Source organism: Vibrio sp. YT-16 (genome assembly GCF_033337405.1).
GTDB classification, from domain to species: Bacteria; Pseudomonadota; Gammaproteobacteria; order Enterobacterales; family Vibrionaceae; genus Vibrio; species Vibrio alginolyticus.
In genome coordinates this window covers 454,002-511,672 of the sequence record NZ_JAWOQQ010000001.1, presented here as the reverse complement: position 1 = coordinate 511,672, position 57,671 = coordinate 454,002, and the positions used below count along the sequence as shown (strand labels likewise).

56 protein-coding genes and 1 pseudogene (2 of these 57 cut by a window edge) are annotated in these 57,671 nt (G+C 44.7%); 36 read left to right on the top strand and 21 right to left on the bottom strand.

The features are described 5' to 3' along the window. Positions 1 to 6, bottom strand: the 5' portion of a protein-coding gene (locus tag R7F07_RS02305) for a hypothetical protein (RefSeq protein ID WP_151515056.1). It extends 288 nt beyond the left edge of the window; 6 of the gene's 294 nt are visible here — the first part of the coding sequence; it begins with the start codon at positions 4 to 6; its stop codon lies beyond the left edge, outside the window. Positions 7 to 938: 932 nt separating this feature from the next. On the opposite strand from R7F07_RS02305, the gene R7F07_RS02300 reads away from it, so the two are divergent. Next, positions 939 to 1,424 (top strand): GNAT family N-acetyltransferase, encoded by a 486-nt coding sequence (locus R7F07_RS02300; protein WP_025768243.1) that lies wholly within the window; start codon positions 939 to 941, stop codon positions 1,422 to 1,424. Here the strand turns inward: R7F07_RS02300 and R7F07_RS02295 are convergent. Next, positions 1,384 to 1,683 (bottom strand): DUF3301 domain-containing protein, encoded by a 300-nt coding sequence (locus tag R7F07_RS02295; protein ID WP_005380315.1) that lies wholly within the window; start codon positions 1,681 to 1,683, stop codon positions 1,384 to 1,386. The genes R7F07_RS02300 and R7F07_RS02295 overlap by 41 nt on opposite strands. Before the next feature lie 13 nt (positions 1,684 to 1,696). Beyond that, entirely contained in the window at positions 1,697 to 2,734 is a 1,038-nt protein-coding gene (locus tag R7F07_RS02290) for a DUF3549 family protein (protein ID WP_017636035.1), read from the bottom strand. Between the two features lie 76 nt (positions 2,735 to 2,810). Here R7F07_RS02290 and R7F07_RS02285 point away from each other — a divergent pair, with 76 nt between their 5' ends. Both R7F07_RS02285 and truC read left to right on the top strand, forming a co-directional pair. After that, entirely contained in the window at positions 2,811 to 3,125 is a 315-nt protein-coding gene (locus R7F07_RS02285) for a YqcC family protein (protein ID WP_005391784.1), read from the top strand. Between the two features lie 4 nt (positions 3,126 to 3,129). After that, positions 3,130 to 3,900, top strand: a complete 771-nt coding sequence (truC, locus tag R7F07_RS02280) for a tRNA pseudouridine(65) synthase TruC (protein ID WP_171343217.1) — start codon at positions 3,130 to 3,132, stop codon at positions 3,898 to 3,900. 90 nt (positions 3,901 to 3,990) lie between these two features. Here truC and R7F07_RS02275 read toward each other — a convergent pair whose 3' ends face one another. The 3 genes from R7F07_RS02275 to map form a co-directional block, all read right to left on the bottom strand. Next, positions 3,991 to 4,374 carry a DUF3461 family protein gene (locus tag R7F07_RS02275; protein WP_005380322.1) on the bottom strand — a complete coding sequence of 128 codons (384 nt, stop codon included), beginning with the start codon at positions 4,372 to 4,374 and terminating at the stop codon, positions 3,991 to 3,993. A gap of 142 nt (positions 4,375 to 4,516) precedes the next feature. Then, the gene (gene glnD / locus R7F07_RS02270; RefSeq protein ID WP_017636037.1) at positions 4,517 to 7,141 is read right to left on the bottom strand and encodes a bifunctional uridylyltransferase/uridylyl-removing protein GlnD; all 2,625 of its coding nucleotides are present in this window, start codon (positions 7,139 to 7,141) and stop codon (positions 4,517 to 4,519) included. A gap of 108 nt (positions 7,142 to 7,249) precedes the next feature. Beyond that, the gene (gene map / locus R7F07_RS02265) at positions 7,250 to 8,128 is read right to left on the bottom strand and encodes a type I methionyl aminopeptidase (protein WP_005380326.1); all 879 of its coding nucleotides are present in this window, start codon (positions 8,126 to 8,128) and stop codon (positions 7,250 to 7,252) included. Positions 8,129 to 8,512: 384 nt separating this feature from the next. On the opposite strand from map, the gene rpsB reads away from it, so the two are divergent. The 21 genes from rpsB (at position 8,513) to R7F07_RS02160 (ending at position 31,350) form a co-directional block, all read left to right on the top strand. Continuing rightward, a complete protein-coding gene (gene rpsB, locus R7F07_RS02260; protein ID WP_005380327.1) occupies positions 8,513 to 9,241 on the top strand; it encodes a 30S ribosomal protein S2 in 729 nt (242 codons plus the stop codon). Positions 9,242 to 9,373: 132 nt separating this feature from the next. Next, positions 9,374 to 10,219 carry a translation elongation factor Ts gene (gene tsf / locus R7F07_RS02255; RefSeq protein WP_005380328.1) on the top strand — a complete coding sequence of 282 codons (846 nt, stop codon included), beginning with the start codon at positions 9,374 to 9,376 and terminating at the stop codon, positions 10,217 to 10,219. A gap of 147 nt (positions 10,220 to 10,366) precedes the next feature. After that, positions 10,367 to 11,092: a UMP kinase gene (gene pyrH / locus R7F07_RS02250; RefSeq protein ID WP_005380329.1), complete on the top strand. Its 726-nt coding sequence runs from the start codon at positions 10,367 to 10,369 to the stop codon at positions 11,090 to 11,092. Positions 11,093 to 11,192: 100 nt separating this feature from the next. Then, complete coding sequence (gene frr / locus R7F07_RS02245; RefSeq protein ID WP_005380330.1) at positions 11,193 to 11,750, top strand: ribosome recycling factor; 558 nt, start codon at positions 11,193 to 11,195, stop codon at positions 11,748 to 11,750. Positions 11,751 to 11,846: 96 nt separating this feature from the next. Then, positions 11,847 to 12,602, top strand: a complete 756-nt coding sequence (locus R7F07_RS02240) for an isoprenyl transferase (RefSeq protein WP_005380331.1) — start codon at positions 11,847 to 11,849, stop codon at positions 12,600 to 12,602. A gap of 12 nt (positions 12,603 to 12,614) precedes the next feature. Beyond that, complete coding sequence (locus tag R7F07_RS02235; protein ID WP_005385351.1) at positions 12,615 to 13,457, top strand: phosphatidate cytidylyltransferase; 843 nt, start codon at positions 12,615 to 12,617, stop codon at positions 13,455 to 13,457. A 50-nt stretch (positions 13,458 to 13,507) separates the two neighbouring features. Then, a complete protein-coding gene (ispC, locus tag R7F07_RS02230; RefSeq protein ID WP_005385353.1) occupies positions 13,508 to 14,713 on the top strand; it encodes a 1-deoxy-D-xylulose-5-phosphate reductoisomerase in 1,206 nt (401 codons plus the stop codon). After that, on the top strand, positions 14,713 to 16,071 hold the full coding sequence (gene rseP / locus R7F07_RS02225; RefSeq protein WP_149191555.1) for a sigma E protease regulator RseP: 1,359 nt from the start codon (positions 14,713 to 14,715) through the stop codon (positions 16,069 to 16,071). The genes ispC and rseP overlap by 1 nt, the downstream gene beginning before the upstream one ends. 44 nt (positions 16,072 to 16,115) lie before the next feature. Then, a complete protein-coding gene (gene bamA / locus R7F07_RS02220; RefSeq protein ID WP_005391802.1) occupies positions 16,116 to 18,530 on the top strand; it encodes an outer membrane protein assembly factor BamA in 2,415 nt (804 codons plus the stop codon). A gap of 13 nt (positions 18,531 to 18,543) precedes the next feature. Next, a complete protein-coding gene (locus R7F07_RS02215; protein ID WP_005391804.1) occupies positions 18,544 to 19,053 on the top strand; it encodes an OmpH family outer membrane protein in 510 nt (169 codons plus the stop codon). Between the two features lie 6 nt (positions 19,054 to 19,059). Then, a complete protein-coding gene (gene lpxD, locus R7F07_RS02210) occupies positions 19,060 to 20,091 on the top strand; it encodes a UDP-3-O-(3-hydroxymyristoyl)glucosamine N-acyltransferase (protein WP_171343218.1) in 1,032 nt (343 codons plus the stop codon). Positions 20,092 to 20,323: 232 nt separating this feature from the next. Continuing rightward, on the top strand, positions 20,324 to 20,776 hold the full coding sequence (gene fabZ / locus R7F07_RS02205) for a 3-hydroxyacyl-ACP dehydratase FabZ (RefSeq protein WP_005380349.1): 453 nt from the start codon (positions 20,324 to 20,326) through the stop codon (positions 20,774 to 20,776). A 1-nt stretch (position 20,777) separates the two neighbouring features. Further along, entirely contained in the window at positions 20,778 to 21,566 is a 789-nt protein-coding gene (lpxA, locus tag R7F07_RS02200) for an acyl-ACP--UDP-N-acetylglucosamine O-acyltransferase (RefSeq protein WP_005380357.1), read from the top strand. A 119-nt stretch (positions 21,567 to 21,685) separates the two neighbouring features. Then, positions 21,686 to 22,825: a lipid-A-disaccharide synthase gene (lpxB, locus tag R7F07_RS02195; RefSeq protein ID WP_047102603.1), complete on the top strand. Its 1,140-nt coding sequence runs from the start codon at positions 21,686 to 21,688 to the stop codon at positions 22,823 to 22,825. Between the two features lie 9 nt (positions 22,826 to 22,834). Further along, the gene (rnhB, locus tag R7F07_RS02190) at positions 22,835 to 23,470 is read left to right on the top strand and encodes a ribonuclease HII (protein ID WP_005380361.1); all 636 of its coding nucleotides are present in this window, start codon (positions 22,835 to 22,837) and stop codon (positions 23,468 to 23,470) included. An 81-nt stretch (positions 23,471 to 23,551) separates the two neighbouring features. Continuing rightward, a complete protein-coding gene (gene dnaE, locus R7F07_RS02185; RefSeq protein ID WP_005385364.1) occupies positions 23,552 to 27,031 on the top strand; it encodes a DNA polymerase III subunit alpha in 3,480 nt (1,159 codons plus the stop codon). 46 nt (positions 27,032 to 27,077) lie between these two features. Beyond that, complete coding sequence (accA, locus tag R7F07_RS02180; RefSeq protein WP_005380365.1) at positions 27,078 to 28,037, top strand: acetyl-CoA carboxylase carboxyl transferase subunit alpha; 960 nt, start codon at positions 27,078 to 27,080, stop codon at positions 28,035 to 28,037. A 106-nt stretch (positions 28,038 to 28,143) separates the two neighbouring features. Next, a complete protein-coding gene (gene tilS, locus R7F07_RS02175; RefSeq protein WP_171343219.1) occupies positions 28,144 to 29,454 on the top strand; it encodes a tRNA lysidine(34) synthetase TilS in 1,311 nt (436 codons plus the stop codon). A 70-nt stretch (positions 29,455 to 29,524) separates the two neighbouring features. After that, positions 29,525 to 29,839, top strand: a complete 315-nt coding sequence (locus R7F07_RS02170; RefSeq protein ID WP_017636043.1) for a c-type cytochrome — start codon at positions 29,525 to 29,527, stop codon at positions 29,837 to 29,839. A gap of 185 nt (positions 29,840 to 30,024) precedes the next feature. After that, positions 30,025 to 30,363, top strand: a complete 339-nt coding sequence (glnB, locus tag R7F07_RS02165) for a nitrogen regulatory protein P-II (RefSeq protein ID WP_005380372.1) — start codon at positions 30,025 to 30,027, stop codon at positions 30,361 to 30,363. 180 nt (positions 30,364 to 30,543) lie between these two features. Beyond that, the gene (locus tag R7F07_RS02160; protein ID WP_182038611.1) at positions 30,544 to 31,350 is read left to right on the top strand and encodes an endonuclease/exonuclease/phosphatase family protein; all 807 of its coding nucleotides are present in this window, start codon (positions 30,544 to 30,546) and stop codon (positions 31,348 to 31,350) included. Position 31,351: 1 nt separating this feature from the next. Here the strand turns inward: R7F07_RS02160 and R7F07_RS02155 are convergent, their stop codons facing one another. The 3 genes from R7F07_RS02155 to gloB form a co-directional block, all read right to left on the bottom strand. Next, entirely contained in the window at positions 31,352 to 32,038 is a 687-nt protein-coding gene (locus tag R7F07_RS02155; protein ID WP_005380375.1) for a YIP1 family protein, read from the bottom strand. Further along, the gene (locus tag R7F07_RS02150) at positions 32,035 to 33,618 is read right to left on the bottom strand and encodes a LysM peptidoglycan-binding domain-containing protein (RefSeq protein ID WP_017820746.1); all 1,584 of its coding nucleotides are present in this window, start codon (positions 33,616 to 33,618) and stop codon (positions 32,035 to 32,037) included. Before R7F07_RS02150 ends, R7F07_RS02155 begins: the two co-directional genes overlap by 4 nt. Before the next feature lie 254 nt (positions 33,619 to 33,872). Continuing rightward, a complete protein-coding gene (gloB, locus tag R7F07_RS02145) occupies positions 33,873 to 34,631 on the bottom strand; it encodes a hydroxyacylglutathione hydrolase (protein WP_017636045.1) in 759 nt (252 codons plus the stop codon). A 37-nt stretch (positions 34,632 to 34,668) separates the two neighbouring features. Here gloB and R7F07_RS02140 point away from each other — a divergent pair, with 37 nt between their 5' ends. Continuing rightward, entirely contained in the window at positions 34,669 to 35,415 is a 747-nt protein-coding gene (locus R7F07_RS02140; RefSeq protein WP_017636046.1) for a class I SAM-dependent methyltransferase, read from the top strand. Here the strand turns inward: R7F07_RS02140 and rnhA are convergent. Beyond that, positions 35,412 to 35,876 carry a ribonuclease HI gene (gene rnhA, locus R7F07_RS02135; RefSeq protein WP_005380384.1) on the bottom strand — a complete coding sequence of 155 codons (465 nt, stop codon included), beginning with the start codon at positions 35,874 to 35,876 and terminating at the stop codon, positions 35,412 to 35,414. The two genes, R7F07_RS02140 and rnhA, sit on opposite strands and share 4 nt — an antisense overlap. A 59-nt stretch (positions 35,877 to 35,935) precedes the next feature. Between rnhA and dnaQ the strand changes: the two genes are divergently transcribed. The 5 genes from dnaQ to R7F07_RS02110 all read left to right on the top strand — a co-directional run bounded on the left by dnaQ (position 35,936) and on the right by R7F07_RS02110 (position 39,748). Beyond that, the gene (gene dnaQ / locus R7F07_RS02130) at positions 35,936 to 36,658 is read left to right on the top strand and encodes a DNA polymerase III subunit epsilon (protein ID WP_017636047.1); all 723 of its coding nucleotides are present in this window, start codon (positions 35,936 to 35,938) and stop codon (positions 36,656 to 36,658) included. Between the two features lie 8 nt (positions 36,659 to 36,666). After that, positions 36,667 to 37,917, top strand: coding sequence for a TIGR03503 family protein (locus tag R7F07_RS02125; protein WP_025768253.1), 1,251 nt, complete (start codon positions 36,667 to 36,669; stop codon positions 37,915 to 37,917). A gap of 221 nt (positions 37,918 to 38,138) precedes the next feature. Then, complete coding sequence (locus R7F07_RS02120) at positions 38,139 to 38,669, top strand: hypothetical protein (RefSeq protein WP_005380387.1); 531 nt, start codon at positions 38,139 to 38,141, stop codon at positions 38,667 to 38,669. A 191-nt stretch (positions 38,670 to 38,860) separates the two neighbouring features. After that, complete coding sequence (locus tag R7F07_RS02115) at positions 38,861 to 39,253, top strand: DUF1353 domain-containing protein (protein WP_017633769.1); 393 nt, start codon at positions 38,861 to 38,863, stop codon at positions 39,251 to 39,253. An 84-nt stretch (positions 39,254 to 39,337) separates the two neighbouring features. After that, positions 39,338 to 39,748 carry a GNAT family N-acetyltransferase gene (locus R7F07_RS02110; protein WP_005391824.1) on the top strand — a complete coding sequence of 137 codons (411 nt, stop codon included), beginning with the start codon at positions 39,338 to 39,340 and terminating at the stop codon, positions 39,746 to 39,748. Positions 39,749 to 39,821: 73 nt separating this feature from the next. Here the strand turns inward: R7F07_RS02110 and R7F07_RS02105 are convergent, their stop codons facing one another. Continuing rightward, positions 39,822 to 41,597 carry a SulP family inorganic anion transporter gene (locus tag R7F07_RS02105; protein ID WP_005380390.1) on the bottom strand — a complete coding sequence of 592 codons (1,776 nt, stop codon included), beginning with the start codon at positions 41,595 to 41,597 and terminating at the stop codon, positions 39,822 to 39,824. 204 nt (positions 41,598 to 41,801) lie between these two features. Continuing rightward, the gene (gene fadE, locus R7F07_RS02100; protein ID WP_064368712.1) at positions 41,802 to 44,246 is read right to left on the bottom strand and encodes an acyl-CoA dehydrogenase FadE; all 2,445 of its coding nucleotides are present in this window, start codon (positions 44,244 to 44,246) and stop codon (positions 41,802 to 41,804) included. Positions 44,247 to 44,622: 376 nt separating this feature from the next. Between fadE and lpcA the strand changes: the two genes are divergently transcribed. Beyond that, positions 44,623 to 45,198: a D-sedoheptulose 7-phosphate isomerase gene (gene lpcA, locus R7F07_RS02095; RefSeq protein WP_005380392.1), complete on the top strand. Its 576-nt coding sequence runs from the start codon at positions 44,623 to 44,625 to the stop codon at positions 45,196 to 45,198. A 50-nt stretch (positions 45,199 to 45,248) separates the two neighbouring features. After that, the gene (locus R7F07_RS02090) at positions 45,249 to 46,094 is read left to right on the top strand and encodes a class II glutamine amidotransferase (RefSeq protein ID WP_053304068.1); all 846 of its coding nucleotides are present in this window, start codon (positions 45,249 to 45,251) and stop codon (positions 46,092 to 46,094) included. A gap of 389 nt (positions 46,095 to 46,483) precedes the next feature. On the opposite strand, the gene purN is transcribed toward R7F07_RS02090, so the two are convergent. Both purN and purM read right to left on the bottom strand, forming a co-directional pair. Next, a complete protein-coding gene (gene purN, locus R7F07_RS02085) occupies positions 46,484 to 47,140 on the bottom strand; it encodes a phosphoribosylglycinamide formyltransferase (RefSeq protein WP_025768256.1) in 657 nt (218 codons plus the stop codon). Positions 47,141 to 47,291: 151 nt separating this feature from the next. Continuing rightward, positions 47,292 to 48,332 (bottom strand): phosphoribosylformylglycinamidine cyclo-ligase, encoded by a 1,041-nt coding sequence (gene purM, locus R7F07_RS02080; RefSeq protein ID WP_005389861.1) that lies wholly within the window; start codon positions 48,330 to 48,332, stop codon positions 47,292 to 47,294. A 179-nt stretch (positions 48,333 to 48,511) separates the two neighbouring features. Between purM and upp the strand changes: the two genes are divergently transcribed. After that, a complete protein-coding gene (gene upp, locus R7F07_RS02075; protein ID WP_005380401.1) occupies positions 48,512 to 49,138 on the top strand; it encodes a uracil phosphoribosyltransferase in 627 nt (208 codons plus the stop codon). 116 nt (positions 49,139 to 49,254) lie between these two features. On the opposite strand, the gene R7F07_RS02070 is transcribed toward upp, so the two are convergent. After that, positions 49,255 to 50,508: a uracil-xanthine permease family protein gene (locus R7F07_RS02070; protein ID WP_005389855.1), complete on the bottom strand. Its 1,254-nt coding sequence runs from the start codon at positions 50,506 to 50,508 to the stop codon at positions 49,255 to 49,257. 365 nt (positions 50,509 to 50,873) lie between these two features. Between R7F07_RS02070 and R7F07_RS02065 the strand changes: the two genes are divergently transcribed. Beyond that, the gene (locus R7F07_RS02065; RefSeq protein ID WP_158156766.1) at positions 50,874 to 52,082 is read left to right on the top strand and encodes a DUF2066 domain-containing protein; all 1,209 of its coding nucleotides are present in this window, start codon (positions 50,874 to 50,876) and stop codon (positions 52,080 to 52,082) included. Positions 52,083 to 52,222: 140 nt separating this feature from the next. Here R7F07_RS02065 and R7F07_RS02060 read toward each other — a convergent pair whose 3' ends face one another. The 4 genes from R7F07_RS02060 to R7F07_RS02045 are packed head-to-tail and all read right to left on the bottom strand — an operon-like array spanning position 52,223 to position 55,074. Further along, on the bottom strand, positions 52,223 to 52,663 hold the full coding sequence (locus tag R7F07_RS02060; RefSeq protein WP_005380407.1) for a DUF2069 domain-containing protein: 441 nt from the start codon (positions 52,661 to 52,663) through the stop codon (positions 52,223 to 52,225). 22 nt (positions 52,664 to 52,685) lie between these two features. Then, complete coding sequence (wrbA, locus tag R7F07_RS02055) at positions 52,686 to 53,255, bottom strand: NAD(P)H:quinone oxidoreductase (protein ID WP_005380409.1); 570 nt, start codon at positions 53,253 to 53,255, stop codon at positions 52,686 to 52,688. After that, positions 53,256 to 53,606 (bottom strand): arsenate reductase (glutaredoxin), encoded by a 351-nt coding sequence (gene arsC, locus R7F07_RS02050; RefSeq protein WP_064368710.1) that lies wholly within the window; start codon positions 53,604 to 53,606, stop codon positions 53,256 to 53,258. Between the two features lie 16 nt (positions 53,607 to 53,622). Further along, positions 53,623 to 55,074: a tetratricopeptide repeat protein gene (locus tag R7F07_RS02045; RefSeq protein WP_005394337.1), complete on the bottom strand. Its 1,452-nt coding sequence runs from the start codon at positions 55,072 to 55,074 to the stop codon at positions 53,623 to 53,625. 257 nt (positions 55,075 to 55,331) lie between these two features. On the opposite strand from R7F07_RS02045, the gene R7F07_RS02040 reads away from it, so the two are divergent. Then, a complete protein-coding gene (locus R7F07_RS02040) occupies positions 55,332 to 55,568 on the top strand; it encodes a sulfurtransferase TusA family protein (protein WP_005380414.1) in 237 nt (78 codons plus the stop codon). Between the two features lies 1 nt (position 55,569). After that, positions 55,570 to 56,643: an AI-2E family transporter gene (locus R7F07_RS02035; RefSeq protein ID WP_005389843.1), complete on the top strand. Its 1,074-nt coding sequence runs from the start codon at positions 55,570 to 55,572 to the stop codon at positions 56,641 to 56,643. A gap of 77 nt (positions 56,644 to 56,720) precedes the next feature. On the opposite strand, the pseudogene R7F07_RS02030 reads toward R7F07_RS02035, so the two are convergent. Further along, a pseudogene (locus R7F07_RS02030) lies at positions 56,721 to 56,858 on the bottom strand (thioredoxin-dependent thiol peroxidase); the annotation flags it as partial. Positions 56,859 to 57,466: 608 nt separating this feature from the next. Beyond that, positions 57,467 to 57,671 carry the end of an AAA-like domain-containing protein gene (locus R7F07_RS02025; RefSeq protein ID WP_318110431.1) on the bottom strand. It continues 2,357 nt past the right edge of the window, so 205 of the gene's 2,562 nt are visible here — the last part of the coding sequence; the start codon falls outside the window, past its right edge — the gene reads right to left on this strand; it ends in the stop codon at positions 57,467 to 57,469.

The window sequence follows — 57,671 nt, the reverse complement described above, 5'->3', positions numbered from 1 at the left end:
TAACATTTTTAATCCTTAACAACGATATATCTATCATCATACGTTGAGTGCGCTAATTTGGCGAATGGCATTTTGGAGAGTGTAGTGTGAGAGATCTCTTACATAGGTTGTGAGAGAAAACGATTTCGTAAGCGGAAAAAGAGAAGCTGAAGAGCTTAAGTTTCTGATAAATAATGATTTAACAACTTGTTAACCAATGTGAGAGCCAAATATTTATCTTGGATAGATTGTCTATTTTTGGAAAAGGCGTAAATTGAGAGTTGTCAGCAGGAAGCAGACATGGAACAGGAAAGCACCAAGGATTTGGTTATCGTCAGGAAGACGATTTGGTTGGTCAGGATGATTAATCAAGCATGGAGCGTAGGACATTGTAAGGATACGATCATCAATAGGATGTTTATGACTAAGGATAGACAATGGACCCCTCTAGGATTGAGGTTATGGACAGCATCAGGAAGATGCAAGGGACACCGCTCAAGGAACAAGTGACGTGTGCTAACGAGGAATGTTAGCAGTCAGGATGATAAGGACACCGCTAGGACGGCGACGTAAGGAATAAGCTGACGGAATCAGCCACTATTATGGATGATACATGGAGCACTTTTAGTAGCCGGACTGCTGCGAGTAAGACCATGACCCCGATACTTATGTGTCGGGGTCTTTCTTATATAAAAACGATATCCAGTGTTCTCATTGAATTAAGCATCTCGATGTTATTTGGGGATATCAATATCACAAAATATATAAATTCCTAATAACACTTAATAAAAAACAACTCAGATCAATATCCTTTCCAACCTGTTGGTTTAACTTTCGGCTTCTCTACAAGGTGTTATGCCCGCAATCATTGAGCATGTTCAGCTCATCGAGTTTGTGATCTGCGGATAGATTAAGTTTGTTGTAATCAAGGAACAGATGTGGCCATAGTAACCAGAAGAATGCTTCTTCTACCCTACAATGAGTCGTTGCAACTAGAATTCGTCATGCTGAATTGCTGTGCGAAAAACCGTGCTGAATTGAATGGTCCGTATACAGTTGCGTCTGCCAAACAGATGTTTGAGAAAATACTGGATGATGAGAACATTTATAGTATGGCAGTGCTAGAGAGCACCAGTCGTGACTATATGGGGCACGTGTTTATTGCTAATCTCGATTCCGAACCTGAATTAGGGTTTATTTTTGATAAATCATATTGGGGTAAAGGGTTAGCAACAGAAGCACTAAAAGCATTTTTCCCCAAAGCGTGCCGTGAGTTGGGCTTGAATAAGGTGAAAGCTAACGTGAATAGCAATCATCAGGCTTCTATGGCGGTACTGAAAAAGCTGGGATTTGTTAAAACAAAAGAAAGTAAGGATGTATATGGTCCTTACTTTGAAATGGAATTTACAAGCGATGCGGTGGTAGGTGAAAGTTCTGCGGCCTGAAACCGACCATGGTTAACTCTCCTTGGTAGCAATCGTCACCAAGAGATGAAAACTCAAATTGATACACCGTATGCCAACGCCAGACTCCGTCTGGCGTTTTTAGTTTATGGGCACCAAAGGCGATGCTGATTAATTGGAGATCCAATTGCTCACATTTACGCGTGATGGCCGCTTTTGCGAGTTCGGCTTGGCGACGCTGTTGCCAAAACAGGTAACAGAAAAAGCAGAGCCCTAAAATTGCTAAAAGATCACCAATCATTCCTGAACCTTTCTTAGCTTTTTGTTGCTTGTTGTAAGCTTACTAGCGCATTTGCTAGTTCCTCTGATGGGTTTGAATGCAGCAAAGGCAATAACACCATTCTTAACTCTGGCAGCATCACTAAATCGGCAAATAACTGATTAAATAGGGCTTGATTACCGGTTTGAGCTAAACGCAGCAAAAACTGTTCTGCTACCTTTTCATTGGCGAGTAAGTGCCAAGCGCGACCCGCCACACCAATCAATACCTCCTGATGGCTTAAACGAGGGCTATGCAATATCGCATCTAATACTGGAGAGGCGACTTCTGTTGGCGCACCAGCAAGGGCTCGGATAAGTGCTGAAAGTAGGAAGAGATCAGGTTCGCTACTTGCGATTTCTTGCTGTGCCTTTTCCGCGATACGTTCTGCTAAACGCTCTTGAAGCTCTACATGCTCAAGCGCACCTAATAGGGCATAAAGTGGCTCATTTGGTAGGTGGTTCAACGCTTTGCGTATCATTACCCCGTTTTGCTCTTTGTCCAAACGAGCGGCCATGTCGGTGATCCCTTGCAGACCTACGGTTTGCCAATTATCCCAGCCTAAACCACCTGAAAAGTAATGCTGAGTGTGCTCATAATATTGGCTGGTAGGAAGATCGAGGTTCGCGCGGACCTGGCTATGAAACACGGCCATTTTGTCTTCGGAAGGTTTGAACGTATATGGGTTATTAGACAGCTTTTGCTGTTGCTCTTCAGAGATATCACCATTGAGGCGTGTTCCCATGGCTTCCACTACGTATTTAATGAAATTGCCGATATCTGATTGCTTTAACAAACCGCGCTCGTCCAATTCAAACTTTAGAAACCAAATCCAAGGTTGCTTTTGTTCATTCCAGTACGCGATGGCAAGGTGTGCTTTACGCTGCATTGGGAATGGGTACGGTGCTTGACCTTTTTCTACATCGGCAAACTCTTTCTTAGCGATGGTTTTGATACGACGACCAAGATCGAAGATTTGATAATCACAGCGGCTGTTGTTCAACAGTTGAGTGAGGGTTTGAATGTTTTCCATTAAATACGACGTCCTAACGTTCTTTTCACAAGAAATGGTATCATTCTCGGCTAATTCAAGGTTCGAGATAGAATTAATGGTAACAAATACTCAATTGGTCGACTTACTTCACCAACTTGAAACGCAGCTTAAAGAACATAAGTTGTGGCAACACACTAGGCCTTCAGAGCAAGCCTTACAAAGCGTGGAGCCATTTGCGATTGATACATTGCATCCTCATGAGTGGTTGCAGTGGATCTTTATAGACAGAATGCACGTGCTAGTGGAAAACAACCAACCATTGCCAAGAGGGTTTTCTCTCGAGCCCTATTTTTCAGAAGCGTGGAAGCAGGAACCGCAGTTCGCAGAGCTGCTTGTTACAATCCGAACCATTGACGAACTGTGTAAGTAAACGAATGCTAGAACAAGAAATAGCGCGATCTTCAGAACCAGTTGAGCTGGAGATCGTTTATCAGGATGAATATTTTGTAGCGGTCAACAAGCCTGCCGGCATGTTAGTGCATCGCAGTTGGTTAGATAAACACGAAACTCAATTTGTCATGCAAACTTTGCGCGACCAAATTGGTCAGCATGTGTTCCCATTGCATCGTCTGGATCGTCCAACATCTGGTGTGCTCGTGTTTGCTTTGTCGAGTGAAGTCGCATCACAAGTCATGCCGATGTTTGCTGAACATAAAATGGAAAAGACATACCACGCGATAGTACGCGGTTGGATTGAGGAAGAGGGCGTCTTGGATTACGCACTCAAAGTGGAGTTAGACAAGATTGCTGATAAGTTCGCTTCACAAGAAAAAGAAGCGCAAGAAGCGGTGACGGAATATAAGCCGTTGGCTAAAGTGGAGGTTCCCTATTCGACGGGTAAATTTCCTACAACGCGTTATTGCTTAGTTGAGATGAAACCTAAAACGGGGCGTAAGCACCAACTTCGTCGTCATATGGCACATCTACGCCATCCGATCGTGGGTGATACAACGCACGGGGATGGAAAGCACAACAAGCTGTATCGCACAGAGTTTGATTCTCATCGTTTGCTACTGCATGCTTCAGAGTTACGGTTTGTCCATCCATTTACCGATCAAGAGATTGTCATGACGGCCAATCTTGATGAAACTTGGCAGCAATTGTTTACTCGATTTGAGTGGGATGAATCGATGATTAACCGATAATCGGTGCAGTTAGATCTAGATAATGATTGGGTACAAATAAAAAGGGTTAGCATCAATGCTAACCCTTTTTAATATTTAAGACTTAACGTTTTACTTTAGTTTTTCAAGATCCGCTTCGATCTCTGCGATCTTGCTCGAAACGACTTTTTCTAAATGACGAAGGTCTGAAAGAATTTTCTCTTTTACATCAACCTCAGGTTGTTTCGTTGGCTTAGTGATTTTATTCAGTTCATCAATGACTAATGTGAGGTTACGGTTGATTTCCGTTACTTCTTTATATTTGTGACTGCCACTGTCCACAAGAACATTTTTGATTTGGCGCGGGTATTTGAATTTAACGCTTTTAGCGAACAGTTCGCCTTTTTGCTTGTGGAAATAGATCTTGAGTACGTCTTTGTGTGCTTCTTGGCGTAGGGAATAACGTTCAATCTGCTTAGGGTCGTGAATACCCAAACCAGTGAGGTGGGGATACATAGGCTACCTCTATTACATCGAATTGATATTGATATAACTGTAGCAGCCTATGTATGAGCTAGATAGCTGATATTTAGCCAAAATGCTTAACTTGTGGGCAAGATCGCTCTCGCCCTGAACCGAAAAGATTGGCAGGTTTGATCTAAGCTGCGACCTCATCAGATAACTTTTCGATCAATCTCTCTCTTAGCTCATCCTGTTGTTCTTCACTTAATCTTCCCCCTGCATCACTGGTTAAAATAAACAAGTCTTCTGCTCGCTCACCAATGGTGGTGATTTTTGCACCATGAAGGTTGATATTTAAATCAGCAAACGTACGGCCTACTTTGGCCAACAGCCCTGGTGTGTCTAGCGCGACAAACTCCATTAAAGTGTGTTTTTTACCTTTGGTTGGTAAGAAGTCGACTTTGGTTTTCACGTTAAAGTGCTGAAGTTTGTTCGGAGTACGGCGCGTTTTAATCTTGGTTGGTCGGCCTGCCTCCAGTACATGAGTGAGGTGTTTAATCACCGCGGCGTGACGAGACTCATCGATCGCTTCGCCATGTTGATCGAGTACCATAAAGGTATCAATCACGTGCCCATCTTTGCTGGTCATGATTTGCGCGTCGTGTACATTAAAATTACGCCTATCTAACTCCGCCACGACTGTCGCAAATAAAGCAGGCTGGTCTTTCGTATATACAAACACCTCAGTGCCGCCACGAGTGGCTTTTTTACTGATCAACACCAAAGGCTTAGTCGGATCTTCCATGCGAAGTAAGTGTTCGCAGTGCCACGCGATTTGCGTATGGGTATGACGAAGGAAGTAGTCAGCTTTGAAGCGTTGCCACAATACTTCAATTTCGCGCGCGGCAAACCCCTCTTTGCGCAGCATTGCGGAGGCCATTTGTTGATTGTGGCGAATTCGCTCACGCACATCGACAGGGTTCTCTAGGCCTCTACGTAAAGCACGTTGTGTGGAGTAATACAGCTCCGCAAGTAAAGTTCGTTTCCAAGCATTCCAAAGTTCTGGGTTGGTTGCACAAATATCTGCAACTGTCAGGCATACAAGATAATCGAGAGATTCTTCGTCTCTGACTTTTTTGGCAAACTCGGTAATGACATCAGGATCATAAATATCTCGGCGCTGTGCGGTGACAGACATTAATAGGTGATGTCTTACCAACCAAGCGACAAGTTTCGCTTCGGGCTTCGATAAACCATGCTCAATGCAGAAGTCGTACGCTTCTCCTTCACCGATAATCGAGTGATCGCCGCCACGACCTTTCCCGATATCGTGGAAAATAGCGGCAATAATCAGCAGCTCTTTCTTTTGCATCCGAGGGTAGACGTCACAGCAAATAGGGTGCTTCGCATGATTTTCTGGGTCACTAAAAGTGTTGATGTGTTTAAGTAAGCGAATACTGTGTTCATCAACGGTGTAGGCATGGAATAAGTCAAACTGCATTTGACCAACAATCTGACTCCATTGCGGTAAATAGGCCGCCATAACCCCTAATCGGTGCATGAGGCTGAATGCTTTGTGAAGAGCATTAGGGTGACGACATAACGCCATGAACTTTTCACGCGCAGCAGGAATGGTGTGCAAAAACTTGTTGAGCCGACGCCGAGCGGTGCGCAGTTGACGCAGCGTTGGTGGGCTCACCCCTTCAATAGTTGAGTCGTTAGCAATATGTAAGAACATATCCAGAATAGTTTCTGGGCGAGCTTGGAACAATGCGGGTTTCCGCGCTTCAATTAAAGAACCGCGACGTTGAAAGTCCGTATCGAGAATCTCGGCACTTTCTGTCGCCCCACCATTAATGATCGCTTGGTCAAAGAGTTTGAGTAGCATTTTATTGAGCTCTGCCACACGACGAAGCGTGCGGTAGAACTCTTTCATCATCATTTCTACGCCTCGGTTGCCTTCTCCGACGTAGCCTAGATTTTCCGCAACTTGTGCTTGATGAGCAAAGGTCAAGCGGTTGTCATAGCGGCGAAGCTCCATGTGCAGAGCGAAACGTACTCGCCAAAGGAAGTCCTGACATTCAACCAATTCTCGGTATTCTGCGTCAGTTAAAAATCCGTATCGGCTCATTTCCAACAATGAAGTAGCACCAAAGTGACGTCGAGCGACCCAGCTTAATGTATGAATATCGCGCAGCCCGCCAGGGGTTGATTTAATGTCCGGTTCTAAGTTGTAGGTCGTGTCGTGGTAACGTGCATGGCGTTCGCGCTGCTCTTGAATTTTAGCGCGGTAAAACGTCTCACTTGGCCAGAAGGAGTCTGATAACACGACTTTCTTCAGTGCCTGAAAGGTGTCCTCGCTTCCACACAGCAGTCGCGCTTCTTGCAGGTTTGTCGCGACCGTTAGATCGGCTTTACCAATTTCAGCACATTCAGTAACGGTGCGAACAGCGTGTCCGACCTCGAGTTTTAAATCCCACAACAGCGTAATGAATTCGCTGATTTTTGCTTCTAACGCGGTTGGCAGTTTATTGTTCGACAGAATCAAAATATCGATATCGGAGAGCGGATGCAGCTCGCCTCGTCCGTAGCCACCAACGGCAACTAGGGAAATGTTGTAAATATCCTTGAAACCAAAATGTTGCCACAAACGATTGAGAAGCAGATCCATATATTCAGCTCTGGCTAAAACCAAGCTTGTTACCGGATGATGATTGAGAAACTCTTGGTTTTGATTAGAGCTAAACTTCTCTAATTCTTGTTTGAGTTCACCGATATTGATTTGTTCATCGGAAAAGGTAAGAGGGGACTGAAGTGTCATATTTGCCATCCGTGCAAGCTAATCTAATAACAATCTAACAAATTTGCGGCAGATAAAAAATATCCCCGCCGAAGCAGGGATATAGTAAACAACGAGTGGTTGTCAGCTTTACGCGTTTTTCATTAGGCGAGGAATCGTATCGTCGCTACGAAGCGTCAGTACTTCACAACCTTCTTTTGTTACTACAATGGTATGTTCCCATTGCGCAGAGTTCTTGCCGTCGCCCGTGTAAACAGTCCAGTCATCTTGTGCATCAACAGAGCAACCAAATTTACCTGCGTTAATCATCGGCTCAATAGTAAAGCACATGCCTTCTTTTAATACGCGGCGGTCTTTGTTCTTGTAATGAACCACTTGTGGTTCTTCATGGAACTCATCGCCGATACCGTGACCACAGAAGTCTTTCACAATAGAAAACTTGTTGCGAGGATTGTTCTTGTTGTTCTCTTTGATGTACTTCTCGATAGCTGTACCGATGTCGCCAACTGTTGAACCTGGCTTAACGGTACGCATACCAACGTACAGTGCTTCTTGAGCTACCATGCACAGACGTTTGTTTGCAGGCGAAACATCACCGACTAGGAACATCTTAGAAGTGTCACCATGGTAACCCTGAGGACGCACGCTCAGATCGGCATTCTCATCATTTGGAACGATTACGGTAATATCAACGTTTAAGATGTCACCATCTTTTAGTACCGCCGGCTTCATTTGGCCGTTGCTACCGATTTCGTCTTTTTCCGCTGGAATACCGTGGCATACGATATGGTTGATTGAAGTACAGATCGACTTAGGGAAACCATGGTAATCAAGCGGAGCAGAGTATGCGCCTTTTTCTAGAGCGTACTCATGACAGATTTTGTTTAACTCTTCTGTCGTCACACCAACTTTGATGTGTGGTTCGATCATTTCTAGAATCTCTGCGGCTAGCTTGCCCGCAATGCGCATGCGTTCTATTTCTTCAGCAGTTTTAATCTTGATTGACATTGGCTTTCTCTACTTATTCCTAAGCACGTAAACGTGCGAATGGCCGCATTCTATCAGACATCGGGGCGTTAACCCAAGTTAGATAGGAATATGCATCATTCTTAATTCGATCATATGTTTAAAGTTTTGCTTATAAATAGGAGAAAGTGGCTCGGTGAAGAAATAATTTTTACTAGCCACAGTGAGCTAAAATATGGTATAAAGCGCGCCGGAATAGAGGACTGTTCTCTTCGTTTAGCAAAGTTAAGCGGCGAAGCAAGCTTCATCCGAATAACCTTTTATCTTTAAATCACACACATTCCGTCACATATTCCGGGGTGCTGAGCAGAAGCTTGGTCGGAGTTATGGGGAATGTGGAGGCCTAACCCCATAGAGGATTTTAAAATGGCAACTGTATCAATGCGCGATATGCTAAAAGCTGGTGTTCACTTCGGTCACCAGACTCGTTACTGGAACCCAAAAATGAAGCCATTCATCTTTGGCGCTCGTAACAAAGTTCATATCATCAACCTAGAAAAAACTGTACCAATGTTCAACGACGCTCTAGCTGAACTAGCTAAAGTTGGCGAGAAGAAAGGTAAGGTTCTATTCGTAGGTACTAAGCGCGCTGCATCTGAAGCTGTTAAAGAAGCTGCAATCGCAAGCAACCAGTTTTACGTAAACAACCGCTGGTTAGGCGGTATGCTTACAAACTACAAAACAGTTCGTCAGTCTATCAAGCGTCTAAAAGAACTAGAGACTCAATCTCAAGACGGTACTTTTGACAAACTAACTAAGAAAGAAGCTCTAATGCGTACTCGCGAAATGGAGAAGCTAGAGAAATCTCTTGGTGGTATCAAAGACATGGGCGGCCTACCAGACGCTCTATTCGTAATCGACGCTGATCACGAACACATTGCAATTAAAGAAGCTAACAACCTAGGCATTCCAGTATACGCTGTGGTAGATACTAACTCTAACCCAGACGGCGTTGACTACGTAATCCCAGGTAACGACGACGCGATCCGCGCTGTACAGCTATACCTGAACGCTGCTGCTTCAGCAGTATCTGAAGGTCGTAACAAAGACGTAGCTGCAGTTGCTGAAAAAGACGGTTTCGTAGAAGCTGAATAATAGCGGCTCTGTGTCACACTTGGTCTATGTGAAACCTTTGTGTAGCATAAACTAAGTTATAGTTAGCAATGGGGGCCGACAATGTTAGGCCCCTGTTTTTTACCTTATTTCGAATCAAACGAGGAAGACAGAATGGCAACTGTAACTGCTGCTCTAGTTAAAGAACTTCGCGAGCGTACTGGCGCTGGCATGATGGAATGTAAGAAAGCGCTTGTAGAAGCAAACGCTGACATCGAACTAGCAATTGAAAACATGCGTAAATCTGGCGCAGCGAAAGCAGCTAAGAAAGCTGGTAACGTTGCAGCTGAAGGCGCAATCATCATCAAAGAAGAAAACGGCGTTGCTGTTCTTCTTGAAGTTAACTGCCAAACTGACTTCGTTGCTAAAGACGGTAACTTCACTGCATTCGCAGAAGAAGTTGCAGCTGCAGCTCTAGCTTCAAAAGCTTCTGTTGAAGAACTACAAGCACAATTCGAAGACGCACGTGTAGCTCTAGTAGCTAAAATCGGTGAAAACATCACTATCCGTCGCGTAGAATACGTTCAAGGCACTGCAATCGCTTCTTACCGTCACGGTGAGAAAATCGGTGTTGTTGTTGCTGGTGAAGGCGACGCAGAAACTCTTAAGCACGTTGCAATGCACGTTGCTGCTTCTAAGCCAGAGTTCGTTAACCCAGAAGACGTACCAGCTGACGTAGTAGAAAAAGAGAAAGCGGTTCAAGTTGAAATCGCAATGAACGAAGGCAAGCCTGCTGAAATCGCTGAGAAGATGGTTGTTGGCCGCATGAAGAAATTCACTGGCGAGATCTCTCTAACAGGTCAAGCTTTCATCATGGAGCCTAAGAAAACTGTAGGCGAAATGCTGAAAGAAAAAGGCGCTTCAGTTTCTACGTTCGTTCGCCTAGAAGTAGGTGAAGGTATCGAGAAGAAAGAAGAAATGAGCTTCGCTGAAGAAGTTGCAGCAGCTCAAAAAGGTTAATCCTTAGAGACTGTATAAAGATTAGACCGTAGCCAAGGCTGCGGTCTTTTTATGAGCAGTGAACGATTAGCCGTGATGAATAGCCATAACTGAAGTTGTGTCTATTCATGACTGTTAATCAACAACTCTCTTTGGAAGGTAAACTCCATGACTACGAACCCTAAACCAGCGTATCAACGTATTCTATTAAAACTGAGTGGTGAAGCTCTTCAAGGTGAAGACGGTTTTGGTATTGATCCTGCGGTCCTTGATCGTATGGCACAAGAAGTTAAAGAACTGGTTGAACTGGGTGTTCAGGTTGGTGTAGTTATCGGTGGCGGTAACTTGTTCCGTGGTGCAGGCCTAGCTGAAGCTGGTATGAACCGCGTAGTTGGTGACCACATGGGTATGCTTGCTACAGTAATGAATGGCCTAGCGATGCGTGATGCTCTTCACCGTGCATACGTAAATGCGCGCGTTATGTCTGCAATCCCTCTAAAAGGCGTATGTGACGACTATAATTGGGCTGATGCGATCCGTGAGCTTCGCCAAGGCCGAGTTGTCATCTTCTCTGCTGGTACTGGTAACCCGTTCTTTACAACGGATTCTGCTGCTTGTTTACGTGGTATCGAAATTGAAGCGGATGTTGTACTAAAAGCGACGAAAGTTGATGGTGTATTTACTGCTGACCCTGTAGCAAACCCAGACGCAGAGCTGTATGATAAGCTATCTTATGCAGAAGTTCTGGATAAAGAGCTGAAAGTTATGGACTTGGCGGCGTTTACGCTAGCTCGTGACCACAAAATGCCAATCCGCGTATTTAATATGAACAAGCCAGGCGCACTACGTCGCGTGGTTATGGGCGAAGCAGAAGGCACGCTCATCAACGAATAAGCTTGGCTTAAGGTGCCACTCCAAAGCGTTAGGGTGGTGCTTGCTTTGCTCAACCGTTTTAGGCTTTCTTCAGGAAAGATGACATTTTTAAGGTGAAACTGTGATTAACGAAATCAAAAAAGACGCGCAAGAGCGCATGGATAAAAGCGTTGAAGCGCTTAAGAACAACCTTTCTAAAATTCGTACAGGTCGTGCACACCCAAGCCTACTATCTGGTATTTCTGTAGAATACTACGGTGCAGCAACACCTCTAAACCAAGTAGCAAACGTTATTGCTGAAGATGCGCGTACACTTGCAATCACGGTTTTTGATAAAGAGCTGACGCCGAAAGTAGAAAAAGCGATCATGACGTCTGACCTTGGTCTAAACCCTATGTCAGCTGGCACTATCATCCGCGTTCCACTTCCACCGCTAACGGAAGAGCGTCGTAAAGACCTAGTTAAGATCGTTCGTGGTGAAGCTGAAGGTGGTCGTGTTGCTGTTCGTAACATCCGTCGTGACGCAAACAACGATCTTAAAGCGCTTCTAAAAGATAAAGAAATCTCTGAAGATGAAGACCGTAAAGCACAAGACGAAATTCAAAAGCTAACTGACGTTGCAGTTAAGAAGATCGATGAAGTTCTTGCTGCAAAAGAAAAAGAGTTGATGGAAGTTTAATACTCCCACACACATCACTGTTGGAAAACGCTGTGCTCACAGCTCAGCGTTTTTTTATGTTAGTCTATCCAACTGATGGAACTCAATTAACTCCCTATGCAAAATTCTCAAGCCTTCTCTGATTCCCTTCCTAAGCATATTGCCATCATTATGGACGGTAATGGCCGTTGGGCTAAGTCCAAAGGAAAACCTCGCGTATTTGGTCATAAAAAAGGCGTTAGTGCCGTTCGTAAGACCGTGGCTGCTGCTTCAAAACTAGGCATTAGAGCCATGACGCTGTTTGCTTTTAGTAGTGAAAACTGGCGTCGTCCGGAGGAAGAAGTGGGTCTTTTGATGGAACTGTTTATCACGGTCCTGTCTAGTGAAGTAAAAAAACTACACAAAAATAACTTACGGTTGCGCGTGATCGGTGATACCAGTCGATTTAGTGAGCGTCTACAAAAGAAAATTGTAGAAGCAGAAAACCTAACGGCAGATAACACGGGTATGGTGATCAACATTGCAGCCAACTATGGCGGTAAATGGGACATCACAGAAGCTGCTAAAACGTTAGCGCTAAAAGCACGTAACGGTGAAATTCGTGTAGAGGATATCAATGAGCAGCTAATCACTGAGCATTTGACCATGGCAGACCTACCGGAAGTGGATCTTTTAATTCGCACCAGTGGAGAGTGCCGCATCAGCAACTTTATGTTGTGGCAAATGGCTTATGCAGAAATGTACTTTACACCAGAGTACTGGCCAGAATTCGATGAAGACAGTTTGGTAGAAGCTGTGACTTGGTTTATCAACCGAGAACGTCGTTTTGGCTGTACAGGTGAACAAATAAAGGCATTGATGGCAGCTCAATAAGGACTAGTTAGTTTGAAACAGAGAATAATAACAGCACTAATTTTAGCTCCCCTGGTTATTTTAGGCATTTTTAAATTACCGCTAATGGGCTTTATTGCCGCTTTAACTGCAATAACGCTATTAGGTTTTTGGGAGTGGACTCAGTTTACAGGAAGCAACTCTCGCATTGCTGCCCTTGTGCCGGCAATCATTATTACCGGACTTAGTTTTCTATACATCTCGCCTGATGCATATAGCCTCAATCACTTAACGACACCTCATTATGTCGTCTTGGGTATTGGTTTTGTTTGGTGGATTATTGCTAGCTTAATGGCGATTACTTACCCCAAAACGACGAAATCTTGGCAAAGTAATTTTGTTTTACGTCATGTATTTGGTTTTCTGACATTAATCCCATTCCTTTGGAGTGTGATTATTCTCAGAGCGTATGACATCACTGTAGATCCATACCACGGCGCAAAGCTTGTGTTGTACGTTTGTTTCTTGGTATGGGCTGCAGATAGCGGCGCCTACTTTGCAGGCAAAAGCTTAGGCAAACGTAAGATGGCTCCTCATGTAAGCCCCAATAAAACTATTGAAGGGCTAATTGGTGGCATTATCACGGCATTAATCGTAGCGTGGGCATTTGCTGATTGGTTCGACATCCAGTTCACTAGCCCTGTCCATATGGTGCTGATTACGCTAGTGACTGTCGTTATTTCAGTGCTTGGTGATCTGGTTGAAAGTATGTTCAAACGTGTCTCAGGCATTAAAGACAGCAGTAACATTATCCCAGGGCACGGTGGTGTGCTAGATCGTATCGACAGCCTAACCGCAGCATTCCCAGTTTTTGCTCTTCTTTACTACGTATTCTAATTTATCAGGAGCGGCGTCGTCGCTCCTGAGCTTTCTAACGGTCTTACAACATGCAAAAGTTAACGATTCTTGGTGCTACTGGATCAATTGGTGCAAGCACGCTTAAAGTGGTCGAACAAAACCCAGATCTGTTTTCTGTCGTTGCCTTAGCGGCAAGCACTAACGTTGAAAAGATGATCGGTCTATGTCGTCAGTGGCAACCTAAGTATGCGGTCATGGCAGATAAAGCTGCGGCGTCTCAACTTCAAGCTGAGCTACACTCGGTTTCGCCAGGTACCGAAGTGCTAGGTGGTGTTGATGCGCTATGCCATATTGCTTCGCTGGACGAGGTCGACAGTGTAATGGCTGCTATTGTAGGAGCAGCTGGCTTATTGCCTACCATGGCTGCCGTGAAAGCAGGTAAGCGAGTCTTGCTGGCAAATAAAGAAGCACTTGTAATGTCAGGCCAGCTATTTATTGATGCTGTAGAAGAATTTGGCGCAGAGCTACTTCCCGTCGACAGTGAACACAACGCCATTTTCCAATGTTTACCACAGCAAGTACAAACCAATCTAGGTCGTTGCAATTTACAAGAACATGGCATTTCTCATATTTTGTTGACTGGATCTGGTGGTCCTTTCCGTTACACTGACATCGCAGAACTGGAACAGGTGACACCCGCTCAGGCGATTGCTCATCCAAACTGGTCGATGGGGCCAAAAATTTCTGTTGACTCTGCCACGATGATGAATAAAGGCCTTGAGTATATCGAAGCTAAGTGGCTATTTAATGCTGCTCGCGAACAACTGAAGGTGGTTATTCATCCTCAATCGGTAATTCATTCTATGGTTCAGTATCGTGATGGTTCGGTCTTGGCACAAATGGGAGAAGCGGATATGGCGACGCCAATTGCGCTCACCATGTCATACCCGTCAAGAGTGGAAGCTGGGGTTAAGCCGCTAGACTTCACGAAAGTTGGTGAGCTGACGTTTTTGCAGCCTGATTTTGCTCGTTACCCATGTTTAAAACTCGCAATTGATGCCTGTTATGAAGGTCAACACGCAACAACAGCATTGAACGCAGCTAATGAAGTCGCTGTTGATGCATTTTTAAATAACAGACTAGGTTTTACCGATATTGCTCGCATCAATGAGTCTGTGTTGAATAAAATCAACGCAAGCTGCAAAGCTGAGAATGCGAATAGCTTGGAAAGCTTGCTCGAGCTAGATAGAATGGCACGAACTATTGCCCTAGAAACCATACGCGAGCGTAGCTGATGACTGGTATATTGTGGAATCTCATTTCTTTTATCGTCGCACTGGGCATTCTTGTTGCCGTGCACGAATTTGGGCATTTTTGGGTTGCTCGCCGTTGCGGCGTTAAAGTTGAAAAGTTTTCAATCGGTTTCGGCAAGTCTATTTGGAGTAAAGTAGGCAAAGACGGAACGGAGTACAGCATCTCAATGATCCCTCTCGGCGGCTATGTGAAAATGGTTGATAGCCGTGTCGATGAGGTGCCAGAACATGAGAAGCACCTAGCGTTTGATAAGAAGCCGTTATGGAAGCGAACCTCTATTGTTGCGGCTGGCCCCATCTTTAATTTTCTTTTCGCAATTTTTGCCTATTGGCTGGTATTTCTAATTGGTATCCCGGCTGTTAAGCCTGTAATTGGTGAAGTTACGCCCAATTCGATTGTTGCGGAAGCTGGAATTGAATCTGGAATGGAACTTAAATCGATATCTGGTATCAAAACTCCGGATTGGGAATCAGTAAATATGGGATTGATTTCTCATATTGGCAATGATTTGATGACGGTAACACTAACGTCAGCGAATGAAGTTGGTTCAGAAGTAACGAAAACGCTCGATTTACGTGAGTGGAAGTTCGACCCAGAAACTCAGTCAGCGATGCTGTCGTTAGGTTTTGCTCCGTATACACCGGAGGTGTATCGAGTTATCGAGCAGGTCTCGCAAGGTGGAGCGGCGGAAAAAGCCGGTGTGCTTCCAGGTGATGAGGTTGTCGCAATTGGTCAACAACGCGTAACCGAATGGAAGCAAGTGGTTGAAGCGGTTCGTTCTAATCCTGATACACCGCTTGAATTGACGGTGTTACGTCAGGGTTATGAGCAAACATTGACGCTGACGCCCGGTAGCCGTGAGCTCGCTAACAAAGAAGTCGTTGGTTTTGCAGGTATTGCACCTAAAGTCGCAGAATGGCCAGAAAGTTATCGCTTCGATCTTCAGTTTGGTGTATTCGAGTCAATAGGTAAAGCAGTAGACAAAACTGGCCAAGTCATTGGTTTGACAATCAGCATGCTTAAGAAGCTGATTGTTGGAGACGTTGGTCTGAATAATCTGAGTGGACCAATATCAATAGCCAAAGGCGCAGGCGCGACAGCAGATTATGGTTTGGTCTACTTTTTAGGTTTTCTCGCTCTAATTAGTGTTAACCTAGGTATTATTAACCTCGTTCCTTTACCAATGTTGGATGGCGGTCATTTGTTGTTTTTTGCAATTGAAGCAGTCATTCGACGTCCTGTTCCTGAGAAAGTGCAGGAAATGGGCTTTAGAATTGGTGGTGCGATCATCTTCTCGCTCATGGCGTTAGCGCTATTTAATGATTTTACTCGTCTGTGATAGTTCAGAGACAAAAGCAGTAGCAAGGAATAATTAGAACAAGTATGGCGATTAAGCGAATTCTATTTGCAAGTTTACTGGCGACCAGTGTATCTGCAAATGGAGCAGAGAACTTCGTAGTTCAAGATATTGAAATCGATGGATTGCAGCGTGTAGCACTGGGTGCTGCATTGTTGAAAATGCCTGTACGTGTCGGTGATACCATTGGCCAAGGCGATGTTGCAGAAATTATCCGCGCCCTGTATGCATCTGGTAACTTTGAAGATGTGAAAGTGTTGCGTGACGGTGGTGTTCTGATGGTTCAAGTCAAAGAACGTCCTACCATTGCAAGCATCTCTTTTTCAGGTAACAAAGCAATCAAGGACGAGCAGCTACAAGAAAACCTGAACGCGTCTGGCGTTCGTGAAGGTGAAGCGCTTGACCGCACCACGCTAAGCAACATTGAAAAAGGCTTAGAAGACTTTTACTACAGCGTAGGTAAATACAACGCAACAGTAAAAGCGGTGGTTACTCCACTACCACGTAATCGTTCTGACCTTAAGTTTGTCTTTACTGAAGGTGTGTCGGCAAAAATTCAGCAAATCAACTTTATCGGTAATGAAGTGTTCAGTGATGAAGAACTGCTTTCGCGCTTTAACTTAAATGTTGATGTGCCGTGGTGGAATTTCCTTTCTGATGAAAAGTATCAAAAGCAAGTCCTTGCAGGTGATATTGAAGCACTCAAATCATTCTACCTGGATCGTGGTTACTTAAAATTTAACGTTGATTCGACACAAGTTGCAATCTCTCCTGACAAGAAAGGGGTATACATTACTCTTGGTCTAGAAGAGGGCGAGGTTTACACCGTTAAGGACGTGAAGTTCCGTGGTGATTTGATTGGTGAGGAAGCGACGTTCGAAAGACTTGTGCCATTTGAAGACAATGAGACATACAACGGCTCGTTGGTTACTTCAATGGAAGAAGGAATTAAGCGTGTGCTTGGTGAGTCCGGTTATGCTTATCCTCAAGTGAACACCATTCCTGAGTTTGACGACGAGAATCAAGAAGTTTCTTTGGTCGTTAACGTAGATCCGGGTAACCGAATTTATGTTCGTGATATTCGCTTCACGGGTAATAACTCAACCAAAGATGAAGTCCTTCGTCGTGAAATGCGTCAGATGGAAGGCAGTTGGTTGAACTCGAAATCGATTGAAACGGGTAAAACTCGTCTAAATCGTTTGGGCTACTTTGAAAATGTTGAAGTACAGACGGTTCGAGTTCCTGGTAGTGATGATCAAGTTGACCTAGTTTACTCTGTCAAAGAAGCGAACTCTGGTAGCGTTAACTTCGGTGTTGGCTACGGTACAGAATCGGGTGTGAGCTTCCAGGTTGGCCTGCAACAAGATAACTTTATTGGTAGCGGTAACCGTGTTGGTATCAATGCGATGATGAATGACTACCAGAAAAACATCAGTCTAGATTACCGTGATCCGTACTGGAACTTAGACGGTGTAAGCTTAGGTGGTAAGGTTTTCTATAACGAATTTGAAGCGAAAGAAGCCAACATCGTTGACTATACCAACGAAAGCTATGGCGCGAGCTTAACGTGGGGCTTCCCATTCGATGAGTTGAACCGTTTTGAATTCGGTGTCGGTTATACGCACAACAAGATCGGTAACTTATCGCCTTACTTGCAGGTAGAGCAGTTCTTACGAGCACAAGCAGACAACATTGATTCTAGTGGGGCGTTGAACACAAACGACTTCGACTTCAATATCTCTTGGACACGTAATAACTTAAACCGTGGTTACTTCCCAACGGCAGGTAACCATCAGCGTGCATTCTATAAAATGACCGTACCTGGCTCTGACGTTCAATACTTCAAAATGCAGTACGATGTTCGCCAGTATGTGCCATTGACTAAAAAGCACGAGTTTACCCTCTTGTTCCGTGGCCGCTTAGGTTACGGTAATGGTTACGGTCAAACGGATGGTAACGATAACTTGTTCCCATTCTACGAAAACTACTACGCAGGTGGCTTTACATCGCTTCGTGGCTTTGGCTCAAACTCTGTTGGTCCTAAAGCGGTTTACCGTGATACATCTGGTTCAAACAATGGCGCAGATACAGCAACAGATGACTCTGTTGGTGGTAACGCCGTAGCGCTAGCAAGTGTTGAGTTGATTGTCCCAACACCATTTGCATCAGAAGAAGTGCAAAACCAAATTCGTACCAGTATCTTCTTTGATATGGCAAGTGTTTGGGATACGGAGTTTGACTACCGCGATTCAGGTGCGGAATATGGTGACCGTTACTACTACGATTACTCAGATCCAACCAACTACCGCTCTTCTTACGGTGCGGCGTTGCAGTGGATGTCTCCAATGGGGCCACTAGTCTTCTCACTAGCGAAACCAATTAAGAAATTTGATGGCGATGATGAAGAGTTCTTCACATTCACTATCGGTAGAACTTTCTAAAGAGGAAAATATTTTGAATAAAATGATCAAAGCGGCTGGGATTGGCCTTCTTGTACTGAGCTCTTCAATGTTTGCAAATGCGGCAGAAGCTGCACAGAAAATTGCTTACGTAAATACAGCTCAAGTTTTTCAAGCTCTTCCTCAACGTGAAGTTGTACTACAAAAAATGCAGAAAGACTTCAAAAGCAAAGCTGATGAACTGAAGTCAATCCAAGCACAAGCTAAAACAAAGATTGAGAAGCTACAACGTGACGGCGAGCTTTTGGGTCAAGACGAAGTTGAAAAGCTACGTATCGATATCGCGAAGCTAGACAGCGAGTACAAAGTGAAAGCACAAGCACTTGAAAAAGCAAGTGCGCGTCGTGAAGCTGAAGAAAAAGCGAAGCTTTTCAAAACGATTCAAGATGCAGTTAAGAAAGTCGCAGACAAAAATGGTTACGATCTTGTGATTGATATCTCTGCTTTGCAGTACGGCAAGCCAGAATACAATATTTCTGAAGACGTAATTAAAGCTCTAAAATAAGAAGTTATGAAGACATTAACATTAGCCGAATTGGCGACAATTACCGGGGGTGAGCTGTTTGGTGACGAGTCTCTCGTTGTAAGCCGTGTTGCTCCAATGGATAAAGCACAAGAAGGTGACGTAACCTTCTTGTCTAACCCAAAATACGCAAAACACCTTTCTGAGTGCCAAGCTACCGTTGTTATGGTAAAGGCTGAGCATAAAGATCAATGCGTTGGAAGTGCGCTAGTGGTTTCAGACCCTTATGTCGCATTTGCTCGTGTGGTCCAAGCGATGGATACCACACCAACACCGGCAGACGATATTGCACCAAGTGCTGTGATTGCCGCTGACGTTAAGATGGGTGAGAACGTTACAATCGGCGCTAATGCTGTGATTGAAACGGGCGTAGAACTCGGCGATAACGTAAGCGTTGGCGCTGGTTGTTTTATCGGTAAGAACGCCAAGCTAGGGAATAACACCAAGCTTTGGGCTAATGTCACTATCTACCATGAAGTGTCATTGGGTGATGACTGTCTCGTTCAATCGGGTACCGTCATTGGCTCTGATGGCTTTGGTTACGCTAATGACAAAGGTGAGTGGATTAAAATTCCTCAGCTTGGTTCAGTGCGTATCGGTAACCGCGTTGAGATTGGTGCTTGTACTACGATTGACCGCGGTGCACTCGAAGATACTATCATTGAAGACAATGTCATTCTGGATAACCAACTTCAAATCGCGCACAACGTGCAGATCGGATATGGTACCGTGATGCCTGGTGGTACTATTGTCGCAGGCAGTACAAAAATTGGTAAGTACTGCCAGATTGGCGGCGCGTCTGTTCTGAATGGCCATATCACTATCGCAGATGGTGTGGCGATTACAGGTATGGGCATGGTAATGCGCAGTATCGAAGAAAAAGGCCTTTACTCATCAGGTATTCCACTACAAACGAACAGAGAGTGGCGTAAGACCGCAACTCGAGTTCACCGTATTGATGAGATGAATAAGCGCCTAAAAGCGGTTGAAAAACAGCTGGAACAGAAAGAAGAAATTTAGAACAAGTTATCTTTCGCTCTGTATTTAACACGAAGGCTAACAAGCTCTAGTTCCATATTCTGTACGAAGACTCGCGAAATGCGGGTCTTTTTCTTCTATAATGACGCGCTCTAAGTAGATTTAACTCCAAGATGGTGCGTATTTTGCTAGTATATTGCAAAGCGATTCGGCTTTACGACCTGTTGCCACGTTTGCCATCTTGGCGGCAAAAAATTGATATAGGAAGACGACTTTGACTACTGAAAAGAAAACGATGAACATCTCTGAAATTCAAGAGCTACTACCTCATCGCTACCCATTCTTATTGATCGACCGAGTGATAGACTTCCAAGAAGAGAAGTACCTTCACGCGATTAAAAACGTGTCGGTTAACGAACCTCAGTTCACAGGTCACTTTCCTCAACTACCAGTATTCCCAGGTGTTTTGATTTTAGAAGCAATGGCTCAGGCAACAGGCTTACTTGCATTTAAATCATTTGGTGCACCAACAGAAAATGAACTGTACTACTTTGCAAGCGTAGACGGCGCGAAATTCCGTAAACCAGTGGTTCCGGGCGACCAATTGGTTATTGAGGTAGAATTTCTGAAAGAACGTCGTGGCATTGCTGCATTTAGCGGTGTAGCAAAAGTTGACGGCGAAGTAGTATGTTCTGCAGAACTGAAGTGTGCTCGTCGAGAGTTTTAATATGATTCATGAAACCGCTAAAATCCACCCGGCAGCGGTGGTAGAAGAGGGCGCCAAAATTGGTGCTAACGTAACAGTAGGTCCTTTTACGTACATCACCTCTACGGTTGAAATTGGTGAAGGCACAGAAGTGATGTCTCACGTTGTGATCAAAGGTCACACAACTATTGGCAAAGATAACCGTATTTTCCCACATGCTGTCATTGGTGAAGAAAACCAAGACAAAAAATACGGTGGTGAAGACACAACTGTGGTTATCGGTGATCGTAACGTCATTCGTGAAGCGGTCCAAGTTCATCGCGGCACAGTGCAAGACAAAGCAACCACGATCATTGGTGATGACAACTTATTATGTGTGAATGCACACGTTGCGCACGATGTTGTTATTGGTAACCATACTCATATCGGTAATAACTCGATTCTTGGTGGTCACGTTACAGTTGATGATTATGCCGGTGTGATGGCACTGTCTGCGATTCATCCGTTTTGTACAGTGGGCGCTTACGCTTACATTGGCGGCTGTTCAGCTGTGGTGCAAGATGTCCCAGCTTATGTACTCGCGCAAGGTAACCACGCTACTCCATTCGGCTTGAACCTTGTTGGCTTGAAGCGTAATGGCTTTGAGAAACCAGAGATTCGTGCGCTACAAAAAGCGTATAAAGAAATCTACCGTTCAGGTAAGACGCTAGAAGAAGTGAAGCCTATTCTAGCTGAAATGGCTCAAGAGTGGCCAGCAGTGAAGCGTTTCTCAGATATTCTGGAAACGACGGAACGTGGCATTATTCGTTAATTGGCGAATGAACCAATAAATAAAAAGATCGTGACCGAATTTGAGGTTACGATCTTTTTGTGTTTTATGGATAAGGCAAACCGTTATCCATAGCGCACAGGAAAAATAGCGAAGTAGATATGGAAAGACCATTACGTATTGGCATCATTGCCGGAGAATTGTCTGGCGATACGCTAGGTGAAGGCTTTATCAAAGCAGTAAAGCAACAATATCCAGACGCAGAGTTCGTAGGCATTGGCGGTCCGAAAATGATAGCCCAAGGTTGCGAGTCTCTGTTTGATATGGAAGAGCTTGCGGTGATGGGATTAGTCGAGGTTTTAGGCCGCTTACCGAGACTTCTTAAAGTGAAAGCTGAGCTCGTTCAGTATTTTACTCAGAATCCGCCTGATGTTTTCATCGGGATCGATGCTCCTGACTTCAACTTACGCCTGGAGCTTGACCTCAAGCAAGCGGGCATTAAAACCGTTCATTACGTGAGTCCGTCTGTTTGGGCTTGGCGTCAGAAGCGCATCTTTAAAATAGAAGCGGCAACGAACTTGGTACTAGCATTTCTTCCGTTTGAGAAAGCGTTCTACGACAAATTTAATGTACCTTGCGAGTTCATTGGTCATACCTTGGCTGATGCCATCCCACTAGAATCAGAACAAGCGCCTGCACGTGAGTTGCTTGGTTTAGAACAAGATAAAAAGTGGCTTGCTGTCCTGCCAGGCAGTCGTGGTAGCGAGTTAAAAATGCTCTCAGAGCCATTTATTGAAACCTGCAAGTTACTCCATAAAAAATTTCCAGAACTGGGGTTTGTTGTCGCGCTTGTTAATCAAAAACGCCGTGAGCAGTTTGAACAAGCATGGAAAGTGCTCGCACCAGAATTAGACTTCAAGTTAGTTGATGACACCGCACGCAACGTCATCACCGCATCCGATGCCGTGATGCTGGCCTCCGGTACCGTAGCGTTGGAGTGTATGCTTCTCAAGCGTCCAATGGTGGTGGGTTATCGTGTGAATGCATTTACTGCTTTTTTAGCTAAACGTCTATTGAAAACGAAGTATGTGTCATTGCCGAATATCTTGGCGGATGATGAGCTCGTCAAAGAATATCTACAAGATGAGTGCACACCAGACAATTTGTTTACTGAGGTTTCTCGCTTATTGGAAAGCGACAATAAACCGATGTTAGATAAGTTTACGGAAATGCATCATTGGATTCGTAAAGATGCGGACCAACAAGCCGCAAACGCGGTTCTAAAACTGATTGAGAAATAGAGATTTATCATGGCTGTTAAACCAAAAGCGACCAAAACCAAAGTTGAACTCCCTCCGTTTGAATATCCGCAAGGTTATCAGCTTGTGGCCGGAGTCGACGAGGTAGGACGCGGCCCTTTGGTAGGAGACGTCGTCACCGCTGCGGTTATCCTTGATCCTAACAATCCTATTGAAGGGTTGAACGATTCGAAAAAATTGACCGAAAAGAAACGCATGGCGCTGCTTCCTGAAATCAAAGAAAAAGCATTGGCGTGGGCGGTCGGGCGTTGTTCTCCTGAAGAAATCGATCAACTGAATATTTTGCAGGCGACTATGGTTGCGATGCAGCGTGCAGTGGCGGGGTTACAGGTTCAACCTGATTTGGTGTTGATTGATGGTAACCGTTGTCCGGAGCTGCCTATGGATGCTCAAGCTGTAGTAAAAGGCGATCTACGTGTTGCCGAAATCAGTGCGGCTTCAATTATTGCCAAAGTCGTGCGTGACCAAGAGATGGAAGAGTTGGATAAACTTCATCCACAATTTGGCTTCGCGAAGCACAAAGGTTACCCAACTAAAGCGCACTTTGAAGCGATTGAGCAACACGGAGTGATCAGTGAACACCGCAAGAGTTTCAAGCCAGTAAAAAAAGCGTTAGGCATAGAATAATCAAACGATCTAATTGGTGTTATAAACCCAACCTCTTTAGGTTAGAATCCCCAACAAAATAGAGTTACACGGTACCTGTTAATGTCAGATCCCAAATTCATCCACCTGCGTGTTCATAGTGACTTCTCGATGGTGGATGGCCTCAACAAAGTTCCGCCAATCGTAAAGAAAGTTGCTGAGCTCGGTATGCCCGCAATGGCGTTGACCGACTTTACCAACCTATGTGGTTTGGTGAAGTTTTACGGTACGGCGCATGGCAGTGGTGTTAAACCGATCATTGGTGCTGACTTTAAAATGCAGTCGGACGAGTTTGGTGAAGAGCTGACACAAGTGACTTTGCTTGCGGCGGATAATGTAGGTTATAAGAACCTGACGTTATTGATATCAAAAGCGTACTTACGTGGACATGTTCAACACCACCCAGTGATTGACAAAGCCTGGTTGGCTGAAATGTCTGAAGGCCTGATTGTATTATCCGGCGGTAAAAGCGGGGAAATTGGTCGCGGCCTTTTGAAAGGCAACCGTCAAATAGTGCAAGGGTGTGTTGATTTCTATAAACAGCATTTTCCAGATCGCTTTTATCTTGAGCTACTTCGTACCGGTCGTCCAGATGAAGAAACTTATCTTCACTTTGCGGTTGAATTGGCAGAGCAGCAGGACTTGCCAGTAGTGGCGACCAATGAAGTTGTATTCCTGAGTCCAGACCTATTTGATGCTCATGAAATACGCGTAGCGATTCACGATGGTTACACATTAGAAGATCCGCGTAGGCCAAAAAACTACAGTCCGCAGCAATATCTTCGTACAGAAGAAGAAATGTGTGAGCTGTTTGCTGATATTCCTGAAGCGTTAGAAAACAGTGTCGAGATAGCGAAGCGTTGTAACGTGACTGTGCGCTTAGGTGAGTACTTCCTACCAGCTTTCCCAACCGAAGGGATGAAAGAGACTGAGTTCCTAGTCATGAAATCCCGAGAGGGGTTGGAAGAGCGTTTAGAGTTCCTATTTCCAGATGAGGAAGAGAGAAAACGTCGCCGCCCTGAATATGATGAACGTCTTCAGATAGAGCTAGATGTTATCAACCAAATGGGATTTCCTGGTTACTTCTTGATCGTAATGGAGTTCATCCAGTGGTCAAAAGATAATGGAATTCCTGTAGGTCCTGGACGTGGTTCCGGTGCTGGTTCTTTGGTGGCTTACGCACTAAAAATCACCGATCTGGATCCACTAGAATATGACTTGCTGTTCGAACGTTTCTTGAACCCAGAACGTGTTTCGATGCCCGATTTCGACGTCGATTTCTGTATGGATAAACGTGACCAGGTTATTGACCACGTTGCGGAAATGTACGGTCGCGACGCGGTATCTCAGATCATCACGTTTGGTACCATGGCGGCAAAAGCGGTAATCCGTGACGTTGGCCGCGTATTGGGCCACCCATTTGGTTTTGTTGATCGTATTTCAAAGCTGATCCCGCCCGATCCAGGCATGACGCTAGATAAAGCGTTTAAAGCTGAACCTGCACTACCTGAATTGTATGAGGCCGATGAGGAAGTTAAAGAACTCATCGACATGTGTCATATTTTGGAAGGCTGTACGCGAAACGCCGGTAAACACGCTGGTGGTGTTGTAATTTCACCTACAACAATTACCGATTTTGCGCCAATTTATGCAGACGCTGAAGGTCACTTTCCGGTTACTCAATTTGATAAAAACGATGTTGAGACCGCTGGCCTAGTTAAGTTTGACTTCTTGGGTTTACGTACCTTAACCATTATTGACTGGGCGTTAGGACTGATTAACCCACGCCTAGAGCGAGAAGGGAAAGAACCGGTTCAAATTGAATCCATACCGTTAGAAGACCCTGCCTCTTTCCGTTTGTTGCAAAACTCTGAAACGACAGCAGTATTCCAGCTTGAATCTCGAGGCATGAAAGAGCTGATCAAACGACTTCAGCCAGACTGTTTCGAAGACATTATCGCATTGGTAGCACTCTTCCGTCCGGGTCCTTTGCAATCGGGCATGGTAGATAACTTTATCGACCGTAAACATGGTCGAGAAGCGATCTCTTATCCAGATGAAAAGTGGCAACACGAGTCGCTAAAAGAGACGCTTGATCCAACCTACGGCATCATCCTGTACCAAGAGCAGGTAATGCAGATTGCGCAGATCTTAGCGGGTTATACGCTAGGTGGTGCGGACATGCTTCGTCGTGCAATGGGTAAGAAAAAGCCAGAAGAGATGGCAAAACAACGTGCTATCTTTGAAGAAGGTGCGATAAAGAACGGTATCGATGGCGAGTTGGCGATGAAAATCTTCGACTTGGTAGAAAAGTTCGCCGGTTATGGTTTTAACAAATCGCACTCTGCTGCTTATGCATTGGTTTCTTATCAAACTCTTTGGCTGAAAACACATTATCCTGCCGAATTTATGGCTGCGGTAATGACAGCCGATATGGATAACACGGAAAAAGTCGTTGGCTTGGTCGATGAGTGTTTCCGTATGAAGCTTACCGTGCTGCCACCAGACATCAACTCTGGCCTATATCGCTTTAATGTTGATGAAAATGGCGCAATTGTTTACGGTATTGGTGCGATAAAAGGGGTTGGTGAGGGCCCTATCGATGCGATTCTTGAGGCGAGAAATAAAGGTGGTCACTTTAAAGACCTATTTGATTTCTGTGCTCGAGTTGATCTAAAACGCGTCAATAAACGAGTGATAGAGAAGCTGATTTACGCGGGCGCGTTGGATCGACTAGGCCCACACCGCGCGGCGATGATGGCGTCACTCAATGATGCGGTAAAAGCAGCAAGTCAACATCACCAAGCTGAGGCGTTTGGTCAAACGGATATGTTTGGTGTGCTGACGGATGCACCTGAAGAAGTAGAGCATAAGTATACGCAGGTTCCGCCTTGGCCAGAAAAAGTGTGGTTAGAGGGCGAGCGTGATACCCTAGGCCTATATTTGACAGGGCACCCAATTAACGCCTACGTAAAGGAACTAAACAAATACACCAGTTGTCGACTAAAAGACGCAACGCCCACTCGCCGCGATCAATCTGTCACGGTAGCCGGCCTGGTTATTGCCGCTCGTGTAATGACGACCAAGCGTGGTACACGAATTGGTATTATGACACTGGATGACCGAAGTGGTCGTATGGAAGTGATGTTGTTCTCAGATGCGCTGGATCGATACGCTGAACTTCTCGAAAAAGACAGAATTTTGGTCGTTTCTGGACAGGTCAGCTTTGATGACTTCAACGGTGGCCTTAAAATGTCGGCGCGTGAAGTTATGGATCTTGGCAGTGCGCGCGAGAAATACGCTCGTGGTTTGTCGGTATCGATAGATGCAAATCAGATCAATGATCAGTTTTTTGAGCAGTTCAGCCGTATTTTAGAACCGCACAAAGCCGGAACCGTACCCGTCAATGTATACTACCAGCGTGCCGACGCCAGAGCGCGGTTAACATTGGGCACCGAGTGGCGAGTAACGCCAAGTGATACATTACTCGACGATTTAAAACAGTTACTTGGCAAAAGCCAGGTAGAACTCGAATTTAACTAAAAATTCAGCGCAATATGTTAGACGCTGAGTAAACAAGGATTCATAGATGAGCCTAAACTTTCTTGAATTTGAAAAGCCAATTGCAGAACTAGAAGCGAAAATTGAAGCATTACGTGATGTCTCTCGTCACGGTGGTGATTCTGCGATTGACCTGGATAAAGAAATCGAACAGCTTGAGAAGAAAAGCTTAGAGCTGAAGAAAAAAACCTTCAGCGACCTAGGTGCATGGGAAACAGCTCAACTGGCTCGTCACCCACTACGTCCTTACACGCTGGATTACATCCAACACGCTTTTGAGGAGTTTGATGAATTAGCGGGTGACCGCGCGTTTGCAGACGACAAAGCGATTGTGGGTGGCATGGCTCGCCTTGAAGGCCGCCCTGTGATGATCATTGGTCACCAAAAAGGTCGTGAGACCAAAGAAAAGGTGAAACGTAACTTTGGTATGCCGAAACCAGAAGGTTACCGTAAAGCGCTACGTTTGATGGAAATGGCAGAGCGTTTCAACATGCCGATTATCACATTTATCGACACGGCTGGCGCGTATCCAGGTGTGGGCGCAGAAGAGCGTGGTCAATCTGAAGCTATCGCGAAAAACCTAAAAGTGATGTCTGGTCTTAAAGTGCCAGTAATCTGTAACGTTGTTGGTGAAGGCGGTTCTGGTGGTGCACTAGCAATCGGTGTAGGCGACTACGTGAACATGCTTCAGTACTCTACGTACTCAGTAATTTCTCCTGAAGGTTGTGCTTCAATCTTATGGCGTGATTCAGACAAAGCGCCACAAGCGGCAGAGGCAATGGGTCTAACTGCTCCGCGTCTTAAAGAGCTTGAACTGATCGACGAAATCATTGAAGAGCCACTAGGCGGCGCTCATCGCGATCATGTTCAAATGGCAGCGAATATGAAAGCGACACTACTTCGTCAGCTAGAAGATCTAGAACAACTGGATGAAGAGACGCTACGTGAGCGTCGTTACCAGCGTCTAATGAGCTACGGTTACTGTTAATTTCGGTGATTGCTGTTAAGCGTTAGCTGATATCTCAATTGATAACAGTTAAAATAGAAAGGGTTGGATGAGAGTCCAGCCCTTTTTTGCATCTATCGGATCGTTTATGGAATCGCTTTACCTGCATTTTGCTCAAGTTCTCGGCCGCTACTATCAATTAGGCACTAAGGTTGTCTTGGCGTTTAGCGGAGGAGTGGATTCACGTCTTTTACTCGAATTACTCAGTCGCTACCAACAAGCGCATTCGATAGAGTGTCACGCTGTGTATGTGCACCATGGTTTAAGCTCGAATGCCGATAATTGGGCCGATAAATGCTTACTTTGGGCACAACAAGTGGGGATATCTTGCTCGATTGAGCGAGTGAGCTTAGACATCAGCAATGGTGAAAGTATTGAACTTCTTGCTCGTGAAGCTCGCTACCAAGCCTTAACTAAGTACATTCAAGAAGGCGATATACTGTTGACTGGTCAACATGCCGACGATCAAATAGAGACTTTTCTCCTTGCTCTTAAGCGCGGTAGCGGGCCAAAAGGGTTATCTTCGATGGCGGAGAGTATGCCGTTTTCTTGCGGATCTCTAGTTCGACCATTGCTTACTATCAAGCGGAAGACCATCGAAGACGCCGCTACTAAATTAGGCTTGGAGTGGGTGGAAGACGAAAGCAATCAAGATACCCGTTATGATCGTAACTTTCTTCGTCATTGTGTTATTCCTGAATTGTCTGGTCGTTGGCCGAGTATCCATCAAGCGGTTCAGCGCAGTGCAAACTTATGTGCTCAACAAGAAGCGCTATTGGATGAACTATTGAGCGCGGTGTTTGAACGCGCTTTACAAACGGATCTAAGTTTGAGTATTGAAGAACTGGCTAAGCACAGTGGATTAGCGCGTGCGCGCTTGATTCGTATGTGGCTGTCTAAGCTTAATACTAGTATGCCGACTCAGGTACAACTCAATCTTATCTGGAATGAAGTGGCATTAGCTCAGCAAGATGCCAACCCCAAACTACAACTTAAACAAGGTGAAGTGCGCCGTTTTCGAAATCGTCTCTATTGGGTAACGGAAACGGCTGATGTCACTAAGTGGCAAAGTACGATTCAAGTTGATACCGTTTTATCGCTTCCAGAGCGGCTAGGGGAGCTGACCTTAACGACGAGTTCTAGCAACGCAACGATTGCGCTTCCGAGTCAGCCAGAATTGCTTCGCGTGACCTTTAATCCGGAAGGCTTATCAGCGCATCCAACCACGCGTAATCACAGTCGAAAACTGAAGAAGTTATTCCAAGAATACAATGTGCCAAGCTGGCTGCGTCGTCAAATTCCGATTTTAATGTACCAAGACCGAGTCGTTGCTGTGGCAGATCTGTTCGTTGATCAGGCGTTTAATGGTCAAGATTGTGAACTTATTTGGCGCAGGTAATGAAAATTCATGCCACAATGTCGATTATAAAATATAAAAATCCTTAAATAATAATTGATTAGGTGAAGCAATGAAGAAAACAATCATGGGTGCAATGGTGGCGTTAACCATGTTCAGTGGGCAGGCTCTAGCTGCGGGAGATGCTGCAGCAGGTCAAGCAAAGTCGGGAGTATGCGCGGCGTGTCATGGCGCTGATGGTATTGCTGTCATTCCGGGTTACCCAAATCTGAAAGGGCAAAATGAGCAATATATTATCAGTTCAATTAAAGCTTATAAAAATAAAGAGCGAACAGGTGGGCTTGCTGCTGTGATGCAAGCTCAAGCTTCATTGTTGTCTGATGAAGATATCGCTAATCTAGCGGCTTACTACGCAAGTTTGAAGTAAACGCGAGTCTGAAAAAGCTTGGACGATTGGGCATGAGCAGTCCTCATTGGGTTTTATCAACTCACGATATTCGCTATGTTAATTTGCTCAGCCTGGATTTTCGCTGGTGGATCAGAGACAAACATTGAATGTTGCGAAACGCTAAACGATAATAAGCGCAATCGATTGAAGCTTAAGGGATGAACATGAAAAAAATTGAAGCGATTATCAAGCCATTTAAACTGGATGATGTTCGAGAAGCGCTAGCTGAAGTTGGCATTACAGGGATGACCGTCTCTGAAGTGAAAGGCTTTGGTCGCCAAAAAGGTCACACCGAGCTTTACCGTGGTGCAGAGTACATGGTGGACTTTCTACCTAAAGTGAAGCTCGAAATCGTTGTAACGGAAGATGTGGCTGATAAATGCGTAGAGACAATCATTGAAACCGCGCAAACTGGTAAGATTGGTGATGGTAAAATATTCGTCACTGATATTGAGCGTGTGGTTCGTATTCGTACTGGTGAAGAAGACGAAGACGCGATCTAAGGTTTCTTGTCACTTGTTTCGTATTTATTATGCTAAAAGGGAGCCAAGTGGCTCCTTTTTTGTTGTTTGCTTATTAGTGAAATCATTTAACCCGAGATTTGTTGTTCTAGATTTCGGGTGCCTACATTCAGGTTTGTCGTATGTTTAAGCGTTTTTTTTTTGGCGTTAGCTTTTCTCGTAATGGCGGTATTGGTTGGCTTCCAGGTTATTTTCACCGTACCAGATCAGCCGCAAATTATTACTCAAACAGGTACCGAGCTGACACAAGATATCAGGTGCATCGAATTTAGCGATTCAAAAGCTCTCGATCATGACGGCAAAATCAATGTGCTTGTCTGGAATATCTACAAACAGAACCGGGCTAATTGGCAACGTGCACTCGATGAGTTTTCTGCTGATAAGCAGTTACTGTTATTGCAAGAAGCCAGCATGACACCATCATTTAAACAGTGGTTGGTGGATGGTCGCTGGGTTAGTAATCAAGTGAGTGCTTTTAAGGCGCTGGGTAGCGGTGCCGGTGTAATTAGTATTGCTCAAGGGCAACCAGAAAAAGCCTGCGCTTACACCTCTAAAGAGCCGTGGCTTCGCTTACCTAAGTCTGCATTATATAGCCAGTATCACTTGAGTAATGGCGAGAAACTCGCAGTGGTGAATGTACATGCAATTAACTTCACCGTGGGTACAAAAGAGTATGTATCTCAGTTAACGGCGCTTGAAATGCTTTTAAAGCATCATGTGGGGCCAATTCTATTTGCTGGAGACTTCAATAGCTGGAGTGAATCTCGCGTTAATGCGATGAGGCAGGCCTTAAAGGCTGCGGACTTACAAGAGGTGACGTTCTTGCCGGATCATCGAGTCCAATTTATAACAGGGTTACCACTGGACCATGTGTTTTACCGAGGTCTGACGCTTAAGTACGCAAAAGCGCCGCAGAGCGACGCTTCCGATCATAACCCATTGTTATTGTCATTTACGTTAAATAACTAGCTTAGGTTACCACAATATAAAGTGCCCAAATAACGTAGAAGAATACCCATGGCAGGCTTGCTATCACCAAAGCTTGGCCACGTTCAAACTCCGTCCACGTCAGTACAACGCCGTAGCCGAGCACAATGTACCAAGGCAGAAGCAAAGGTAACGAGCTAGCGAAATGAGACCATTCGTTAGTAAGAGGCAGCTTTAATAGACCATTGAGGCTATTTAAATCGGCAGCGTAAGTCATTACCTGACCATGCTTGAGTAGCAAGCTCGCGTAGCTTGCTACATCGCCCAATACTGCTGGGAATAAGATAGCACACGATGCGGCAAACCATTTCCAGTAACCGTATTGTTGTTTGCTTGCCTTTGTTGCAAGAAAGAACCAAAGCGCGAGCAATAGTAAGGTGGCAAAGCGGTTGAATACATCATTGATGATCGCGCTTGCCATTAGCGTGTTTGGTTCTAATAGCTCAATCTGCTTCGGGTCGATTTGCTGAAATTGCGCAGCAAGTTGGTCACTGAGCCACGTGAAATCGACATTCGAAAAGTAAGCACCCCAGAATAAAAACGGACTAAGCATCAGGAAGATGAACGGTTGCCATCCCCATCCACCGCGTTGATAAAGCGCAAGAAAACAAGATGTTGGAGAACGAAAAATGTCCAACAGCATCACAAGTGGATTGCTTGATGGGTTCATACACTTACCTTCGTTACGTCAACGTACAACTTAAGCTTTTGACCTGGTTGTAAGTATTTTTTCTTGTGTAGCGAGTTCCATTTCACGATGTCGTTCGTTTTTACTTTGAACTTGCTTGCAATGCCGCTAATGGTGTCGCCAGAGCGAACGTTGTAGAAAACGGTACGGATCACAGAACCTTTGTCTGAGTCTTTCCAAATCACTAGCTTTTGACCCACACGCAATGGATCTTTAGGGCCCATACCATTCCATTTAGCTAACGATTTATACGACACTTTATTGTTACGTGCGATTGACCACAAACTTTCTCCAGACTGAACGACATGGGTGAGCTTGAGTTGACCACGAGCACGAGATTGAGTCTTGTTTAATCGGTTTTGTGCCGTTAATGCGTATTTTGCATCGTCTTTTGTTGATGTCGGAATCAACAGGTATTGACCAATACGAATATTGTTATTCGATAGGCCGTTGGCACGTCGAATGACTTTCGTGGTTGTGCCGTATTTATTAGCTAGCACGCTTAAAGAGTCGCCAGATTTCACCTTGTAGCGAGCGACCTTCATCCCTTTACCGCGATTTTTCTCCACCTTGGTGAGAAAAGTCTCTTTTTTCTCTACGGGAATCAAAAGTTGGTGCGGCCCCTCAGGCGCTGTCGACCACTGGTTGTATGCTGGGTTGTAACTCTGCAACTCTTTTACGCTAATGCCGGCATAATCTGCGGCAATAGCCAGATCTAACTGCTCTTCTGGATCAACAAGCGTTAGAACAGGCTTGTTTGGAATTGCAGGAATATTAAGTCCGTACTTGTCTTGGTTTGCGATAACGTCAGCCAAGGCCAATAGCTTAGGAACGTAACTGCTGGTCTCTTTTGGTAAGTCTAATGAGAAGAAATCGATAGGTTTACCGAGCTTTTTATTCTTACGAATTGCGCTAGAAACTCGGCCTCCACCGCTGTTATAAGCGGCGATTGCATGTTCCCAGTTACCATCAAAACGCTCGTTTAGTTGTACTAGGTAGTCCAGCGCTGCATCCGTTGCTGCTGCCACATCTCTGCGACCGTCATACCAGTAGTTTTGCTCTAATCCCATCATTTTTCCGGTGCCTGGGACAAATTGCCACAACCCAGCCGCGCTACCATGTGAGTAGGCAAAGGCATCGAATGAACTTTCCACTACAGGAAGTAATGCAAGCTCCATTGGGAGTCCGCGCTCTTCGATACGTTTTGTGATCATGTATAGAAAAGGAGTCGCACGCTTAGATACCGTGTAAAGGTGATTTGGGTGCTTTAAATACCACGTACGGTAGTAGTCCACTTTCTTGTGGTTTGGGATATCCATGTCCAGCTGCATGGCGATACGTTGCCACACATCTTCTTGTTCTTGGGGGGAGAGAACTTTAGGCGCGTCGTTAGCGGATTTTTTTGCTAGTGACGATTTATTGCCCGGTTGAGCTTTTACTGCATTTTGCTTTGCAGTCTGCTCAGATTTATTGGTTTCTGGTGTAGAAGACGTTGAATCTGACTGAGTCAATTGACAGCCAGATAATAACAACGCCAACGCCCAAGTATACTTCAAACGCATGGATTCAGCCTATTTAGGGCCTGTTTATCTTCACCTGCCTGTCGCGCAACGTAATGTGCGTGGCAGTCGCAAGATAATAGACATCTTTTAAACACTAACTAATTTATAGAGGCAAAGAGCTTCTAATTATGCAATGGGGAGAAATTCAAATAGATTTATATCAACCCCAAACGTAAGAGAAGCGCCAGTGGCGCTTCTCGAAAAATCAGCCCCTGATAATACTGGGGTCTTGCAAACTTACAAGCAGAAAATGGTTAAAATTCGTTCTTCCACTCGCGTAAAGCAGTAAAAACCGAGCATGGATCGCTATTTTTAATGCGACTAGCAACAGATTGAACCACGTCAGGGTTAGAGGTTCGCAAGAACGGATTAATCCACTTTTCTTTGCGTATTGTTGTTGGAAGTGTCGGAATGTTGAGTGCTCGCAGTCGGTTTACATCGTCGCGATATTGGCGAAGTTGCTCATTGTCAGGTTCAACCGCTAGAGCAAACGCCACGTTACTCGCCGTGTATTCATGTGCGCAGAAGACTTGAGTTTCTTCTGGTAGAGACGTTAGTTTACTCAGTGATTCAAACATTTGCTCAGGCGTACCTTCAAAAATACGACCACAGCCAGCGGAAAAGAGCACATCACCGCAAAACAGTTTTCCGTCTCCAACGTAACCGATATGGCCCAAAGTATGACCGGGTAACCCAAGTACTAAGAAAATCTCACCAAACAACTCCAGCTTGTCGCCTTCTTCCATTGGTGTCGTTAGGGTTGGAATTGGCTCTGATTTTGGGCCCACAACGGCGACGTCAGGAAATGCACGCACTAAGTCTGGAACGCCACCAATGTGATCGTTGTGGTGGTGCGTAATTAAAATCGCTTCTAAAGTTAATTCGTTAGCCTGCAGAAATTCTAATACTGGCTTCGCATCGCCCGGATCAACGACTGCGCAGCGCTTATCGCTATTTTGTATCAGCCAGATGTAATTATCATTAAATGCGGGTATGCTTTTGATCTCTAACACGATTCGTTCTCCGTCACCCATTTTAGTCAGGTGGTTAATGAAACCAGCACTCAGCAACAAAACTATACCACACCCGTCGACTTGGTCAGCAATGAACAACGGTCCGTGGGTGCTTGAGTCAATCCAGACCCGACTTGATGAATGGTGCCCGAAACTCTTCGGCTACCATATGCTCAAACTGGGCGGGTTGAGCTGTGAGCTAACCAGCTGTAATTGTAACATTCAACACCAAGTCAACGTAGATATCCAGAACCCGTTGCATAATGTGATTGCAGATGGTTACGAATTACCCTTTTTGGAAAAAAGCTTTGATGTTGTGATACTCGCTCATCAGCTCGACTATGCAAGCGATCCACACCGTTTGTTGCGTGAAGTCGATAGAGTGATGATGGATGATGGCTATGTAATTATTACTGGATTCAACCCATTAAGCTTGACTGGATTAGCGAGTTTGCTTCCATGGCGTAAACATAATTTGCCTTGGAGTGGACGAATGTTTACGTCGAACCGCATCAAAGATTGGTTAGGGTTACTTAATTATCAAGTGATTCATTGTGATCGTTATGCGCTGTTTCCGATGAAACGTTACCGTACGATGTGGACATGGTTGGAAAATAGTCTTGGTGATTGGGCATCACCCGCTGGGAGTTTGTATTACATAGTCGCGCGGAAACGGACATACCCTCTCAAGCCTATCAAACCGCATTGGCGCTTGAAGAAAAAGCTCACACCACTTGGGGTGATGAATCGAGAGGGTAACACTATGAGGAAAGAATCTCGCTAAGAGGGTTGGTAACCTGTATCTTCCTCAGTTGGGTTTTCTGCAGCAGTCCGGGCTAGCTCATCACACATTTCGTTCTCACGATGGCCCGCGTGGCCTTTTACCCAATGCCATTCAACTTGATGGCGTGCGGTTTCTTTGTCTAGAGCTTGCCATAAATCGGCATTCTTCACGGGTTTTTTATCCGCTGTTTTCCAACCACGCTTCTTCCAGTTATGGATCCACTGAGTAATACCTTGGCGCACATATTGGCTGTCAGTCGTTAAAGTGACTTTACAAGGTTGTTTTAACGTCTGTAGCGCGACGACAGCCGCCAACATTTCCATGCGGTTGTTGGTAGTTAACGTATAGCCTTTGGAAAGTGTCTTTTCTACGTCTTTGTAACGCAATACTATGCCGTAACCACCTGGTCCTGGGTTACCTAAACAAGAACCGTCAGTGAAAATCTCAACGTGTTTGGTCATATTTTTTGGTACTATTAGCCGAAACATTTAATAAAGCATAGTCTGACATACATAACCTTATGAATACCAGCAGCAATTCTGAATATAACCGCATTGTCGTTCTCGATACCGAAACCACAGGTATGAACCGCGAGGGTGGTCCTCACTACATGGGACACCGCATTATTGAAATCGGTGCCGTGGAGATCATCAACCGTAAGCTGACTGGTCGTCACTTCCACGTTTATTTAAAACCCGATCGTGAAATCCAACCAGAAGCGGTTGAAGTTCACGGTATTACGGATGAATTCTTGGTTGATAAACCGGAATACGCGAGCGTGCACCAAGAGTTTCTTGAGTTTATTAAAGGCGCAGAACTTGTTGCCCACAACGCGCCCTTCGATACCGGCTTTATGGATTACGAGTTTGGCATGCTCGATCCTAACATCGGCAAAACGGACGACTACTGCAAGGTGACCGATACCCTTGCTATGGCGAAGAAAATCTTCCCTGGTAAGCGAAACAACCTTGATATCTTATGTGAACGTTACGGTATTGATAACTCGCACCGTACACTCCACGGAGCTTTGCTCGATGCGGAGATTCTAGCCGACGTTTACCTCTTTATGACGGGTGGTCAAACGAGTCTAGAATTTAACGCGAATAAACAAGAGGGTGGGGTAGAAACCATTCGTCGTATTGAAGGAAGAAAAGCGCTAAAGGTTTTGCGCGCAAGTGCCGATGAACTAGAAGCTCACCAAAAAAGATTAGAGTTGGTGAACAACTGTATTTGGCATCAATAGGAGAAGCTATGTTGAGGGCTTTGTTGGTCGCGTTTTTAGCGATATGGAGTAGTCTCTCGAGTGCTGCGAGTGAATCTACAATGTCTTTGTTAGACAATCGCTTTCGAGTTGATCCAACCATCGAGCAGATCACGTTTTTGGTTTATCGTGAGCAAAGTTCTCAGCCAGTTGTTTTAGTCCGTCCTGACGGTAAAAAATACTATGCTTGGGGCTCTTACGACAATGTACGTTGGTATCAAGAAGCCTCACTCGATATTATTTCCGTTGATAACCCTATGCCAGGTCCATGGCAGGCTGTGGGGAAAGTTACGCCTAAAAATAACATCCGCTTAATTTCTCACCTAAAGCTCAGTACGGATCTGTTCCCAAACCGATTATATAATGGGGAAGCGCTTAAGTTTACAGCTCGCCTGACCTCCGACGGCAAACCTCTTGTACTGCGCGACTTCCTTGATCGCGTGAATCTGCGCGTGACATTTACCAAGTTTGTCGAAAATGAAGATGAGCTGATCAAAGAAGCACGTCCAGTGCCGATGGTTGTGGGTGAGTTTTCTGATGACGGCCGAGGCTTGGATGAAAAAGCAGGGGATGGAGTGTTCACGGTTCAGCTCCCAATAGACGTTGAGCCTGGTAAGTACCGTGCGCGCATCACGTCTGGCAATGGCGTATTCTTACGAGCGCAAGAGCAAGTCATCTTGGTTTATCCGAACCCAATCTCTCGTACTTTTATTCAGGCTCGTAATCCCGATAAGCCACACCAATTAGTGGTGAGTGGCGAGCAAGGTATGATTGCACCAGGCTCTATTGCAGTCACAGTGAAAAAGGACGCTCCCGATGGTTTCATTAGTTACAGCCAAGGACAGGTCTCTAAAGATGGAATGAGAGTTACGTTGAACCTCAATAACGATGCTGAGCTTGGTAAGTACGCATGGCGCGGCGAGATCTTTGCCACTGATTTTGCAACTCAGCGCTCGTTGGTGTTTCCTATCCCAGAGCAAACCTTCAGTGTTGTTGATGAAGTTGATCTAGAAGCTGCTCGAATTGCAAAAGAAGCTGAATTAGCCGAACAGCGCCGTATTGAAATGGAAAAGCAAATTATCGCTGAGCGAGAGGCTGAGCGTAAGCGCAGCATGATTATTATCGCGGTGGGTAATTTGATAATGCTGCTGATTGTGATCATTGCATGGATAGTCTGGCGCAAAATTAAAGCGAAGCGCGATGCCATGCCAGAGATGCAATTAGAAGTACCAAAGAAATAGTAGTAACACATAAAGCGAGAAACGGAGCCAATCGGCTCCGTTTTTTTATCAAGTTACCAAGTTGGAAGAAGAAAAATGGATAAATTATGAATATTTAAGTTTACTGTATTCAAATATATGTTTGGGATTTTATATAAATAATATATCATTTTTACTTTCTAAATTGGTTGCATTTTTAATGTGACTAACTTTCAAAACAATCAATTAAAGATAAAGAAATAATGAATAAAATTTTAGCTTTTTTTTGTGCAGTGATAATTGTAGGTTGTTCTTCTATTGATAATGGTGTTAATAATCCAGATTCGGGAAGTAATAATTTAAAATCACTTGATACCTTCACTTTCGATCCCTTAAGTAAAATCCAAAAAGTAGAAATACCAACTTATTATGATGGCTTGTTTGATACAGCAAGACCCTATTTAGATGAAAAGTACCCTTACACCTATGTCAGTAAACCTCAAGCATACATAATTGATGACGAGATTATTTCTTTTGCTCCTTGGTTTCCTGTCGAAGGAAGGTTTACGGTTTTTCCAACCGCTCACTATATAGTTATAACTCAAGAAACCGAGAGTGGCTTAGTCTCCGCACGATTTAATCATGAACAAGTAATTAAGCTGTTAAGTGAAGAGTATAAAATTACTGAGCATACAAGTCCGTTTTTTCATTATGTTCTAGAGGTTTCTCCAAGTGAACAAGCCAATTTTGTAGAAGATATCCATAAAAAATTGAGTAGACTTCCTTCAGAATAAGGATTGTTGGTTGAATTTTGGTCAATAAAGTCAGGGGTTCTGGCTTTATTGATTGCATGGAGTTCTATTTATATTGATTTGGGCTTTGTAATAGGTAGTACGCCATAATAACAAGAGCCGATCTTTTAGGGTTTCTGGATAAATATTCAGCTGTGCGTGATAAATAAGAATAAGTAAACGCGAGGTCTCTGATGAAATACAAAAAGCGTCAGAAGTATAAATACACTCTCCATTCTGAAGAAAAGATTGAGACTCACATTTCAGTGAGTAACGCGTATGACAGCCCTTTTCTTAGTTTGTCCAAACAAGGCGTGTTAACGATTAAAAAGGGCTATGCATGGGATGGAGCGAGTGGGCCAGCGTTAGACACAAAAAACATTATGAAAGCTTCTTTAGTGCATGATGCTCTTTACCAACTCATGAGGGAAGAGGTGTTGCCTCAAAGTGCTCGAAAGCATGCGGATACGTTGTTGAGAGAAACATGTTTAGAAAAAGGAATGTCTAGCTTCAGAGCAACTTATATCTATTATGGCGTCAGAGTTGTCGGCGGGTTCTTTTCTAGACCCGATACTTTGTGTGCTTAATGGGAACATCTTTCCAACGTATAACTGTTTATTTATACAGTTTAGTTATGTAAGCTCCAAGGTGATACAAAGGAGTAGTACATAATGACAATAAGATATGAAGAGCATGTGCCAAGCCCGAAAGAATACTGTGATATGCGTATAAAAGCCGGGCTATCACCTAAATCGTTGAAAGCTGCTGAAATTGGCCTACCCAATTCGTTATATGGCGTATCTGTTCGGGATGAAGGAAAGCTCATTGCAATGGGTCGGGTTGTTGGTGACGGGGCGTGTAACTTCGAAATTGTCGACGTTGCCGTTGATTCTGATTATCAAGGTAACGGTTTAGGTAGAAAAGTCATGGAATACATCGACGGTTATCTTTCTTCTGTTGCACTTGAAGGCTCTTACGTTTCTATGATTGCTGATGAACCGGTCTTTTACGAAAAGCTTGGTTATAGGCTGGTGGCTCCTAAAAGCCAAGGGATGACAAAAAAGTTTAAGCCAAAGGCATAACACGTATTCAGCTGTGAAGATAAGCACTAGAAAACAGGAGTTTAATTTCCTGTTTTCTATATTAAATTTGTATTTAAGCCACTTCTGGAATTGGTTTGGGTGGCTGCTCTAAATCAGGCTCTTTTTGAACAGTAGGAATTTGTCCCTCACCCACAGCACTGATGTAACAGCCACTAAGTTTAATGGCAAGGTACATATCAGCTCGCAGTAAGATGCCTCCTTCACTGGTGCTGATACCAGTAAGCTCACACCATTGACGAAGACGTCGTTTCCTTCCTGCTAGGATTAAGCGTACGCCTCTCTTTTTCAAAGTATTGTGAATATCTGCCAGTGTTGCCATCACACTGAGATCCAAGTGAGTAAAGCTCGACACGGCGTCGATGACAACGCAACTTGCGTCTTTGTGATGCTCTGCCTGCTCTAACACTCTACGTTTAAAGTAAGGAGCGTTGAAGTAAGTTAGCGGTGAGTTAAAGCGGTAAATCACCATTCCAGGAATAGGCGATGCTTTTCCTGAGTCGTCGATGGTCCGAATGGTACCTTTTTCATCCAGGCCAAGTAGCTGATCACTCGGCCGCATGACAATACGTAAAAATTGAAACAGCCCTAGCAGTACCGCCAAAGTGATCCCCGGTATTACACCCACGATCAACACAGAAATAAAAGTAATGATGGCCAGATAAAATGCATCTTTGTCACGAGATTTTAATTTCCAAATTGCTTTAAGATCGAGCAGCGATAGGGACGCAATGATCAATACAACACCAAGTGAAGCGATAGGGATGAACTGCAAAGGCTCGTAAATAAATACCGCAATAATGGCAATAGTGATTGCAGCGACAATCGAAACTAATTGAGATTTACCGCCATTTGCATCATTGACGGCTGTGCGTGAGTCAGCGCCGCTTATCGCGAAACCTTGCGAAAACGCTGAGGCAATGTTGGCAAAACCCAACGCCTGAAACTCTTTATTAGCATCAATATCATAACCGTTTTTAGCAGCGAAACTGCGGGCGGTGAGCATCATGCTAACAAAACTGACAATCGCAAGGTTGAGAGCCGGGACCACTAGTTCACGAACTTCACCTAGCTCAAACTCCGGTGTTTGAAACTGAGGGAAGCCACCTTGAGTGAGTCCGACAACCGATACGCCCATCTCTTGTAAATGGAAAAACCAAACTGACGCAGTAGTTACGAGGATCGCCAGCATGGCAGCAGGCCAAGTTGGTCGGTAGCGTTTGGTGAGCAAATAAACGACAACTGTCACGATACTCAGAGTTACAGTAGGCCAATGAAGATCGGTTAATCGTTGTGGAGCTTCCCATAAACGTTCCAGTAAATAACGTTGCTCGTATTTCAAACCGACTACTTTCGCAAACTGACCAACGATAATTGTGAGAGCAACACCGTTGAGTAGACCCAAAAGAATCGGGCGAGAAAGGAAATCTGCAAATACTCCTAGCTTGAAACGACTTGCCAGTACACACCAAATCCCCGTCATCGCTGTCATGGTCATAACCAACTGCCAATGTTTTGTGGGGTCACCTGCGGCAAGTGGTGTCACAACAGCAGCGATCACTGCACAGGTTGCTGCATCGGGTCCGACAATGAGTTGCCGAGATGTGCCCATCATGGCGTAAACCAACATTGGCAGTACACACGAATACAGACCGACAATTGCGGATACACCAGTTAACTGTGCATAAGCTATGGCAACTGGCAGTGCAACCGCGACAACAGAAAAGGCGGCTCTGAAGTCGTTAACAAACCATTCTTTTTGATAATGCTTAAGCTGAACAAGCCCTGGGAACCACTGTGCGAGTAATATTTTAGCCAACGGATTTACCATATATGTGAGTGAGTTACTTAAAGTATACACCGCTTAGTTGGAACGTCTGTGAGTTAGTTATCACTGGAAATTGGGGGAAAGAGCGGAATGCGAGGATTTTATTGCGCAGGGAGGGCTTTGTAGTGTGAGGTGTTATGAATCCAATTCTGGAAGCAATAAAAAAACGGGAGCTGATACTCCCGTTTGTGGTCTCAGATTCTAGAGTTACGCGACGCTATCCATCTGAGGGTATAGCGGCTTTGCGGCAAGCAGTTCCGGCTCAAAATCGTCAACGTTGATTGTATCTAGACGATGCTGTTCCGCTTCTCTGAGTAGATCGGCTTCTTCTTGCGTGATAAAGCCTTGCTCTAGCCCTTCCTGAGCAATCATATCCAAACGTAAGAATGGGCGACGCTTACCCTGCGCTTTACATACTTTGTCAAACACAGGTTCAGCTTGAAGAATGACTGATAGTGCAAGCTCAATCTTACCTGCTGCGTTGTGCTCGGTTGGTTCAAGGTATTGACCGCGACCAATGCGTGAGCGCGTTGCACTTGGCGTTTGTAGAATGCGCGCCACTTTACTGTCTAGTTTATCGCTTGGTGCTTTGCGTACGCGACCAAATGGCATGATTAATACGCGTAGCGCACGGCCAATTACTTTGTTCGGGAAGTTTGCTAAGAATTCATCTACTGCCACTTCCGCTTGTTTCAAACTGTCTTGTAGACCCCAGTGTACTAATGGTAAATCTTCGACTGGACGGCCATCTTGCTCAAAACGTTTCAACGTCGCAGAGCTCAAATATAGCTGGCTTAGAATGTCACCAAGACGCGCTGATAGACGCTCTTTACGCTTCAAAGAGCCACCTAGCACTGCCATCGAGATATCCGATAGCAGAGCAAGGTTTGCACTGTAGCGGTTCAATTGTTGGTAGTAACGCTTGGTTGCATCTTTGGTTGGTGATGAAGAGCCCAGACCGTCGCTCAAACCAAACCAGATACTGCGCACTAGGTTACTCATTGTAAAGCTCACGTGACCAGCAAGCGCTTTATCAAATTTCTCGACAGCATTACTTGCTTCAGAATACGCCGCGTTCATTTCTTCAAGAACGTACGGATGGCAACGGATTGCGCCTTGGCCAAAGATGATCATTGAGCGTGTTAGAATGTTAGCACCCTCAACCGTTACTGCGATTGGCGCACCTTGGTAACCACGAGCTAGGAAGTTAGAAGGTCCCATACAGATACCTTTACCGCCTACGATGTCCATTGCATCTATGATGCTTTGCTGGCCGCGGTGCGTACAGTGATACTTCACGATAGCTGAGATTACTGATGGCTTTTCACCTAAGTCGATACCCGCAACGGTTAAGTTGCTTGCTGCATCCATCACGTAAGCATTACCACCCAAGCGTGCTAATGGTTCTTCAACTCCTTCCATATGGCCGATCGGCTGTTTGAACTGACGGCGAATACGTGAGTAAGCACCGGTTGCCATTGCCGCAGTTTTGATGCCACCTGTTGAGTTTGAAGGTAGCGTGATACCACGTCCAACCGACAGACACTCAACCAGCATACGCCAACCTTGGCCCGCCATTTTTTCACCACCGATAATGAAATCGATAGGAACAAAGATGTCTTTACCGCGCGTTGGACCATTTTGGAATGGTACATTGAGCGGGAAGTGTCGGTTACCAATCTCAACACCCTTGACATCAGTTGGGATAAGCGCACAAGTGATGCCAAGATCTTCTTTGTCGCCTAGCAAACCTTCAGGATCGCGAAGTTTAAATGCTAAGCCTAGTACCGTTGCGACTGGCGCTAGGGTGATGTAGCGCTTGTTCCAAGTCAGGCGCATACCCAGTACTTCTTTTCCTTCCCATTCGCCTTTACAGACCACACCGTAATCTGGAATAGATCCAGCGTCAGAACCCGCTTCTGGACTTGTTAGGGCGAAACAAGGGATTTCCTTACCTTCAGCTAGACGCGGTAAGTAATGATTTTTTTGATCTTCAGTACCGTAGTGTTGCAGTAGCTCACCTGGGCCCAAAGAGTTAGGAACACCAACGGTAGACGATAGAACGCCAGAAACACCCGTTAGTTTTTGTAGTACTAGTGATTGCGCGTATGCTGAGAACTCAAGACCACCGTACTTTTTCTTAATGATCATGGCGAAGAACTTATGATCTTTCAGGTATTGCCAAACTTCTGGCGGTAAGTCCGCGAGTTCATGGGTCACTTGGAAATCACTCACCATGGCGCACACTTCATTCACAGGGCCGTCTAAAAAGGCTTGTTCTTCCGCACTTAACTTAGGTGCTTGAATTGCGTGTAGCTTTTGCCACTCTGGTTTGCCTTTAAATAGTTCGGCTTCCCACCAGACGGTACCTGCGTCTAACGCTTCTTTTTCGGTTTGAGACATAGCTGGCAGCACTTTCTTGAAAAGCACTAACGCTTTGCGGCTAATTAAAGACTGACGTACGCCAGGAACCGCGAGCACAGCTGCGGCGAGAACGTAAATAGCCCAACCAATAACGCCGACAGTACCAGCTGCTGTAAGAGCCAGCATGGCTGCGGTGAGTAAGCTAATAGATTTCACGAGAGACATGCGGTGGTAGAGCGTAATGCCTAGCACGATCGCCATCGTGATGATTGAGAGCAAGATGTCCATATATATTTTCCTTTTCAGACTTTATAAGTTTTGTACGTCTGTATGTTAGGTAAGAGGTCTAACCAGTTGGTTTAAGTGTAATCAAAATATTAAGGAAATGTAAAACACAAGATTGGATAAAAAGTGATCTAAGTAGAGTTAAAATTCTAAAGTTGAGATTTGAGTGATGGTTTCATGAGCAAGTTGACAAGTTTATTACCATCACTAATCTAAATCTGTTGGTTCACTATCGACACTAATTCTCGTTTGTGGGTAAACTCAGAGTAATCAAACCCGAGTTCAGGTTTATGAAATGTCCGATACCAAATTGGTATCAGAACAATTTGCTCAGTGAGTCAAGAGCTGACTGAAGCCGAAATAATAAAGAGAACGTCTTATGTACCATGATCTGATTAGAAGTGAATTAAACGAAGCTGCTGAAGTGCTCAACAAATTTTTAAGCGATGACCATAACATTGCGCAAATCGAAGCAGCGGCGAAAATGATTGCTGACTCATTCAAACAAGATGGTAAAGTATTGTCATGTGGTAACGGTGGTTCTCACTGTGATTCAATGCACTTTGCCGAAGAGCTAACAGGCCGTTACCGAGAAAATCGTCCTGGCTATGCTGGTATTGCTATTTCAGATCCAAGCCACCTTTCTTGTGTGAGTAATGACTTTGGTTATGACTTCGTGTTTTCACGTTATGTAGAAGCGGTTGGTCGAAAAGGTGACGTACTGTTTGGTCTGTCGACTTCAGGTAACTCAGGTAACATCCTGAAAGCGATTGAAGCAGCACAAGCGAAAGGCATGAAGACGATTGCGCTAACAGGTAAAGATGGCGGCAAAATGGCAGGCCTTGCAGATATTGAAATCCGCGTGCCACACTTTGGTTATGCAGACCGCATTCAGGAAATTCATATTAAGATTATTCATATCATCATTCAGTTGATCGAAAAAGAGATGGAATAATCGTTTACGGCCACCGTTTCGAGCTGTGTTGTTAGGGAGTTTTTTAAACCATGTGTGAATTGCTCGGTATGAGCGCTAATGTTCCAACGGATATTTGTTTCAGTTTTACTGGGCTCATGCAGCGTGGAGGTCGAACCGGCCCACACCGTGACGGATGGGGGATCACCTTCTACGAAGGGAAGGGCTTTCGAACCTTCAAAGATCCCAAGCCAAGTTGTGAGTCTAAAATAGCAGAGTTGGTACAAAATTATCCCATCAAAAGTCGTGCGGTCGTTAGTCATATCCGACAGGCGAATCGTGGTGGTGTTAATTTAGAAAATACTCATCCCTTTACACGTGAGCTGTGGGGTAGGTATTGGACGTTTGCGCATAACGGTCAGCTCTCTGGCTATCAAGACTTACATACAGGCCGACATCGACCTGTCGGTGAAACAGATAGTGAACTGGCATTTTGCTGGTTGTTGAAGCAAATGGAAGATCGATATCCTGAGCCGCCAAAGGATATGGAGTCGGTATTCTTATATGTTGCTAAATGTTGTGATGAGCTAAGAGAGAAGGGTGTATTTAACATGCTTCTGAGTGATGGTGAGTATGTAATGACGTATTGCACCAATCATTTGTATTGGATCACAAGACGCGCACCGTTTGGAAAAGCTGCTTTGCTTGATGAAGATGTGGAAATTAACTTCCAAGAAGAAACCACGCCACATGACATCGTTTCTGTGATCGCAACTCAACCTTTGACGGGCAACGAAGCTTGGCAGCGTATGAAACCTGGCGAATACGGCTTGTTTCACCTAGGTGAACTAGTCAAAAATAATGCCTCTGAACTGGTAAATGTGCCGTTTTCGGCGGCTAAGCCGGGCAATCAAGCGCCAACCGAACCGTTAGAGTGATGGTCTCTTACTCTGAATATAAAAATAAAGCTCGCTTAATCGCGAGCTTTATTTTTATGCGTTTTAAGCCGAGGGCGGATACGGATGAGCATTCTTACTTTCTAGAGTGCTGGTAGTAGAGTCCTAGTCTCGCTAAGGCTTGCTGTAAAGACGTAACTGATAGAAATTTCTCATAAAACACCTCGTCAGTCTGAACGGTGAAGAACGAACCAGATTCAGAATCTACTTTCCGAGTGTTATGTTACTCAAGTGGTTATGGGATTTTTTAGAATGTTGGGTTTTAGGTTTCTAGTCTCACCATGGTTTTCTTGAATCAAGTTTATAAGTATTAAAACAACCAAGAGCAGCCCTCAGGCTGCTCTTTTGTGCTTGGAGTTTATTATTCAGGGCTACTCATCTGAGGCGTACCCATGTACGCCAAGCTCTGCGCCATCTAAATAGGCTTTACCATCCTTCATGATCAACCGCTCGTCTACCAGCCACTTAGCCACCATAGGGTAGATTCGGTGCTCCTGCGCCTGAACACGTGCTGCAAGTACACTAGCATCATCGTCTTCGAACACAGGAACTTTTGCTTGCAGTATGACAGGGCCACCATCAAGCTCTTCCGTTACAAAGTGCACACTCGTACCATGTTCTTTATCGCCAGCATCAATTGCTCTCTGGTGTGTGTGTAGCCCAGGATATTTTGGTAGAAGAGAAGGGTGGATATTGATCATCTTACCCATGTAATGAGAAACAAATGCGCTGCTCAGAATGCGCATGTAACCAGCAAGAATAATCACGTCTGGTTGGTATTCATCTATTTGACTCATTAGCTCTGCATCAAAGCTTTCACGCGAGCTGAATGCTTTAGGGTCGACAAAGTGACCGTCTACATCAAACTTTTTTGCACGTTCTAAACCAAAAGCATCTGCTTTGTTAGAGAACACGGCTGCCACTCGTGCGTTTGGCATGCTGTCTTCGCAAGCTTCCAAGATAGCTTGCAGGTTACTTCCGTTACCCGAGATGAGGACCACAAAGTTTTTTAGGGTATGGTTTTTCATGATGTCGAGAGCGCCTTGGTATTGTAGGTTGGAGTTATGTAGCTTCTAAACTACCTACTAATAGAATGGTTTTTAGTGTTCTAGATAGCAAAATGAGGACCTAGTCATCTAGTGTCCTCATTCTTCTTATCTTTTGAGCTCGATTTGCAAATTATTGGATTTCAACTTGCTCTTCGTTCGCGTCTGCTTGTGCGATTTGACCAATCACCCACGCGTTTTCGCCTTCTTCTTTAAGAAGAGCAACTGCTGCGTCTGCCTGGTCTTTCGGTAGTGCGACGATTAGACCTACACCACAGTTGAATGTGCGGTACATTTCGTGTGTGTCGACGTTGCCTTTCTCTTGTAGCCACTTGAAGATAACTGGCCATTCCCAACTGTTACCATCGATAACTGCTTTCGTGCCTTCAGGCAGTACGCGTGGGATGTTTTCCCAGAAACCACCACCAGTGATATGAGAAATCGCATGGATGTCGTGTTTCTCAATCATCTTAAGTGCTGACTTGATGTAAATTTTTGTTGGTTCTAGTAGGTGCTCACCAATAGTGCGGCCTGCTAGCTCTTCGCTCTTATCTGCACCAGATACTTCTAGGATCTTACGGATAAGGGAGTAACCGTTTGAGTGTGGGCCGCTTGAGCCAACAGCGATAAGTGCATCACCAGCAGCGACTTTCGTGCCGTCAATCACGTCTTCTTTTTCTACTACGCCAACACAGAAACCAGCTACGTCGTAGTCTTCGCCTTCATACATGCCCGGCATCTCCGCAGTTTCGCCACCAATTAGGGCACAACCTGCTTGAACACACCCTTCTGCGATACCTGAAACAACATCCGCTGCGGTATCAACGTCTAGTTTGCCTGTTGCGTAGTAATCTAGGAAAAACAGTGGCTCTGCGCCTTGCACGATAAGATCATTTACACACATTGCCACTAGGTCGATGCCAATCGTGTCGTGCTTGTTCATATCCAGTGCTAGGCGAAGTTTTGTGCCAACGCCATCAGTACCAGAAACCAGTACAGGTTGTTTGTATTTAGTTGGCAATTCGCATAGCGCGCCAAAACCACCGATACCACCCATAACTTCAGGGCGACGAGTGCGTTTTACCGCACCCTTAATACGATCCACAAGCGCGTTGCCTGCATCAATATCTACACCAGCGTCTTTATAGCTAAGAGAAGAGTTGTTACCACTCACAGGGAAGTCCTCGGTATTAAGTTGGATATGAAAACGGCGCTATTCTAACAGTGCTTAAACATAGATAGCAAACGTTTGCGTCTGTTTTTTTCTTTAGTGATTTATCCTGATATCCCTGTGAAAATCATGTATAATCTGAAGGTTTGTTTAAATATTGCCAACTATAGCCGGAGATGGACATGAAAGTTGTTGAAGTAAAGCACCCTCTAGTAAAACATAAAATTGGTCTAATGAGAGAAGGTGACATCAGCACAAAACGTTTTCGTGAGTTAGCGACTGAGGTCGGTAGCCTACTTACTTACGAAGCAACGTCAGACTTTGAAACAGAAAAAGTGACCATTGATGGTTGGAACGGTCCGGTAGAAGTAGACCAGATTAAAGGTAAAAAAGTAACCGTAGTGCCAATCCTACGTGCAGGTCTAGGCATGATGGATGGAGTTCTTGAGCACATGCCAAGCGCACGTATCAGTGTTGTGGGTATTTACCGTGATGAAGAAACGCTTGAGCCAGTTCCTTACTTCAACAAGCTTGCTTCAAACATCGAGGAGCGTATTGCGCTTGTTGTTGACCCAATGCTTGCAACAGGTGGTTCTATGATTGCTACGATCGATCTCCTAAAAGAGAAAGGTTGTAACCAAATCAAAGTGCTAGTACTTGTTGCTGCACCAGAAGGTATTGAAGCGCTAGAAAAAGCACACCCAGATGTTGAGCTATACACTGCGGCAATCGATGAGAAGCTTAATGACAAAGGCTACATCGTTCCGGGTCTAGGCGATGCAGGTGATAAGATCTTCGGTACTAAGTAATTCTTTGATGTATTACTATGACTGAACAGAAAAAGGCTTGGTGAAAACCAAGCCTTTTTTGTATCTACAAGAGGAGAAGAGTAAGACACGCCAACTAATAAAGCGGCGCAAACGAACTATTTCGCGCTTTCTTCTTCCATTTGTGCGTTATCCACAACGTGGTTTTCACCTAAATCGTTTGGTAGCACAAGGTTAAGAATAATTGCCACGATACCGCATAGGCTCACACCTTGTAGACTGAACTCACCAATACCGAAAGCCATACCACCAATGCCAAACACAAGTGTTACGGCAACAATCACTAGGTTACGAGACTTATGTAAATCAACGTTATTCTTGATCAGTGTGTTGAGGCCTACCGTTGCGATGGAGCCGAACAGCAGAATCATGATGCCGCCCATAACAGGAACTGGAATCGTTTGAAGAACCGCACCTAGCTTACCTACCAATGCAAGTACGATTGCGGTGATTGCTGCCCAAGTCATGATCACAGGGTTAAATGCTTTGGTTAGCATTACCGCTCCTGTTACTTCACTGTAAGTGGTGTTTGGTGGAGCACCCACCATCGAAGCTGCGATAGTTGCCACCCCGTCACCTGCGATTGTGCGGTGAAGGCCTGGTTTTTTCAGGTAGTTTTTACCTGTAACGTTTGAGATAGCAAGCATGTCACCTACGTGCTCAACCGCAGGTGCGATAGCGACAGGAATCATGAACAAAATTGCGTTGATATTGAACTCTGGCGCGGTGAAGTTTGGCATGGCTAGCCAAGCCGCTTGCTCTACAGGAGTGAAATCAACCACCCCGTAGAATAGAGAAACAGAGTAACCAGCAAGAATACCACCAACAATAGGAACGAGCTTCAAAAAGCCTTTTGCAAAAACGCTGAGTACAATGGTTGTGAGCAGTGAGACCGCCGAGATAATGATCGCAGCATCACCATTAACTAGCTGTGCAGCTCCATCACCAGTTTTACCTACCGCCATGTTCACTGCTGTTGGGGCAAGGCCAAGGCCGATAACCATGATCACAGGGCCAACGACAACGGGCGGGAGAATTTTATGGATAAATCCAACACCGCGCACTTTGATCATAGCCCCTAGAGCCACATAAACTAAGCCCGCTGCCATCAAGCCGCCCATCGTTGCACCGATACCCCAAGTTTGGATACCGAACATAATAGGAGCAATAAACGCAAAAGAAGAGGCAAGGAAGATGGGAACAGAACGTTTAGTCATTAACTGGAAGAGGAGAGTACCGACACCGGCACCAAAGAGGGCTACGTTTGGATCAAGGCCAGTTAGGAGCGGCACAAGCACCAAAGCACCAAAAGCGACAAAGAGCATTTGAGCGCCTTGTAACGCGTTTTTCATAATAATTCCCTATTTTCAAGATACGCAGACAAATCCGGCGAATACTATCATCCTGCAATCGTTTGCAATGTTGCATAGATCAAACTTTCGATTGAATTTTTCCCATAAATAGCACTTTTGAGAGTTGCTTGCTTGCAAATTGTCCTCTTTTACGTGTCTTGCGTGAAGATGAAAAATGGACAGCCTAACTTGTTGAGATAGCTTAATAAGCAATGAGTTTATTATAAAAAATAGCACTGAAGCGCTGGTTGAGGCCCGAGTTAACAAAGCTGGTCATAATACAGACAATTTACTCAGTACTTACCTTGCTCAAGATTTGATAGTTGCTTATTATTCGGGTTCTTGTTCAGAGGATTATAAAAACTATGCGCTATTTAGCTCTCTTACTGATAGGTTGGTTGTCCCTACCAGTATATGCATTAACTCAGGTGGATATCTATCGTGCCGAAGTGGTTATCGACAGTGAGCAGAACGACGGTGAGTCTTTGGCTCGTCAACAAGGTATGCAGGATGTGATTATTCGAGCGACCGGTTCTCAATCCTCTTTAAGCAATCCAGTGATTAAAAAGGCACTTAGCTCAAGTGCGCGTTACATTTCTCAACTGAGCTATGGACAGGTTGATGGAAAAGCGAGCTTAAAAATGTTGTTTAACAACGACCAAATCAGCTCTCTTTTAACACAAGCACAATTGCCATCTTGGTCGCCAAATCGTGCCAATATTTTAGTTTGGATGGTTGAAGAACAGGGTTACGATCGTAACATTGCGTGGGAACATTCTGAATCTTCAAATGTTGCAGCACTTCGTAGCGCAGCGAAACTAAGAGGCCTACCAATCACTATCCCGGTTGGGGATTTTGATGATGTAACCGGTGTTAATGTCTCTGATCTTTGGGGCGGCTTTATTGAGCCAATTGGTCAAGCCAGCCAGCGCTACCCAGCTGACGCCGTTTTGGTTGTACGAGCTCAAGGTGAACAAATTCGTTGGACACTCTACGACCAGTCGCCAACGAGAATTGTAGAAGCGCAACGTTCTCCGCGCAGCGGGTCTGCATCAGGTGCTAATGCTATTGCAGAAATGGTGGATGGCATCGCAGACTACTATGCAAGTAAGAGTGCAGTTGTGGTTTCAGGAAAGTCTTCAAAAGCGCTAGCAGTGAAAGTCCTTAATGTAACCTCTGCCACGGACTTCTTCCGTTTAGAGAATGCGTTAAAACAACTTAATTCGGTTGCGGGTACAGAGATTAAGCGTGTTCAAGGGGACGAGTTAACGCTCAACATCCACCTTTTGGCATCACAACAAGCTTTTGAGAAAGAAGCTTCTTCTATTTCTCAATTAATGGTTTTTGAAGATCCTTTAGGTGAAGTTGATGCCCCAGCTTCAACTCAAGAAGAAGAGCCATTGGTTCAGAGTAATGAAGCAAAAGACGCCGCGACGCCAAAAGAAGCGCAGCCTGAAGTACCAGTAAATGTTGTGGCAGAAGCAAGTGACGAAACACAGCCAACTCAGCCGATGATTGTGGAGCCTGTCCGAGAACAGTATGACTTGATCTACGAGTGGCGCTCGGCATCGTAATCGCCTTCGTAGCGTTCCAGGCGTGAAACGCAAGGATCAAAGACCAATGTGGTAAGCATAAAAAAGAGTCGCAATAGCGACTCTTTTTGTTTTCTAAATTCGTATTCGAACCAATGATCAGTGATTGACTGCAATTGGCGTTATTTATTGAATTTCGCTTTTTCTTCTTTTTCTACTTGAGAGAGGCGTTTCAACTTAAGACCTAGCTCTTTGCCTCTCGCTCTAGCAAACAAAATATTGCCAGCGAAACCGAGTGAAGTCAGTATCAGTTCCACTGCCGCAAGCCAGCGTTCACCCCCATCCACATAAAGGATGGTCAGCGCATGCAAGAAATACAGCATAAGAACAAAGTTAGCCCAAGCATGAGTGTAAGGCTTACCAGCTAAAATACCAGGTAACGGAAGTAGTAGCGGAATACACCAAGCAATAGCAAGTGTTGTGCTGCTGAGGTGAGGGTGAGGGGATAACGCAAGCTGCCAAATAGCGACCCAGGCTAATAAGGCTAAGTTGCCAAATAAAGCCAGGTAACGATAGGTTTTAGCCTGTGTACCGAGTGGTGTTTGGTCTAAAGAGTCAGACATCGATTAACTATCCTTGATTTTACTAACAGACTTTTAGTTTTAACGCTGCAGTTGCCAGCCTTTTGCCTAATTGTTGTGCCAGGCGAATCTCTTCACTGCTTAGGGTTGCCTCATGGCCTACACTGCTGGCGCCATACGGAGTGCCTCCGGACTGCGTAGTGTGTAACTCTGGCTCGGAATAAGGAATGCCCAAAACCATCATCCCGTGATGCAATAAAGGGGTCATCATGCTTTGTAACGTTGTTTCTTGACCACCATGCATCGAGGACGAAGAGGTAAAGACACAAGCAGGCTTATCGATTAAGTCACCACTGACCCATAAAGATGTAGTCTGATCCCAGAAGTGCTTTAAAGGCGCAGCCATGTTGCCAAACCAGACGGGACTGCCAAACGCTAGACCGTCGCACGTTTTCAGTTCCTCTAGAGTAACAATTGGATCAGAAGGGGAGTGTGAGTGAGGTGACAATTCTTCAACTGTACGCAAAATTGCTTGGCATTGAGGAGTCGATTCGACTCCTCTTGCTATTTGTCTTGCCAGTTGTTTTGTCGAGCCATGACGGCTGAAATACAAAATAAGGATCTGGCAATCCATTTATAAAATATCCAACACTTGCTCTGGTGGGCGACCAATTTTTGCTTTGCCGTTGGCAACGACTACCGGACGCTCAAACAACTTTGGATTTTTCGCCATTGCTTCGAATAATTGCTCATCGCTGACGGAGTCTTCGCCTAAGCCAAGCTCTTTATATTCAGTTTCTTTAGTGCGCATCATTTCACGTACAGATGAAAAGCCAAGCTGGGCGTACAGCGCTTTTAGTTCATCCACGTTAAGTGGTGTGTCTAGGTATTTGACGACTTCCGGTGTAACACCATTTTGCTCAAGCAGTTCAAGTGTTTGACGGCTCTTTGAGCAACGAGGGTTGTGATAAATCACGACTGACATGGTTTTCTCCATTTCGTTATTGTAATGCCATGAATCGATCTCTTTGGATCATGAGTTGGTCGATACGGGCATCGTATCGCGCTTGCTCTAAGCTGCCCAACTTGGCCATTTTACTTGCTTCACTATAATATTGAATCGCTTTATTCCAATTTGCTCGCAATGCCAAAATTTCCGCTCGAGCAGCCAATTCTTCATCGCTACGCCCTAGCGCGTGGTAGCTCTTCGATATTAGGTGCCAGCCATTTGTATCTTCAGGATAGTCATGAGTGTATCTTTGAAGAACTCGCGTGGCTTGATCGTTTTTATTGTCCTCAAGTAGCGCATTGGCGTAGTTAATGGTTAATACTTTATTTTGAGGGTTACGAGATAACGCTTTACGGAGCATCTCGGTCGCTTTTTCTGGCTGCTTCTTCTCGATATATAAATCCGTCATAGCGTCCAAGTAAAACGGGTTACTTGGGTCTTGTTCCAGTAACTTTTTCAAAATTGGTTCCGCTTGAGATAGGCGTTTATTGTCTAAATGCACGAGTGCTCGACCATAATCAAAAGCAGGTGTAATGTCCGCAGAGGCTTTCTTTTGAGTTCGCTCAAACCAGCTCAGGGCGGCTTGTCCATCAATGCCAGCGTAACGAGCCACAATGCGCGCGCGAGCTAGATGATAGTCTATTGAAGGCACAACACGCATTGGAGGATAGGTTCTTGCTCGCGCACGGCTATCGGTAATTCGATCTTCAGGCAGAGGGTGAGTCAGGAGCATTGGTGGCGGTTTACTCGCATAACGATACTCATCAGCAAGACGGCCAAAAAACCTTGGCATTGCTTGAACATCAAAACCGGCTTTTGCTAGTGTCGAAATACCAAAGCGATCCGCTTCTTTTTCGTTTGCACGAGTGTAGTTGATTTGACTTTGCATGTTGCCCGCGGTTGCTGCTGTAATTGCAGCCATCCCCGCTTCGGGTGAGGCAATTGAAAGCAGTAGTGCCCCCGCAAGTGCGGCTAATGTGGCCGGAGAGCGGCGTGCTTGTTCTTCCATACTCCGAGCAAGATGACGTTGTGTGACGTGCGCTATCTCGTGAGCGACAACAGAGGCCAGCTCACTTTCTGAACGAGCATGAAGAAACAACCCAGAATGCAGCGCTACATAGCCACCAAAAAATGCGAACGCGTTGATATTACGGTCGCGAATCATAAAGAAGTGGAACGGCGTTTTTACATCATTCGCATTGGCCACTAATTTGTGCCCAAGAGAGTCAATATATTCATTGATGACAGGGTCATTAACGATAGGTTTACTGGCTCTGAGCATACGCATATAGGCGTCGCCATAAATCAACTCTTGGTCTATTGAAAGCGTGCCACCAGCAGCTGTGCCAATGTCTGGCAAGTCAATGCTATTGGCATAAGTTGTCGGCGAACTGATGGCAGCAGCAAGACATAAGCAAACTAGCGAGCGAGTGCGTTTTAACATACGTTTAAAAGGTTCTCCAAAATACATAAGCATGTGGTTACAGGTCGAGAGCCTATTAACAGCGCCACATACGTTTTGGTTATCCGTGAGGATATAAGCTAACAGTAAGACCGGAAATAAATGAATTGGTTTCGTAAATTATTTTACATCCGAGCTATTTCAGCATGTGGTTAAATCATGTCAGAAGTGCTAGCACCAGCTCAAAAAGCCGTTACAATACAACCCTATCATAAGTGCAGAGCAATACAATGGAATCCATGTTACTTGATTTGCGTGAGCAACGTTGTCCTATGGCACTGTTACTTGCAAAGCGTCATGCTGCTGAGGTCTTTCAAGGAGAAGCAAAGCAGTATCATCAACTTGTCATTCAAGTAGTGGACAACAGCTCTAAACGAGACATTGTGAACTATCTTAGTGCCCAAGGGTACTCGGTTGATTGCCAATCTACATCAGAGCACTACACATTGACTGTCTTCAATAAGGAATCCGCATAAGATGTTTGAAATGGTTAGTCGTTGGTATAAACGACGTTTCTCTGACCCTCACGCAGTAAGTCTCGTCGCGATCTTGCTGTTTGGCTTTATCACCATTTACTTCTTTGGACACTTGATTGCGCCATTACTTGTCGCGATCGTTTTGGCTTATCTACTTGAATGGCCAGTTGTCAAAATGTGTCGTATGGGCGTGCCGCGCACTTTGTCGGTTATTATCGTGATCTTGGTCTTTGTCGGGTTAATGTTAATTGCGTTGTTTGGCTTGGTTCCGACGATTTGGACTCAGGTCGGTAATCTAATTAACGATATTCCGAACATGTACAACGGGCTACAAAAGTTTATTGTCACATTGCCAGAGCGCCATCCTGAACTAGCCAATTTAGAAATAGTAGAAACCGTGGTGACGAACGCCAAAAACCAAGCACTGGGGCTGGGTGAAAGTGTCGTCAAAGGGTCGCTTGCTTCATTAGTTAGCATTGCAACGCTAGCGGTATATTTGATCTTAGTGCCACTCCTTATCTTCTTTTTGCTTAAAGACAAAGAAGAAATGCTGCGAATCGCAAGCGGTATTCTGCCGAAAAACCGTAAATTGGCGAATAAAGTTTGGCATGAAATGAACGAGCAGATATCAAATTACATTCGCGGTAAAGTGTTAGAGATTTTAATCGTGGGCGGTGTGAGCTACGTGACTTTTGCCCTTTTAGATCTTCGTTACTCGGCGTTGCTTGCCGTAGCCGTTGGTCTGTCGGTTTTGATTCCTTATATCGGTGCGGCGGCTGTTACTGTACCTGTTGCTATCGTTGGTTTGTTCCAATGGGGTTTAACGCCTCCGTTTTATTGGTTGTTGCTTGCTTACGGTATTATCCAGGCGCTGGATGGTAATGTGTTGGTTCCTGTTCTGTTTTCCGAGGCAGTAAACTTACACCCAGTTGCTATCATTGTGGCTGTATTAGTCTTTGGTGGGCTGTGGGGTTTTTGGGGGGTGTTCTTCGCCATTCCTTTAGCGACATTAGTCAAAGCCGTATGGCATGCATTACCAAGCACGGAAGAAAACGAACCTGTCGAACAAGAGTAGTTGTTACCAAAGGTACGATGGTTAAAAGAAAGCCCAGCAGTTTGCTGGGCTTTTTGTTTGTAGAAAAACAATAGCGTTTAAGCGTTTTCGTTTAAGTAGTTTAATACGACTTCGTGGTGATCTTTGGTTTTGAACTTGTTGAACACATGTTCGATCACGCCTTCTTCATTGATCAGAAAGCTAATGCGGTGAAGACCGTCGTATACTTTGCCCATGGAACTGTACCTTTGGAAATTTTTTTAGACTAAATCTTTGACGATTTTCAACAAACTCTATATTTAACAGTTAGTTAGGTTGATAATTTCTCTTTTTGAACCTCAATTATAGCAGTTGTCATAATTTTTTGTAAATTGGGCTCATTTTGACGCTTTTCCAAGTGCAAACTTGTCATAAAAACTAAGTCGTTGCTATAAGTTGAAGTTGATAGTCATTACGATGGGAGCGCTTGGTGATCACATATACTTGTCGCCCAACTCGCTTTTGGACAGATACGTGTTTCGGGAAATTGAATATTAGCAATTCACAAATAACTATAAGTATGGAAAGTCGTTTAGTTTAGTATCCAGTATGGATTGTGCAGATCACCACTGGGTGAAGCAAAAAAATTAAACAAACAATCGGATAGAAATCTGTTGATGGCGCATCAACAAGTTTACGTGGTCGAGAGTTGTAGACGATATTTAAATGAGATCAAATAGACATTGAAGGTGACACTGCCTTTGAGCGATTCTAAGCACTCACAGGATAATTGTACCTGGAGGATAGGTCTGCCGCGCCTTTCACTATATTTGCGACAGAACCCATCTAACGACTTAAAATATCACTAAATGATACGGCATTTGCCATTTTCTAAGTCGCTTATGAATTTTTTATACTTACCAATTTCGGTAGTATCATTTTCAATATATAGAACAGAAATTAACTCATTTCTTTTATATTTTCGTTCATGAATCACCTGTTTAATAGGTGTGTTTTTAATTATGACACCTTTAACGTTTTTTCGTATATTGTCTATTTCTTTCATACTA

Coding starts and splice junctions, on each gene's coding strand:
- R7F07_RS02300 (WP_025768243.1), top strand. CDS start 939: ATGCTTCTTCTACCCTACAATGAGTCGTTGCAACTAGAATTCGTCATG.
- R7F07_RS02295 (WP_005380315.1), bottom strand. CDS start 1,683: ATGATTGGTGATCTTTTAGCAATTTTAGGGCTCTGCTTTTTCTGTTAC.
- R7F07_RS02290 (WP_017636035.1), bottom strand. CDS start 2,734: ATGGAAAACATTCAAACCCTCACTCAACTGTTGAACAACAGCCGCTGT.
- R7F07_RS02285 (WP_005391784.1), top strand. CDS start 2,811: ATGGTAACAAATACTCAATTGGTCGACTTACTTCACCAACTTGAAACG.
- truC (WP_171343217.1), top strand. CDS start 3,130: ATGCTAGAACAAGAAATAGCGCGATCTTCAGAACCAGTTGAGCTGGAG.
- R7F07_RS02275 (WP_005380322.1), bottom strand. CDS start 4,374: ATGTATCCCCACCTCACTGGTTTGGGTATTCACGACCCTAAGCAGATT.
- glnD (WP_017636037.1), bottom strand. CDS start 7,141: ATGACACTTCAGTCCCCTCTTACCTTTTCCGATGAACAAATCAATATC.
- map (WP_005380326.1), bottom strand. CDS start 8,128: ATGTCAATCAAGATTAAAACTGCTGAAGAAATAGAACGCATGCGCATT.
- rpsB (WP_005380327.1), top strand. CDS start 8,513: ATGGCAACTGTATCAATGCGCGATATGCTAAAAGCTGGTGTTCACTTC.
- tsf (WP_005380328.1), top strand. CDS start 9,374: ATGGCAACTGTAACTGCTGCTCTAGTTAAAGAACTTCGCGAGCGTACT.
- pyrH (WP_005380329.1), top strand. CDS start 10,367: ATGACTACGAACCCTAAACCAGCGTATCAACGTATTCTATTAAAACTG.
- R7F07_RS02240 (WP_005380331.1), top strand. CDS start 11,847: ATGCAAAATTCTCAAGCCTTCTCTGATTCCCTTCCTAAGCATATTGCC.
- ispC (WP_005385353.1), top strand. CDS start 13,508: ATGCAAAAGTTAACGATTCTTGGTGCTACTGGATCAATTGGTGCAAGC.
- rseP (WP_149191555.1), top strand. CDS start 14,713: ATGACTGGTATATTGTGGAATCTCATTTCTTTTATCGTCGCACTGGGC.
- bamA (WP_005391802.1), top strand. CDS start 16,116: ATGGCGATTAAGCGAATTCTATTTGCAAGTTTACTGGCGACCAGTGTA.
- lpxD (WP_171343218.1), top strand. CDS start 19,060: ATGAAGACATTAACATTAGCCGAATTGGCGACAATTACCGGGGGTGAG.
- lpxA (WP_005380357.1), top strand. CDS start 20,778: ATGATTCATGAAACCGCTAAAATCCACCCGGCAGCGGTGGTAGAAGAG.
- lpxB (WP_047102603.1), top strand. CDS start 21,686: ATGGAAAGACCATTACGTATTGGCATCATTGCCGGAGAATTGTCTGGC.
- rnhB (WP_005380361.1), top strand. CDS start 22,835: ATGGCTGTTAAACCAAAAGCGACCAAAACCAAAGTTGAACTCCCTCCG.
- dnaE (WP_005385364.1), top strand. CDS start 23,552: ATGTCAGATCCCAAATTCATCCACCTGCGTGTTCATAGTGACTTCTCG.
- accA (WP_005380365.1), top strand. CDS start 27,078: ATGAGCCTAAACTTTCTTGAATTTGAAAAGCCAATTGCAGAACTAGAA.
- tilS (WP_171343219.1), top strand. CDS start 28,144: ATGGAATCGCTTTACCTGCATTTTGCTCAAGTTCTCGGCCGCTACTAT.
- R7F07_RS02170 (WP_017636043.1), top strand. CDS start 29,525: ATGAAGAAAACAATCATGGGTGCAATGGTGGCGTTAACCATGTTCAGT.
- glnB (WP_005380372.1), top strand. CDS start 30,025: ATGAAAAAAATTGAAGCGATTATCAAGCCATTTAAACTGGATGATGTT.
- R7F07_RS02160 (WP_182038611.1), top strand. CDS start 30,544: ATGGCGGTATTGGTTGGCTTCCAGGTTATTTTCACCGTACCAGATCAG.
- R7F07_RS02155 (WP_005380375.1), bottom strand. CDS start 32,038: ATGAACCCATCAAGCAATCCACTTGTGATGCTGTTGGACATTTTTCGT.
- R7F07_RS02150 (WP_017820746.1), bottom strand. CDS start 33,618: ATGCGTTTGAAGTATACTTGGGCGTTGGCGTTGTTATTATCTGGCTGT.
- R7F07_RS02140 (WP_017636046.1), top strand. CDS start 34,669: ATGAAACCAGCACTCAGCAACAAAACTATACCACACCCGTCGACTTGG.
- rnhA (WP_005380384.1), bottom strand. CDS start 35,876: ATGACCAAACACGTTGAGATTTTCACTGACGGTTCTTGTTTAGGTAAC.
- dnaQ (WP_017636047.1), top strand. CDS start 35,936: ATGAATACCAGCAGCAATTCTGAATATAACCGCATTGTCGTTCTCGAT.
- R7F07_RS02125 (WP_025768253.1), top strand. CDS start 36,667: ATGTTGAGGGCTTTGTTGGTCGCGTTTTTAGCGATATGGAGTAGTCTC.
- R7F07_RS02120 (WP_005380387.1), top strand. CDS start 38,139: ATGAATAAAATTTTAGCTTTTTTTTGTGCAGTGATAATTGTAGGTTGT.
- R7F07_RS02115 (WP_017633769.1), top strand. CDS start 38,861: ATGAAATACAAAAAGCGTCAGAAGTATAAATACACTCTCCATTCTGAA.
- R7F07_RS02110 (WP_005391824.1), top strand. CDS start 39,338: ATGACAATAAGATATGAAGAGCATGTGCCAAGCCCGAAAGAATACTGT.
- R7F07_RS02105 (WP_005380390.1), bottom strand. CDS start 41,597: ATGGTAAATCCGTTGGCTAAAATATTACTCGCACAGTGGTTCCCAGGG.
- fadE (WP_064368712.1), bottom strand. CDS start 44,246: ATGGACATCTTGCTCTCAATCATCACGATGGCGATCGTGCTAGGCATT.
- lpcA (WP_005380392.1), top strand. CDS start 44,623: ATGTACCATGATCTGATTAGAAGTGAATTAAACGAAGCTGCTGAAGTG.
- R7F07_RS02090 (WP_053304068.1), top strand. CDS start 45,249: ATGTGTGAATTGCTCGGTATGAGCGCTAATGTTCCAACGGATATTTGT.
- purN (WP_025768256.1), bottom strand. CDS start 47,140: ATGAAAAACCATACCCTAAAAAACTTTGTGGTCCTCATCTCGGGTAAC.
- upp (WP_005380401.1), top strand. CDS start 48,512: ATGAAAGTTGTTGAAGTAAAGCACCCTCTAGTAAAACATAAAATTGGT.
- R7F07_RS02070 (WP_005389855.1), bottom strand. CDS start 50,508: ATGAAAAACGCGTTACAAGGCGCTCAAATGCTCTTTGTCGCTTTTGGT.
- R7F07_RS02065 (WP_158156766.1), top strand. CDS start 50,874: ATGCGCTATTTAGCTCTCTTACTGATAGGTTGGTTGTCCCTACCAGTA.
- R7F07_RS02060 (WP_005380407.1), bottom strand. CDS start 52,663: ATGTCTGACTCTTTAGACCAAACACCACTCGGTACACAGGCTAAAACC.
- wrbA (WP_005380409.1), bottom strand. CDS start 53,255: ATGGATTGCCAGATCCTTATTTTGTATTTCAGCCGTCATGGCTCGACA.
- arsC (WP_064368710.1), bottom strand. CDS start 53,606: ATGTCAGTCGTGATTTATCACAACCCTCGTTGCTCAAAGAGCCGTCAA.
- R7F07_RS02045 (WP_005394337.1), bottom strand. CDS start 55,074: ATGTTAAAACGCACTCGCTCGCTAGTTTGCTTATGTCTTGCTGCTGCC.
- R7F07_RS02040 (WP_005380414.1), top strand. CDS start 55,332: ATGTTACTTGATTTGCGTGAGCAACGTTGTCCTATGGCACTGTTACTT.
- R7F07_RS02035 (WP_005389843.1), top strand. CDS start 55,570: ATGTTTGAAATGGTTAGTCGTTGGTATAAACGACGTTTCTCTGACCCT.